Annotated in this window: 51 protein-coding genes (2 of these 51 only partly in view); 32 read left to right on the forward strand and 19 right to left on the reverse strand. The window is 72.1% G+C overall.

Going from position 1 to position 56,746, the window contains the following annotated elements:
• A protein-coding gene (locus JYK18_RS32270; protein WP_206807190.1) for a TerC family protein crosses the window boundary here: on the forward strand, window positions 1-448 show its 3' portion. It extends 551 nt beyond the left edge of the window; only the last 448 of its 999 coding nucleotides appear in the window; the start codon falls outside the window, past its left edge; its stop codon occupies window positions 446-448.
• Between the two features lie 3 nt (window positions 449-451).
• Here JYK18_RS32270 and JYK18_RS32275 read toward each other — a convergent pair whose 3' ends face one another.
• The 5 genes from JYK18_RS32275 to JYK18_RS32295 all read right to left on the reverse strand — a co-directional run bounded on the left by JYK18_RS32275 (window position 452) and on the right by JYK18_RS32295 (window position 5,799).
• Window positions 452-1,366 carry an AEC family transporter gene (locus JYK18_RS32275; protein ID WP_206807191.1) on the reverse strand — a complete coding sequence of 305 codons (915 nt, stop codon included), beginning with the start codon at window positions 1,364-1,366 and terminating at the stop codon, window positions 452-454.
• A 7-nt stretch (window positions 1,367-1,373) separates the two neighbouring features.
• Window positions 1,374-2,510, reverse strand: a complete 1,137-nt coding sequence (locus JYK18_RS32280; RefSeq protein WP_206807192.1) for a mandelate racemase/muconate lactonizing enzyme family protein — start codon at window positions 2,508-2,510, stop codon at window positions 1,374-1,376.
• Between the two features lie 34 nt (window positions 2,511-2,544).
• Complete coding sequence (locus tag JYK18_RS32285) at window positions 2,545-3,870, reverse strand: enolase C-terminal domain-like protein (protein ID WP_206807193.1); 1,326 nt, start codon at window positions 3,868-3,870, stop codon at window positions 2,545-2,547.
• A complete protein-coding gene (gene kdgD / locus JYK18_RS32290) occupies window positions 3,867-4,775 on the reverse strand; it encodes a 5-dehydro-4-deoxyglucarate dehydratase (RefSeq protein ID WP_242582330.1) in 909 nt (302 codons plus the stop codon). Before kdgD ends, JYK18_RS32285 begins: the two co-directional genes overlap by 4 nt.
• A gap of 130 nt (window positions 4,776-4,905) precedes the next feature.
• Complete coding sequence (locus tag JYK18_RS32295) at window positions 4,906-5,799, reverse strand: LysR substrate-binding domain-containing protein (RefSeq protein ID WP_113692101.1); 894 nt, start codon at window positions 5,797-5,799, stop codon at window positions 4,906-4,908.
• A gap of 102 nt (window positions 5,800-5,901) precedes the next feature.
• Here JYK18_RS32295 and JYK18_RS32300 point away from each other — a divergent pair, with 102 nt between their 5' ends.
• The 3 genes from JYK18_RS32300 to JYK18_RS32310 are packed head-to-tail and all read left to right on the forward strand — an operon-like array spanning window position 5,902 to window position 8,917.
• On the forward strand, window positions 5,902-6,915 hold the full coding sequence (locus JYK18_RS32300) for a tripartite tricarboxylate transporter substrate binding protein (RefSeq protein WP_206807195.1): 1,014 nt from the start codon (window positions 5,902-5,904) through the stop codon (window positions 6,913-6,915).
• Window positions 6,912-7,400: a tripartite tricarboxylate transporter TctB family protein gene (locus tag JYK18_RS32305; RefSeq protein ID WP_206807196.1), complete on the forward strand. Its 489-nt coding sequence runs from the start codon at window positions 6,912-6,914 to the stop codon at window positions 7,398-7,400. Before JYK18_RS32300 ends, JYK18_RS32305 begins: the two co-directional genes overlap by 4 nt.
• An 8-nt stretch (window positions 7,401-7,408) precedes the next feature.
• Complete coding sequence (locus tag JYK18_RS32310; RefSeq protein WP_206807197.1) at window positions 7,409-8,917, forward strand: tripartite tricarboxylate transporter permease; 1,509 nt, start codon at window positions 7,409-7,411, stop codon at window positions 8,915-8,917.
• Here the strand turns inward: JYK18_RS32310 and JYK18_RS32315 are convergent.
• Window positions 8,875-9,426, reverse strand: a complete 552-nt coding sequence (locus JYK18_RS32315; protein WP_206807198.1) for a TetR/AcrR family transcriptional regulator — start codon at window positions 9,424-9,426, stop codon at window positions 8,875-8,877. The two genes, JYK18_RS32310 and JYK18_RS32315, sit on opposite strands and share 43 nt — an antisense overlap.
• A 53-nt stretch (window positions 9,427-9,479) precedes the next feature.
• On the opposite strand from JYK18_RS32315, the gene JYK18_RS32320 reads away from it, so the two are divergent.
• Window positions 9,480-10,799 carry a glycoside hydrolase family 1 protein gene (locus tag JYK18_RS32320; protein WP_206807199.1) on the forward strand — a complete coding sequence of 440 codons (1,320 nt, stop codon included), beginning with the start codon at window positions 9,480-9,482 and terminating at the stop codon, window positions 10,797-10,799.
• Between the two features lie 9 nt (window positions 10,800-10,808).
• Here JYK18_RS32320 and JYK18_RS32325 read toward each other — a convergent pair whose 3' ends face one another.
• Both JYK18_RS32325 and JYK18_RS32330 read right to left on the reverse strand, forming a co-directional pair.
• Complete coding sequence (locus JYK18_RS32325) at window positions 10,809-11,576, reverse strand: class I SAM-dependent methyltransferase (RefSeq protein WP_206807200.1); 768 nt, start codon at window positions 11,574-11,576, stop codon at window positions 10,809-10,811.
• 14 nt (window positions 11,577-11,590) lie between these two features.
• The gene (locus tag JYK18_RS32330) at window positions 11,591-12,082 is read right to left on the reverse strand and encodes an SRPBCC family protein (protein ID WP_206807201.1); all 492 of its coding nucleotides are present in this window, start codon (window positions 12,080-12,082) and stop codon (window positions 11,591-11,593) included.
• 132 nt (window positions 12,083-12,214) lie between these two features.
• Between JYK18_RS32330 and JYK18_RS32335 the strand changes: the two genes are divergently transcribed.
• Both JYK18_RS32335 and JYK18_RS32340 read left to right on the forward strand, forming a co-directional pair.
• On the forward strand, window positions 12,215-12,565 hold the full coding sequence (locus JYK18_RS32335; protein WP_206807202.1) for a DoxX family protein: 351 nt from the start codon (window positions 12,215-12,217) through the stop codon (window positions 12,563-12,565).
• Between the two features lie 109 nt (window positions 12,566-12,674).
• Complete coding sequence (locus tag JYK18_RS32340) at window positions 12,675-14,426, forward strand: pectate lyase (RefSeq protein WP_206807203.1); 1,752 nt, start codon at window positions 12,675-12,677, stop codon at window positions 14,424-14,426.
• Here JYK18_RS32340 and JYK18_RS32345 read toward each other — a convergent pair.
• Window positions 14,381-14,842, reverse strand: coding sequence for a nuclear transport factor 2 family protein (locus JYK18_RS32345; protein WP_206807204.1), 462 nt, complete (start codon window positions 14,840-14,842; stop codon window positions 14,381-14,383). The two genes, JYK18_RS32340 and JYK18_RS32345, sit on opposite strands and share 46 nt — an antisense overlap.
• A 149-nt stretch (window positions 14,843-14,991) precedes the next feature.
• Here JYK18_RS32345 and JYK18_RS32350 point away from each other — a divergent pair, with 149 nt between their 5' ends.
• The 3 genes from JYK18_RS32350 to JYK18_RS32360 all read left to right on the forward strand — a co-directional run bounded on the left by JYK18_RS32350 (window position 14,992) and on the right by JYK18_RS32360 (window position 18,268).
• Complete coding sequence (locus JYK18_RS32350; protein ID WP_206808252.1) at window positions 14,992-15,459, forward strand: (2Fe-2S)-binding protein; 468 nt, start codon at window positions 14,992-14,994, stop codon at window positions 15,457-15,459.
• A complete protein-coding gene (locus tag JYK18_RS32355; RefSeq protein ID WP_206807205.1) occupies window positions 15,456-17,495 on the forward strand; it encodes a xanthine dehydrogenase family protein molybdopterin-binding subunit in 2,040 nt (679 codons plus the stop codon). The genes JYK18_RS32350 and JYK18_RS32355 overlap by 4 nt, the downstream gene beginning before the upstream one ends.
• Before the next feature lie 68 nt (window positions 17,496-17,563).
• On the forward strand, window positions 17,564-18,268 hold the full coding sequence (locus tag JYK18_RS32360; protein ID WP_206807206.1) for a DUF6882 domain-containing protein: 705 nt from the start codon (window positions 17,564-17,566) through the stop codon (window positions 18,266-18,268).
• Here the strand turns inward: JYK18_RS32360 and JYK18_RS32365 are convergent.
• Window positions 18,213-20,306 (reverse strand): MMPL family transporter, encoded by a 2,094-nt coding sequence (locus JYK18_RS32365; protein ID WP_206807207.1) that lies wholly within the window; start codon window positions 20,304-20,306, stop codon window positions 18,213-18,215. The genes JYK18_RS32360 and JYK18_RS32365 overlap by 56 nt on opposite strands.
• 105 nt (window positions 20,307-20,411) lie before the next feature.
• Between JYK18_RS32365 and JYK18_RS32370 the strand changes: the two genes are divergently transcribed.
• Together JYK18_RS32370 and JYK18_RS32375 are read left to right on the forward strand one after the other, a co-directional pair.
• Complete coding sequence (locus tag JYK18_RS32370) at window positions 20,412-20,891, forward strand: MarR family winged helix-turn-helix transcriptional regulator (RefSeq protein ID WP_206807208.1); 480 nt, start codon at window positions 20,412-20,414, stop codon at window positions 20,889-20,891.
• A 78-nt stretch (window positions 20,892-20,969) separates the two neighbouring features.
• Window positions 20,970-22,277 (forward strand): MFS transporter, encoded by a 1,308-nt coding sequence (locus JYK18_RS32375; protein WP_206807209.1) that lies wholly within the window; start codon window positions 20,970-20,972, stop codon window positions 22,275-22,277.
• Here the strand turns inward: JYK18_RS32375 and JYK18_RS32380 are convergent, their stop codons facing one another.
• A complete protein-coding gene (locus JYK18_RS32380; protein WP_307796154.1) occupies window positions 22,278-23,321 on the reverse strand; it encodes a hypothetical protein in 1,044 nt (347 codons plus the stop codon).
• Window positions 23,322-23,351: 30 nt separating this feature from the next.
• Window positions 23,352-23,918 (reverse strand): hypothetical protein, encoded by a 567-nt coding sequence (locus JYK18_RS32385; protein ID WP_206807210.1) that lies wholly within the window; start codon window positions 23,916-23,918, stop codon window positions 23,352-23,354.
• A gap of 159 nt (window positions 23,919-24,077) precedes the next feature.
• Here JYK18_RS32385 and JYK18_RS32390 point away from each other — a divergent pair, with 159 nt between their 5' ends.
• On the forward strand, window positions 24,078-25,469 hold the full coding sequence (locus JYK18_RS32390; RefSeq protein WP_206807211.1) for an FAD-binding oxidoreductase: 1,392 nt from the start codon (window positions 24,078-24,080) through the stop codon (window positions 25,467-25,469).
• Here the strand turns inward: JYK18_RS32390 and JYK18_RS32395 are convergent.
• Window positions 25,444-27,225 (reverse strand): GAF domain-containing protein, encoded by a 1,782-nt coding sequence (locus JYK18_RS32395; RefSeq protein WP_206807212.1) that lies wholly within the window; start codon window positions 27,223-27,225, stop codon window positions 25,444-25,446. The two genes, JYK18_RS32390 and JYK18_RS32395, sit on opposite strands and share 26 nt — an antisense overlap.
• Before the next feature lie 91 nt (window positions 27,226-27,316).
• Here JYK18_RS32395 and JYK18_RS32400 point away from each other — a divergent pair, with 91 nt between their 5' ends.
• Window positions 27,317-28,123 carry an alpha/beta fold hydrolase gene (locus tag JYK18_RS32400; protein WP_206807213.1) on the forward strand — a complete coding sequence of 269 codons (807 nt, stop codon included), beginning with the start codon at window positions 27,317-27,319 and terminating at the stop codon, window positions 28,121-28,123.
• A gap of 243 nt (window positions 28,124-28,366) precedes the next feature.
• Here the strand turns inward: JYK18_RS32400 and JYK18_RS32405 are convergent, their stop codons facing one another.
• Window positions 28,367-29,548 carry a sorbosone dehydrogenase family protein gene (locus JYK18_RS32405; RefSeq protein ID WP_206807214.1) on the reverse strand — a complete coding sequence of 394 codons (1,182 nt, stop codon included), beginning with the start codon at window positions 29,546-29,548 and terminating at the stop codon, window positions 28,367-28,369.
• Window positions 29,549-29,705: 157 nt separating this feature from the next.
• On the opposite strand from JYK18_RS32405, the gene JYK18_RS32410 reads away from it, so the two are divergent.
• Window positions 29,706-30,167 (forward strand): hypothetical protein, encoded by a 462-nt coding sequence (locus tag JYK18_RS32410; RefSeq protein WP_206807215.1) that lies wholly within the window; start codon window positions 29,706-29,708, stop codon window positions 30,165-30,167.
• Here the strand turns inward: JYK18_RS32410 and JYK18_RS32415 are convergent.
• From JYK18_RS32415 to JYK18_RS32435, 5 genes are all read right to left on the reverse strand, one after another.
• A complete protein-coding gene (locus JYK18_RS32415) occupies window positions 30,164-30,583 on the reverse strand; it encodes a VOC family protein (RefSeq protein WP_206807216.1) in 420 nt (139 codons plus the stop codon). The two genes, JYK18_RS32410 and JYK18_RS32415, sit on opposite strands and share 4 nt — an antisense overlap.
• Window positions 30,584-30,646: 63 nt before the next feature.
• Complete coding sequence (glmS, locus tag JYK18_RS32420; RefSeq protein ID WP_206807217.1) at window positions 30,647-32,476, reverse strand: glutamine--fructose-6-phosphate transaminase (isomerizing); 1,830 nt, start codon at window positions 32,474-32,476, stop codon at window positions 30,647-30,649.
• Between the two features lie 13 nt (window positions 32,477-32,489).
• Window positions 32,490-32,771, reverse strand: a complete 282-nt coding sequence (locus JYK18_RS32425; protein ID WP_242583491.1) for a hypothetical protein — start codon at window positions 32,769-32,771, stop codon at window positions 32,490-32,492.
• Between the two features lie 54 nt (window positions 32,772-32,825).
• Window positions 32,826-33,803 carry an aldo/keto reductase gene (locus tag JYK18_RS32430; protein WP_206807218.1) on the reverse strand — a complete coding sequence of 326 codons (978 nt, stop codon included), beginning with the start codon at window positions 33,801-33,803 and terminating at the stop codon, window positions 32,826-32,828.
• Window positions 33,804-33,856: 53 nt separating this feature from the next.
• Window positions 33,857-34,291, reverse strand: coding sequence for a MarR family transcriptional regulator (locus JYK18_RS32435; protein ID WP_206807219.1), 435 nt, complete (start codon window positions 34,289-34,291; stop codon window positions 33,857-33,859).
• A gap of 100 nt (window positions 34,292-34,391) precedes the next feature.
• Here JYK18_RS32435 and JYK18_RS32440 point away from each other — a divergent pair, with 100 nt between their 5' ends.
• The 17 genes from JYK18_RS32440 to JYK18_RS32520 all read left to right on the forward strand — a co-directional run.
• Window positions 34,392-35,465 (forward strand): substrate-binding domain-containing protein, encoded by a 1,074-nt coding sequence (locus JYK18_RS32440; protein ID WP_242582333.1) that lies wholly within the window; start codon window positions 34,392-34,394, stop codon window positions 35,463-35,465.
• 94 nt (window positions 35,466-35,559) lie between these two features.
• Window positions 35,560-36,189: an AmiS/UreI family transporter gene (locus JYK18_RS32445; protein WP_206807220.1), complete on the forward strand. Its 630-nt coding sequence runs from the start codon at window positions 35,560-35,562 to the stop codon at window positions 36,187-36,189.
• Between the two features lie 18 nt (window positions 36,190-36,207).
• Window positions 36,208-37,245, forward strand: coding sequence for an aliphatic amidase (locus JYK18_RS32450; protein WP_206807221.1), 1,038 nt, complete (start codon window positions 36,208-36,210; stop codon window positions 37,243-37,245).
• Window positions 37,245-38,309: an AAA family ATPase gene (locus tag JYK18_RS32455; RefSeq protein ID WP_206807222.1), complete on the forward strand. Its 1,065-nt coding sequence runs from the start codon at window positions 37,245-37,247 to the stop codon at window positions 38,307-38,309. Before JYK18_RS32450 ends, JYK18_RS32455 begins: the two co-directional genes overlap by 1 nt.
• Before the next feature lie 75 nt (window positions 38,310-38,384).
• Window positions 38,385-38,645 carry a hypothetical protein gene (locus JYK18_RS32460; protein ID WP_206807223.1) on the forward strand — a complete coding sequence of 87 codons (261 nt, stop codon included), beginning with the start codon at window positions 38,385-38,387 and terminating at the stop codon, window positions 38,643-38,645.
• A 21-nt stretch (window positions 38,646-38,666) separates the two neighbouring features.
• The gene (locus JYK18_RS32465) at window positions 38,667-39,446 is read left to right on the forward strand and encodes an alpha/beta hydrolase (protein ID WP_307796155.1); all 780 of its coding nucleotides are present in this window, start codon (window positions 38,667-38,669) and stop codon (window positions 39,444-39,446) included.
• Between the two features lie 88 nt (window positions 39,447-39,534).
• Window positions 39,535-40,485: a 2,3-dihydro-2,3-dihydroxybenzoate dehydrogenase gene (locus JYK18_RS32470; protein ID WP_307796156.1), complete on the forward strand. Its 951-nt coding sequence runs from the start codon at window positions 39,535-39,537 to the stop codon at window positions 40,483-40,485.
• A 120-nt stretch (window positions 40,486-40,605) separates the two neighbouring features.
• On the forward strand, window positions 40,606-41,793 hold the full coding sequence (locus JYK18_RS32475; protein WP_206807224.1) for an isochorismate synthase: 1,188 nt from the start codon (window positions 40,606-40,608) through the stop codon (window positions 41,791-41,793).
• Window positions 41,790-43,409: a (2,3-dihydroxybenzoyl)adenylate synthase gene (locus JYK18_RS32480; RefSeq protein WP_206807225.1), complete on the forward strand. Its 1,620-nt coding sequence runs from the start codon at window positions 41,790-41,792 to the stop codon at window positions 43,407-43,409. The genes JYK18_RS32475 and JYK18_RS32480 overlap by 4 nt, the downstream gene beginning before the upstream one ends.
• A 3-nt stretch (window positions 43,410-43,412) precedes the next feature.
• Entirely contained in the window at window positions 43,413-44,078 is a 666-nt protein-coding gene (locus JYK18_RS32485; protein WP_206807226.1) for an isochorismatase family protein, read from the forward strand.
• Window positions 44,075-44,317, forward strand: a complete 243-nt coding sequence (locus JYK18_RS32490; RefSeq protein WP_206807227.1) for a phosphopantetheine-binding protein — start codon at window positions 44,075-44,077, stop codon at window positions 44,315-44,317. Before JYK18_RS32485 ends, JYK18_RS32490 begins: the two co-directional genes overlap by 4 nt.
• On the forward strand, window positions 44,314-45,183 hold the full coding sequence (locus JYK18_RS32495; protein ID WP_206807228.1) for a siderophore-interacting protein: 870 nt from the start codon (window positions 44,314-44,316) through the stop codon (window positions 45,181-45,183). Before JYK18_RS32490 ends, JYK18_RS32495 begins: the two co-directional genes overlap by 4 nt.
• A gap of 46 nt (window positions 45,184-45,229) precedes the next feature.
• Window positions 45,230-46,228 (forward strand): ABC transporter substrate-binding protein, encoded by a 999-nt coding sequence (locus JYK18_RS32500; RefSeq protein WP_206807229.1) that lies wholly within the window; start codon window positions 45,230-45,232, stop codon window positions 46,226-46,228.
• Entirely contained in the window at window positions 46,225-47,223 is a 999-nt protein-coding gene (locus JYK18_RS32505; protein ID WP_206807230.1) for an iron ABC transporter permease, read from the forward strand. The genes JYK18_RS32500 and JYK18_RS32505 overlap by 4 nt, the downstream gene beginning before the upstream one ends.
• Window positions 47,220-48,242, forward strand: a complete 1,023-nt coding sequence (locus tag JYK18_RS32510; RefSeq protein WP_307796157.1) for an iron chelate uptake ABC transporter family permease subunit — start codon at window positions 47,220-47,222, stop codon at window positions 48,240-48,242. Before JYK18_RS32505 ends, JYK18_RS32510 begins: the two co-directional genes overlap by 4 nt.
• Window positions 48,239-49,015, forward strand: a complete 777-nt coding sequence (locus tag JYK18_RS32515; RefSeq protein WP_206807231.1) for an ABC transporter ATP-binding protein — start codon at window positions 48,239-48,241, stop codon at window positions 49,013-49,015. Before JYK18_RS32510 ends, JYK18_RS32515 begins: the two co-directional genes overlap by 4 nt.
• A gap of 37 nt (window positions 49,016-49,052) precedes the next feature.
• Window positions 49,053-56,746, forward strand: partial view of a non-ribosomal peptide synthetase gene (locus tag JYK18_RS32520; protein ID WP_307796158.1) — the 5' portion only. It continues 2,326 nt past the right edge of the window; the window shows 7,694 of its 10,020 coding nt (coding positions 1-7,694); the start codon lies at window positions 49,053-49,055; its stop codon lies off the right edge, out of view.

Raw genomic sequence — 56,746 nt, forward strand, 5'->3', positions numbered from 1 at the left:
CAAAGTGGACGGTCGCCGGATGGTGACCCCGCTGTTCGTGGTGCTGGTCGCCATCGGCGGTGTCGACCTGCTCTTCGCACTCGACTCCATCCCGGCGGTGTTCGGTGTCACCGAAGAGCCCTACATCGTCTTCACCGCGAACGCCTTCGCGCTGCTCGGCCTGCGGGCGCTGTTCTTCCTGGTGAAGGGCCTGCTGGACCGGCTGGTGTACCTGTCCGCCGGGCTGGCGCTGATCCTGGCGTTCATCGGCGTGAAGCTGATGCTGCACTGGGCGCACGTGGACATCAGCGAGAGCGTGCCGGAGATCCCGACGCCGGTCAGCCTCGGGGTGATCATCGGCATCCTGCTGGTGGTGACCGTGGCCAGCCTAGTCAAGACCCGCCGCGACCCGAGCGCCAAGGCCCACCCGGGTTCGCTGCGCGCCCACCGCGAGCCCGGGGAGAAGTAGCGCTCACCCGAGCAGCAGCGCGATCCCGGCCAGGACCGGGATCGACAGCATGGTGGTCAGCAGGATGACGTCCCTGGCCAGTTCGGTGTCCTGGCCGTGGGACGTGGCGTAGACAAAAACGTTCTGCGCGGTCGGCAACGCCGAGGTGACCGTGACCGCGAGCAGCGCGGTGCCGCTGAGCTGGACCGCGCTGCCCAGGCCGAACGCGAGCGCGGGCTGCGCCACCGTCTTCAGGCCCACCGCCAGCCAGATCGGGCCTGCCTGCGTGCCGGTGGCCGGGCGCGGGGAGCCGTGCAGGCTGGTCCCGTAGGCGAGCAGGGCCGCGGGCACGGCCAGGCCCGCGAGCAGTTCGATCGGCCGCAGCACCAGCTCCGGCGGGCTCCAGTCCACCATGGACAGGGCCAGGCCGATCGCGCAGCCGATCACCACCGGGGTGCGCAGCGGCTGGGTGAGCAGCCGCCGCAGGGAAGTTTCCGATGACCCCGACGCCAGCACGGTCAGGCCGATCGGGGCCAGCACCAGCACCTGGAACAACAGCACCGGCGCCACGTAGGACGCGTCGCCGAGGACGTAGACCGCGATCGCCACGCCGAGGTTGCCCGCGTTGACGTACGAAGTGGACAGTGCGCCGGTCGCCAGCTGCGCGGCCTTCGGGCGTCGCCACCAGTACACCACCACCGAGTACAGCAGCGCGCACAGCACGGCGCTGCCCGCGGTGGCCACCAGCGTGGTCGACAGCAGCGCCGACGGATCGGCGTCGGCGAGGGTGAGCAGGAGCAGCGCCGGGGTGGCCACGTAGTACGACAGCCGGGACAGCATTTCGGCCGCGCCGGCGCCGAGGACGCCGGTGCGGCCGGTCACCCAGCCCACGGCGATCACCGCGAGCAGGGTGGCGAAACCACCGAGGACAGCGTTCACGCAGTGATCATGCGGCCTTGTCCATCGTCACACTGTCGGTGGTCCAGGCCCGGGCCTGTTCGCTCAGCGTGATACCGAGTCCCGGCCGGGCGGACAGCCGCATCCGCCCGTCGCTGATCTCCAGCCGCTCGTTGAACAGCGGGTACAGCCAGTCGAAGTGCTCGACCCACGGCTCGTGCGGGTAGGCCGCGGCCAGGTGGACGTGGATCTCCATGGCGAAGTGCGGTGCCAGCTGGAGGTTCCGGTGGTCGGCCAGCGTCGCCAGCTTGAGGAACTGGGTGATGCCGCCGATGCGGGGCGCGTCGGGCTGCAGGATGTCGGCCGCGCCGTGGCGGATCAGCTCGTAGTGCTCGGCGACGCTGGTCAGCATCTCGCCGGTGGCCACCGCGGTGGTCAGCGACCGCGCCAGTTCGGCGTGCCCCTCGGCGTCGTAGGCGTCGAGCGGCTCCTCGATCCAGACCAGGCCGAACTCCTCCAGCGCCCGCCCGGCCCGCATCGCGGTCGGGCGGTCCCACTGCTGGTTCGCGTCGACCATCAGCGGCACGCCGTCCCCGAGGTGCTCGCGGATCGCGGCCACGCGGCGCAGGTCCTCGGCCAGGTCCGGCTGGCCCACCTTGATCTTGATTCCGCCCACGCCGGACTCCAGCGTGCGCGTGGCGTTGTCCTTGATCCGCTCGACCGGCTCGTGCAGGAACCCGCCCGAGGTGTTGTAGCAGCGCACCGAATCCCGGTGCGCGCCGAGGAGCTTGGCCAGCGGCAGCCCGGCGCGCTTGGCCTTGAGGTCCCACAGCGCCACGTCGATCGCGGCCAGTGCCTGGGTGGCGGCACCGCTGCGGCCGACCGAGGCGCCCGACCAGGTCAGCTTGGTCCACAGCCTGCCGATGTCGCTGGGGTCCTCGCCGATCAGGTCCGGTGCGACCTCCCGCGCGTGCGCGAACTGGGCCGGTCCGCCCGCTCGCTTCGAGTAGCTGAACCCGACGCCCTCGGCGCCGGAGTCGGTGGTGATCTCCGCGAACAGGAACACCACCTCGGTCATCGGGCGCTGCCTGCCGGTCAGCACCTTGGCGTCGCTGATCCCGGTCGGCAGCGGCAAGGTCACCGACGACAGGTGCACCGAGGCGATCCGGTCGAGCACGGGGGACATGGGCGCTCCTTGTTAGACGGTCCTCAGTAGACGGTCAGCGGACCAGGCAGGGCCGCTTGGGGTCGAACTGCCAGCCGGGTACCAGGTACCGCATGGCCACCGCGTCGTCACGGGCACCGAGCCCGTGCTCGCGGTACAGCTCGTGCGCGGCGGCCAGCGCGTCGCGGTCGAGTTCGACCCCGAGACCGGCCGCGTCGGGCACGGCGACCTCGCCACCGGAGATCCGCGGCGGGCGCTGGGTCAGCGCCTGACCGTCCTGCCAGATCCAGTGCGTGTCGAGCGCGGTGATCGGGCCGGGGGCCGCCGCGCCGGCGTGGGTGAACATCGCCAGCGAGATGTCGAAGTGGTTGTTCGAGTGCGAACCCCAGGTGAGCCCGGAATCCGCGCACAGCTGCGCCACCCGGACCGACCCGCGCAGGGTCCAGAAGTGCGGGTCGGCCAGCGGGATGTCCACTGCGTCCGCGCGCAGCGCGTGGGTCAGCTGCCGCCAGTCGGTGGCGATCATGTTCGTCGCCGTGCGCAGTCCGGTGGCCCGGCGGAACTCCGCCATCGTCTCGCGGCCGGAGAAGCCGCCCTCGGCGCCGACCGGGTCCTCGGCGTAGGCGAGCACGCCGTGCAGGTCGCGGCACAGCGCGATCGCCTCGTCGAGCGCCCACGCGCCATTGGGGTCGAGCGTGATGCGGGCGTCCGGGAAGCGCTCGGCCAGTGCGCGCACGGCCTCGATTTCCTGCTCGGCGGAGAAAACCCCGCCCTTCAGCTTGAAGTCGCTGAAGCCGTACCGCTGCTGTGACGCCTCGGCGAGCTTGACCACGGCGTCCGCGTCGAGCGCGGCCTCACGCCGCAGCCTCGCCCAATCGTCCTCGGGGTTTTCTTCCACCACATAAGGAAGATCGGTGCGTTCGCGGTCACCGATGTAGAACAAGTACCCCAGCATCGGCACGGAGTCGCGCTGCTGCCCGTCGCCGAGCAACTCGGCCACCGGCACACCGAGGTACTGCCCGTGCAGGTCGAGCAGCGCGGACTCCAGCGCGGTCACCGCGTGCACGGTGGTGCGCAGGTCGAAGGTCTGCAGCCCGCGCCCGCCCGCGTCCCGATCGGCGAAGGTCTCCGCGACCTGGCGCAGCAGCGAGGCGAACCGGGCGACCGGCTGGCCGGTGAGCAGGGCGCCCGCCTCCTCGATGGTGCGCCGGATCGCCTCACCACCGGGGACTTCGCCGAGTCCGGTGCGGCCTTCGCTGTCGGTCACGATGGCGACGTTGCGGGTGAAGAACGGGCCGTGCGCGCCGCTGAGGTTCAACAGCATGCTGTCGTGCCCGGCCACCGGCACCACTTCGACGGTGGCGACCGACGGCGTGCTCATCGCGCGGCCTTCTCGATCAGCGTGCTCAGCTCGGCCAGTTCGCTCGCGGTCAGATCGGTCAGCGGCGGCCGCACCGGCCCGCCGTCGCGGCCGACCGCGGTCAGCCCGGCCTTGATGATGGACACCGCGTACCCCTTGGCCCGGTCGCGGATGTCCAGGTAGGGCAGCACGAAGTCGGAGAGCATGCGGTAGACGGCGGTCCGGTCCTGCGCGCGGACGGCGGTGTAGAACTCCACCGCGAACTCGGGCACGAAGTTGTACAGCGCCGAGGAGTAGGTGGACACGCCGAGCTGCAGCAGCGGCAGCGCGAAGGTCTCGGCGGTGGGCAGGCCGCCGATGTAGATCAGCCGGTCGCCGACCCTGGCGTAGGTGCGGGTCATCCGCTCGATGTCGCCGACGCCGTCCTTGAGCCCGATCAGGTTCGGGTTGCGCTCGGCGGCCTCGGCGACGGTGGTGTCCGACAGGATGGCGTTCGCCCGGCTGTAGACGATCACGCCGAGGCTGGTGGCCCGGCACACCGCGCTGATGTGCTCGACCAGCCCGCGCTGCGAAGCCTCGGTCAGGTACGGCGGGAACAGCAGGATGCCGGACGCGCCGGCGGCTTCGGCGGCCTTGGCCTGCTCGACCGAGACCGCGGTGGCGCCGGTGGCCGGGGCGACGACCGGCACGGTGCCGCCCGCCTCGCCGACGGCCGCGCGGACCACCTGGTCGATTTCGGCCGGGGTGAGGGAGAAGCCCTCGCCGGTGCCGCCCGCGGCGAACAGCCCGGCCGCGCCGCAGCTCGCCTGCCAGGCCAGGTGCTCGCGGTAGCGCGGCTCGTCGAAGCGGAGTTCGGCGTCGAAATGCGTCACCGGGAAGGAGAGCAGCCCGGAGGTCAGCTTCTCGGCCAGGGCATCGGGCGGCATCGGCGTCACGGTGGTCGTCCCCTTGGAATCCGGTGGCTCCGCGTTGTGGTGCGGCGGTCACGGTCACCGTAAGTACCGAACTCGATGCTTGTCCAAGTGTTGTTTCGCATTGAATGATACCCACCGGGCATCATTGGAGCGGAGTGAAGTCTTTCAACACCTCCAGTGCCCGCCACAGTGCGGGGTTCGGGGAATCGCGTCGCCACAGCAGGTGCAGTTCGGCGGGCTGCGGGACCGCGGTCGCCAGCCGGACGAACCCCACGCCCGCGATGGACAGCCGGGCCGCCGACGCGGGCACGAAGGCGATCCCGCGCCCGGCCGCGACCAGCCACAGCATGGTCAGCACCTGGCTGACCGTGTGCACGGTGTTCTGGTGCGCGATCGGCACGATGCCGACCACCAGGTCGTAGAAGTACCTGGCCTCGGTCGGGGAGTGCATGATCACCGGCTCGTCGGCCACGTCGGCGGCGGTGACGTCGCGGCCGAGCTCCAGCAGCAGGTGCCCGGTGGGCGCGGCGACCAGCATCGCCTCGCGGTGGAGCAGGTGCGAGCTGAACGTCTTGTGGTCGAACGGCGGCCGTGCCAGCCCGAGGTCGATCTCCTCGTTGCGCAGCCCGGCCACCTGCTCGCGGGTGACCATCTCGCCGAGGCCGACGTCGACCTCGGGCAGCTCCGCGCTGAGCCGGTTGAGCAGCCGCCCGAGCACGCCGTAGGTGGACGCCGCGGTGAACCCGATGCGCACCATGCCGGTCGAGCCGGACGACACCCGGCGCGCCAGGTCGGGGGCGGCGTCGGCGAGTGAGAGCAGCCGGCGGGCTTCGAGCAGGAACACCTCGCCCGCGGCGGTCAGCTCGACGCGGCGGTTGTCGCGGACCAGCAGCTGCGCGTCCACCGCGCGCTCCAGTTTCTGGATCTGCCTGCTCAGCGGCGGTTGGGTCATCTTCAGCCTGGCCGCCGCGCGGCCGAAGTGCAGCTCGTCCGCGACGGCGACAAATCCGCGGAGTTGTTCGAGCGTGAAGGTCATGCCGGGAAGGTATCAATCCATGCCCAATCGGATTTGGACAGACATCGAATGCCACCCATACGCTCCCTTCCCTCTGGCCGCTTCTCGAAGGGGAGAAACGACATGACCAGGAAGCTCGGCGCACGCCGCTGGGTGGCGCTCGGCCTGGGGTTCGCCCTGGTCGCGCCGCTCGCCGCGTGCGGCGGAAATCTGGGCGGTGGCGCGGACGCCGCGGCGAAGGACTACCCCAACGGCGACGCGATCACCGTCTACGCCGGCGCGGATCCCGGGGGCAGCACCGACCTGATCGCCAGGGCGCTGGCCGACGGCGTGACCGGCGACCTGGGCGTGGCGGTCACCGTCGAGAACAAGCCGGGGGCCAACGGCGCGCTGGCGGCCAGGGAGCTCAGCGGTAAGAAGGCCAACGGCCACACCCTGATGGTCTACAACGGCAGCCTCGCCTACATCACCCCGCTCGCGGTGCCGCCGAAGCAGGCGATCGACATCGCCGACTACGAGGTGGTCACCGGGGTTTCGCAGGACGACTACGTGCTGGTCACCGCGCCGGGGTCGGGGTTCGGCACGATCGAGGACCTCAAGCGCGCCGGGCGCCCGCTGACCTACGGCACCACCGGCGCGGGCACCGGCAGCCAGCTCGCGCAGGCGCTGCTGTTCGCGCAGGCCGGGATCGGCGGCACGGCGGTGCCGTTCGACGGCGGCTCGCCGACGATGACCGCGGTGCTCGGCGGGCAGGTCGACGTCGGCGCGGTGCAACTGGGCGAGGCCAACGAGCAGATCGTGGCCGGGCAGCTCAAGCCGATCGTCACCTTCGCCGAGCGGCGCCCGTCGTACCTGCCGGGCACGCCGACCGCGGTGGAGGAGGGCTACCAGGTGCCGGTGCAGCAGTCGCGCGCGATCTTCGCGCCGAAGGGCACGCCGGCGGAGATCCTGCAGAAGCTGCGGATGGCGTTCCAAAAGGTGTTCGCCACGCCCGCGTACCAGAAGTTCAACCAGGACAACCTGCTCACCCCGAACGAGGTCGACGGCGCGGAGCTGCGCCGCCAGTGGACGGCGAACCTGGAGCGGTACCGCGCGGTGACCGAGCAGTTCCGGATCGATCTGGGGGAGGGCGAATGACGGCGCCGGAGTTGTCCGAAGTGGAGGGTGACGGCGAGCAGCCGCCGGCCGCCGGGCCGCTGACCAACGCGGTGACCGCGGTGGTGCTGGTCGGGATCGGCGTGGTGGCGGTGATCGCCTCGCTGGCGCTCGGTGTCGGCACCGCGGCCGAACCCGATTCCGGGATGTGGCCGCTGCTGCTCGGGGGCGCGCTGGTGGTGCTGGGGGTGGCGCTGCTGGTGCGGTTCCGCCAGTCGTCCGACACCGAGCGGTTCACCGGTTCGAGCTGGCTGGTGCTCGCCGGCCTGGCGACGATGGTCTTCTTCGTCGTGGTGATCGAGTACATCGGGTTCGAGATCCCGGCCACGCTGCTCTGCTTCGCCTGGCTCCGCTTCCTCGGCCGCGAAAGCTGGCGTCTGTCCATTGTGGGCAGCGTCGCGCTGGTCGCGATCTTCTACGCCATCTTCGTCGGCGCCCTGTCCGTGCCCATTCCCCACCTGCTCTAGGAGGGTCCGTGGACCTGACCCCCGTTCTCGACGGCTTCGCGGTCGTCGCCGAACCGGCGAACCTGCTCTACTGCCTGCTCGGCGTGGTGATCGGCATGCTGATCGGGGTGCTGCCCGGGCTCGGCCCGGCGGCCACCATCGCCATCCTGCTGCCGCTGACCTTCGGCATCGAGCCGGTCACCGCGATCATCATGCTGGCCGGGATCTTCTACGGCGCCCAGTACGGCGGCACGATCACCTCGGTGCTGCTGAAGCTCCCCGGCGAGGCCTCCTCGGTGGTGACCGTCTTCGACGGGCACGCGATGGCCAAGCAGGGCCGGGCGGGCACCGCGCTCGGCATCGCGGCGATCGGCTCGTTCGTCGGCGGCACGGTCTCCATCGTGGCGCTGTCCCTGCTGGCCCCGCTCGTCGCCGGGTTCGCGCTCGACTTCGGCCCGCCCGAGTACACCGCGCTCGCCCTGCTCGGCATCCTGCTGGTTTCCACGGTCAGCAGCGGAAACCGGCTCAAGGCGCTGATCGCCGCCTGCCTCGGCCTCCTGCTGGCCACCGTCGGCCGGGACGGCTTCACCGCGGCCGAGCGGTTCACCTTCGACAACCTGTCCCTGGCCGACGGCCTGGACTTCGTGCCGATCGCGATGGGCCTGTTCGGCCTCGGCGAGATCCTCTACAACCTCGAACAACGCCACCGCGCCACCCAGGCACCCGCCGCGGTGGCCAACGTCTGGCCGTCGCGCACCGACCTCAGGCAGTCCTCCGGCGCCATCGGACGCGGGTCCGTGCTCGGTTTTGTGCTCGGCATCCTGCCCGGTGGCGGCGCGACGCTGTCGTCACTGGCCGCCTACGCGATCGAGAAGCGGCGCGCCAAGGACCCCAGCCGGTTCGGCAAGGGCGCGGTGGAGGGTGTCGCCGCGCCGGAGTCGGCCAACAACGCCGCCGCCACCTCGTCGTTCATCCCGTTGCTCACCCTCGGGATCCCGGCGAACGCCACCATGGCGGTGATCTTCGGTGCGCTGCTCATCCAGGGCGTCACCCCCGGCCCGCAGCTGGTCTCCGAGGAGCCCGAACTGTTCTGGGGCGTGGTCAACTCGATGTACCTCGGCAACATCCTGCTGCTGATCATGAGCATCCCGCTGGTCGGGCTGTTCGTGAAGATCCTGCGCGTGCGGGCCACCGTGCTCGCCCCGATCACCGTGCTGATCACGCTGATCGGTGTGTACACGGTGAACAACGACGTGTTCGACATCGTGCTGGTGATCGCCTTCGGCGCGCTCGGGTACCTGATGAAGAAGCTCGGCTTCGACCCGGGACCGCTGGTACTCGCCTTCGTGCTCGGCTCGCTGCTGGAGGAGTCGCTGCGGCGGTCGCTGCTGATCTTCGACGGCAACCCGGCCGGCTTCTTCGGCCGCCCGATCTCCGGTGTACTGCTGGGTGCGTTCGTGCTGGTCGCGGTGTGGCCGCTGATCCGGCGGGCGCGTCAGCGTTCCCGGGAGAGGAGTTCGGCGAGCACCCGGGTGTAGCGCTCGGCGTCCACCCCGCCGGGGTCGGCACCGAAGAACTCCGAGGTGAGGAAGTAGCCGACGGTCGCGCAGAGCAGGACCGTCGCCGCGGCGGCCGGATCGCCGGAGCCCGTGTCGAGGTCTCCGGCGATCCCGGTCAGCCCGCCGTCGACGAGCACCTCCCGCACGCGCCGGACCAGGTGCGGCATGGTGCCGCGCTCGCGGATCAGGATTTCGATCAGCGGGCGGACCTCACGCAGGAACTCCAGGTCACCGGCCAGCCGCTCGGCGAGCGGGCGGCTGGGATCGCGTTCGCGTTCGGGCCGGATCTCGCGCAGCCGCGCCAGTTCGCGCTCGACGACCGCGTCCAGCACGGCCCGCTTCGACGGGAAGTGGCGGTGGAACGAGCCGGTGCCCTCGGCCAGGCCGACGCCGCGTTCGATGGAGCTGATCGTGGTGCCGCCGAACCCGCGCTCGGCGAACTGCGCCAGCGCCTCGTCCATGATCCGTGCACGCGTCTCGCCGGACATGGACGCAAGGGTACCCTTGCGCGACGCAAGGGAGTCCTTGCATACTCGCCGGTATGGCGATCCGATGGCGTGCCGCGGCGGTCCTGCTCCTGCTCGTCCCGCTGGCGCTGCCCGGCGCGGTGGCCCAGGCCGCGGTGCCCATCCCGCCGGTGCCCGCCGGGTTCCACTGGGGCGTGGCCACGGCGGGGTTCCAGACCGAGGGCGGCGCGCCGGACAGCAACTGGCGCCGCTACGTCGACGGCGGCGCGACCACCGTGCACGACCCGTACGCCAACGCCGTCGACTTCCGCCACCGCTACGCCGCCGACATCGCGCTCGCCAAGGACATGGGCGTGAACACGTTCCGGATCAGCGTGGAGTGGCCGCGCATCGAACCGCGGCCGGGGGAGATCGACCAGTCGGCGCTGGCGCTCTACGACGGCATGGTGCGTGAGATCGAGGCGGCCGGGATGACGCCGATGATCACCCTGACCCACTTCACCCACCCCGGCTGGATCGTCGACCGCGGCGGCTGGACGAACGCGTCCACAGTGGACAGCTGGCTGAACTTCGCGAACCTGGTGGTGCAGCGCTACGCGGGCAAGGGCGCACTGTGGATCACCTTCAACGAGGCGACGATCTACCGCAGCTTCGAGGAGCGCAACGGCGGGCTGAACTTCTTCCAGTCCGAGGCGATGATGCGGAACCTGGTCACCGCGCACCGCCGCGGGTACGACCTGATCCACCAGCTCGACCCCGGCGCGAAGGTGAGCAGCAACGTCGCGGTGAAACCGCCGCCGCTGCAGTGGTTCGACGACGCGTCCTTCGTGGACAAGGTACGGGACAAGCTGGACTTCGCCGGGATCGACTACTACTACGGCGCCAGCCTGGACAACCTGAGCGCGATCCACGGCGCCACCGACGAGTTCTGGAAGATCGACCTGCAGCCGGACGGGATCTACCACGCGCTGAAGACCTACCACAAGAAGTTCCCGGAACTGCCGATGTACGTGGTGGAGAACGGCATGCCGACGGACAACGGCAAGCCGCGCGCCGACGGGTACAGCCGGGCCGACCACCTGCGCGACCACATCTACTGGATGCAGCGGGCGATCGCCGAAGGCGTCGAGGTGATCGGGTACAACTACTGGAGCATCACCGACAACTACGAGTGGGGCAGCTACCGGCCGCGGTTCGGGCTGTACACAGTGGACGCCCTGACCGACCCGGCGCTGACCCGGCGCCCGACCGACGCGGTGCCCGCCTACCGCCAGCTCATCTCGGGCGCGGGCGTGCCCACCGGCTACCTCCCGAAGCGGCGCCCGGCGTGGTGCGTGTTCGCCGACCTGAGCACCTGCTTCGGCCCGGTCCCGTTGTCCGCCCAGCCGGGGTGACCGGGGCGCCTAGGAGTCCCGCGACTTCGTGCCGGTCACCAGGTGGCTCGGGAACCACGGGCCGCCCCACCAGACGCGCCAGCCGAGGTTGCGGCGCTCAGCGGCCACACCCCGCGTCCGGAGATGCGCGGCGTACTTCCCGGTGTGCCCCAGATCGGCGAGCACGAGACGGCCGCCGGGGCGCAGGACGCGCAGCGCTTCGTCGAGCGCCGCGCGCCGACCGGCGGCGGTGGGGACGTGGTGCAGGACGAAGCTGCTGACCACGACGTCGAAGGTGTCGTCCGCGAACGGCAATCCGGTGATGTCGCCGGTGTGCAGCGAAACCCGCGCGCCGACGCCTTCGAGCTCGGCGTTGCGGCGCGTGGCTTCCGGCGAGTTGCCGGTCTGGTCGGGCCGCCACATGTCCACGCCGACCGCGCGTCCATCGGGGAGCAACTCGGCCGCGGCGAGCAGGACGGCGCCACGGCCGCAGCCGAGGTCGAGCAGGTGCTCGTCCCCGCGCAGATCCAGGTCGTCGAGGATGCGGGCCCACACCTGGAACTTGCCCGCGCGGGTGGTGAAGGCGAACGACGCGGCGGTGAACGCCAGCAACGCGACGATCAGCCCGCCCGCCACAGCGGCGCCGGCGCGTCCCGTGACCACGTCGTACGCGACGAATCCCAGCAGTACGGCGAACATCGTGACGATGCCCGCCGCTTGCCACTTCGCCGGGACCAGCCGGAAATCCCCGTCGAAGCCGTAGTTTCCACGACGGCGACTCGGTTCGGCATTGCCCACCGCGACATCCTCGGTCAGGCGCGGGCGGTTGTGAAGCCGTTTCGCGTCAGCGCGGCCAGGTGGCGCAACGAGTTGATCAAGTGGTCGGGGCCGAACGGCGGAAACTGCAGGTACTCCCGGACGTACGGCGGCACGGCCGACCAGTCGTAGGACAGCACGACCTCGGTCTCGTCGGGACCGAGCGGCCTGAGGTCGTACCGCCAGACCCAGCCGCCGAACTCCAGTTCGCCGTTCGCCTTCTCCTGCCCGGTGCGCCAGGCGATGGCGCGCGGGGCGTCGAACACCAGCACCTCGTTGACCACCTGGTAGTCCCCGTCGGGGTGGTCGGCGTGGTGCATCTCCATCCGGAAGAGCTGCCCGACCTCGGTCAGCGGCTCGCGGCCGGTGGCGTCCTGTACCCAGCCGGTGCCGTCGATCGCGGCATGGGCCGTCGGGTCCGCCAGCACCGCGAACACCCGCGTGATGGGGGCGGCGATGGTCAGGGTGGCGCTCACGTTCTCGTCCATGGTGACTCCCTCGGTGGTGGGTCCTTCACCCTGGCTACGAACGGACCCGGCCCGATTCGACATCCGGGGTCACCTCGCGCCGTCCCGTTTCGTCAGGGGAGTGGTTGATCCCTTCACGGACAAGGAGCGGTTGTGACTCTCGCGTTCTACCTCGTCGCCGGGCTGACGGCGGCGATCAACGCCTACTTCGCCATCGTCGACTACCTGCGCACCGACTTCGTGCTCGGCAATTCGAGCAGGCTCGGCATCCCGGCCTCGTGGTTGCCGATGCTCGGCACGGCGAAGCTGGCCGGCGCGCTCGGCCTGGTGGCGGGCCTGCTCGGCTTCCGGTACCTCGGCATCGCGGCCGCCGCCGGGCTGACGTTGTTCTTCGTCGGCGCGGTGGTGGCGCACCTGCGGATCCGGGTGCTGGACACGATGTGGTTCCCCGCCACCATCCTGGGGCTCGCCGCGGCGTCGCTGGGGCTCGCGATCGCCCACTGAGCGGGGAAGTGATTGACGGGAGCGGACCGGCGAGCCAAGCTGTCGTTTACAAATGTGGACGTTGTTCACAAATATGAATATCGGCGGCTTGCGGGAAAGGTCTCCAGGCATGGACATGACTCGTCGTCAGTTCGGTTTCCTCGCCACGGCGGTGCCCGTGGCCACGCTCGCCGCCGGACCGCCCGCCAGTGCGGCCCCGGGTGTGCCCGCCGCGATGCGCCGGGCGGCGGCGTTCTTCGACGAGCACCTGTCGCACCGCGGTGGTTACGTCTGGAACTACCTGCCGGACCTGTCGCGCACCTGGGGCGAGATGGCGGCCGAGCGGACCATGTGCTGGGTGCAGCCGCCGGGCACGCCGTCGGTGGGGCACAGCCTGCTCGACGCGTACCACGCCACCGGCGAGGAGCTGTTCTGGCGCGCGGCCGAGCGGACCGGCCTGGCGCTGGCGGAGGTCCAGTTGCCCGGTGGTGGCTGGAACTACGTGCACGACTTCGCCGGGGAGGCGTCGCTGCGCCGGTGGTACGAGACCGTCGGCGCGAACGGCTGGCGGTTGGAGGAGTTCCAGCACTACTACGGCAACGCGACCTTCGACGACGCCGGTACCTCGACGGCGGCGCAGCTGATCCTGCGGCTGTACCTGGAACGCGGCGACCACCGGTTCCGCGCGGCGCTCGACCGGGTGCTCCGGTTCCTGCTCAAGGCGCAGCTCAAGGGCGGCATCGCCGACGGCGGCTGGCCGCAGCGCTTCCCGCGCGTGCCGCGGGCGGTGTCGGACACGCCGTGGCCCGAAGTCCTGCCGTCGTGGCTGCCCGCCGACATCCGGCACGGCATGGAGGACGGCGACTACACCGGCCACGTCACGTTCAACGACGACGTGCTGGGGGAGAACATCAAGTTCCTGCTGATGTGCATGGCGACGCTGGGCAAACCGGAGCTGGCCGGCCCGGTCCGGCGGGCGATGGACTGCCTTCGGCGGCTCCAGCAACCCGGCCCGCGGGCGGGGTGGGGGTTGCAGCACCTCGCGCGTGCCGCCGGTGGCCGCCCGGCCGGTGCGCCGGCGGGGGCGCGCTCGTACGAACCGCGTGCGCTGGCCACGCACACCACGCAGACCAACGTCCAGCAGCTGTTCCACTACTTCCGGCTCACCGGCGACCACGGCTTCCTGGCCGGGGTCCCGGCCGCACTGTCCTGGTTGGACAGTTGCCGGCTGACCGCCCAGCAGCTGGCGGAGAACCCGCTGCTGGCCGGGCGGACGCACCCGACCTTCGTCGACCTGGACACCAACCGGGCTCGGTTCGTGCACCGCTTCGGGTCGAACGTGCGCAACGGGGCGTACTACTCCGACCACGACCACCGGGCGACCCTGAGCCACTATTCGGGTGGCCGCTCGGTCGACACGGCCGCGCTGCGCAAGACCTACGACGAGCTGATGGCGCTGACCCCGCGCGAGGTGGCCGATCTGACGGAGCGGTCACCGTTGAGCGGGAAGGCGGGCCCGCTGCCGCGGTACTTCTCGCTGCGTGACCTCCAACTGACCGACCTCTTCCGCGACGCGCCCCTGCCACTGCCGGTCGTCTCGGACGCGGAGGCCGCCGCCCTGGTGGACAAGCTCGTGGGCGGTGAGTACTGGCTCTCCGCCTCGGACACCACGAACCCGTACCTCGGCCCGGCTCCCGCTACGCCGTACGACGGCAAGGCGTACGTGAGCAAGCACGTGGGGGATGTGTACGACACGTCGCCCTACGACCCGTCGAGCCCGCCGGAGGAGCCGCCTTACCAGCCGGTTCCGCGTCCGCAGGTGATCAGCACCAGTACCTACGTGGCGAACATGGGCAAGCTGGTGGCTTGGCGCGCGGGCTGACCCTCACCGAAGACGAGGCGGTGTCCGCGAGCGGTGTCCATGTACTCGCGGACACGGTGGATAAGCCCGTCCCGGAGTTCGAAGACGAAGCAGTAGTCGTTCGCGTAGTGGTTGCCGTTGGCCAGCGTCGCGGTCATGGTCTCCTCCACGATCACGCGGTCGCCGTCGGCGTGGAACCCGTGGAACGTCACGGTGACGTCGCTGACGAACAAGCGCGGGAAGTCTTCGGCGAGGAATCGCACGATCGCGTCCCGGCCGATCATGTGGTCGGGGATCGCCAGCGCGACGGCGGTGGCGTTGCCCGGGGGTGCCAGCCATTCGGCGTCCTCGGTGAAGACGGCGGCGATCTGGTCGGCGTCGTAAGTGGCGAAGGCCTGCCAGGCGTTCTGGACTGCCTCACGGCTGTGGAGTGGCATGTCCGCGACCCTAGGCGGGCGCGGCGTGGCGGGGCTGGCGGAATCGCGACGTCACCGGGCGTGCCGCCGAAAGGCCGATTGTTCGGCCATCGGGTGGGTGCGATGCTGGCTGGGATCGCTCCCACCACGTTTCGGAGGCGCTCGTGCCGGTGTATCGACTGCGGATCAACGGGATCGAGCGGGAGGTGGAGGCGGCGGCGGACACCCCGCTGCTCTGGGTCCTGCGGGACCAGCTCGGCCTGACCGGGCCCAAGTACGGCTGCGGGGTCGGCGCCTGCGGGGCATGTGTGTCCTTAGTGGACAACCAAGCGGCCAGGGTCTGCGTGCTGCCCGTCGGCGAGCTGGCCGGGCGCGCGGTGACCACCGTCGAGGGCCTGTCCGAGCACGGTGACCACCCGGTGCAGCGGGCCTGGATCGACGGTGACGTGGCGCAGTGCGGGTACTGCCAGGCCGGGCAGATCATGAGCACCGTGGCGCTGCTGCGCGAACGACCGGAACCGTCCGATGCGGACATCGACAAAGCCTTGCGCGACAACGTGTGCCGTTGCGGGACCTACCCGCGCATCCGCAAGGCGGTCCACGCCGCCGCCGAGCTGGCGCGGGAGGAGGGCCGATGACGCTCAGCAGGCGCGGCTTCCTGTCCGCCGCGGGCGCCACGGCCTTGCTGGTGGCGATCCCCTTGCCAGCCGCGGGGAAAACCGAACTCGAGCCCAACGTCTTCGTGCGTGTCGGCGAGGACGGGCGGATCGAGGTGACCGTACCGCGCCCGGACACCGGCCAAGGCGTGCGCACGGTCGCACTACTGCTCGTCGCCGAGGAGCTTTCCGTCGCCCCGCAGCAGATCCAGGTCCACCAGGCGCCGGGGGACAACGCGCGGTACGGCTCACAGTTGATCGCCGGTTCGCAGTCGGTGCAGCTGATGATGGAACCGCTGCGAACAGCCGGCGCGACCGCCCGCTGCCTGCTCGTCGCGGCGGCGGCCCAGCGGTGGCAGGTCCCGGCGGCGCAGTGCCGCGCTCGCGACGGCTACGTCGAGCACCCGCAGCACGGCCGCCTCGCCTACGCGGAACTGGTCGCCGAAGCCGCCGCGATCGACCCGGCCACCGTGCCGGTCACGCTCACCCCGCAGGCGCAATGGCGTTTCCTCGGCAAGGAGAACACGCGGATCGACGCCGCCGACATCGTCACCGGCCGGGCGCGGTTCGGGATCGACGTGCGCGAGCCGGGCACCCAGTTCGCGGTCGTGCGCCGGGCGGACTGGATCGGCGCGACGGTCGCCACCGTGGACGACACCGCCGCGCGAGCCGTGCCCGGCGTGCGCGACGTGGTCCGGCTCGACCCGGCCACCGGCTCGCAGGGCGGCGTCGCGGTGATCGCCGATTCGACCGCCGCCGCGCTGGCCGGGCGCGCCGCGCTGGTGGTCGGCTGGACCGGCGGCACCCCGCAGGCGGACAGCCGGGCGTGGCTCGCCGATCTCGCCGCCGCCGTTCCCGCGCCGCCGGAACCGCCCGGCCCGGTCGGACTCGACCTGACCTACCGCCTGCCGCTGCTGGCCCACGCGCCGATGGAACCGCTCAACGCCACCGCGCACCTCCCCGGCGACGGCACGCTCACCATCCAGGCGCCGACGCAGGATCCGGGCGGCCTCCGCGACCAGCTGGCGCAGATCCTCAAGCTCGACCGGGCCGCGGTGACCGTGCACGCGACGCTGGCCGGTGGTGCCTTCGGCCGCCGCTTCGAACTGGACTTCGTGCTCGAAGCGGTCGCGTGCTCGCGTGCCACCGGAAAGCCGGTGAAACTGCTGTGGACGCGCGACGACGACACCCGGCACGACTCGTACCGGCCGATGTCGGTGCACCGGCTCACCGCCGTGCTCGCCCGCGACGGGGTGCCGCGCTGGCGTTCGCACGGCGTCGCGACCTGGCCGCTGACCACCGTGCCGTTCTTCGGCAAGCCCGAACTCGTGCTGCTCAGCGGTGACCACTTCCCGTACCGCGTGCCCGGGAAACCGGCCGTGGTGCTGCGGCCGTCGCCGGTGCGCACCGGGTTCTGGCGCTCGGTCTACGCCGGTCAGTTCGTCTTCGCCGAGGAGTGCTTCCTCTCCGCGGCCGGGCTGCGGGCCGGACTCGACCAGGTCGAGCTGCGCCGCCGGTTGCTGCCGGTCGGCTCCCGCCTCCGGCGCGTGCTCGACGCGGCCGCCGCGCAGGCGCCGCCGCCCGCCGGGGTGTCGCGCGGGGTCGCCTGCCACCTCGACTACGGCTCGGCCATCGCCGTGCTCGCCGACGTCCGCGACCACGACGGCACGCCGGTGGTCAGCCGGGTGACCGCGGCGGTGGACGTCGGGGTCGCGCTGCACCCGTCCGGGGTGCGGGCCCAGGTCGAGGGCGGGATCCTCGACGCGGTGTCCACTGTGTTCGGTGCGCAGATCACCGTGCGGGACGGCCGGGTGGCCGAATCCTCGTTCCGCGACTACGCCTGGGCGCGGATCGACCGGGCACCGGCGATCGACGTGGTCATCCTGGATTCCGGCGCGGCGCCGGGCGGGCTGGGCGAACTCGCCTACCCGCCGGCCTCGGCCGCGATGGCCTCCGCGGTGGCGGCGCTGACCGGCGTGCCGGTGACCGGGATGCCGGTCACCGCGGAGACCGGCTAGACACCGTCCGGATTCGACTTTGGCCAAAACGGCGTGGCGCGGGCCGCGGGCTCAGTACGCTCCCCGCCATGCCAACGTTTCTCGAACTGCAGGACGACGCCGCCCTGCTCTCCTTCGAACACCAGCTGCACCTGTCCGAACGCGTCGGCGAGCACTCGTGGCGGGTGGACCTCGCGCAGCCGCTGTTCGAGTTCACCGGCGAGAACCCGCTGGTGGCCGACCGGGTGCACCTCCTCGGCAGTGCCGCGCCCGGCCCCGGTTCGTGGTTGTGGGCGTGGGCGAACCCGTTCGGCTACCGGCCCGAGGTGCTCGGGATCGCCTTGGCGGCCAAGGAGTTCGGCGAACGCCACGGCATCCCGGAACTCGCCGAGGCGGAGGTCCCGTTCGACGCGCTGCCCGGTTCACCGACCGAACCGGCGCAGGTGGCGTCGCTGATGATGGAGGCCGCGAAGGTCGCGACCGGGCGCTGGTCCGGTTACCAGGGCCCGGTCGGCGGCGGCACCAGGGCGGGTTTCCTGCTGGAGCACCCGGAACTGAGCCTGCCGCCCGCGTCCTCCGCGCGCACCATGCGGGTGCTGCAGCAGGGCGTGATGGAGCTGACCCTGCACGACCACCGCCGCGCCTTCGGTTCCTACGCGGTGCACCGCGGGCTGGCGGTGTCCGGGGAGGACGGTCCGATGTGGATCACCGGACCGGACTTCCGGATCGGCGTGGAGTTCAACGAGCGGAACCAGATGACGAAGATGTCCGCGACGCTGGGGGCGCCGAGCTGACCGGTTCGATCCGGGCGGGCCACCAGATCCGGCCGCCGAGATCGGTGGCCAGCGCGGGCACCAGCAGCGAGCGCACGATCAGCGTGTCCAGCAGCACGCCGAACGCGACGATGAAGGCGATCTGCGCGAGGAACAGGATCGGCAGCACGGCCAGCGCGGAGAAGGTGGCCGCCAGCACCACGCCCGCCGAGGTGATCACGCCGCCGGTGAGGGTGAGCCCGCGCAGCGTGCCTTCCCGCGTGCCGGCCCGCTTCGCCTCCTCCCGGACGCGGGTCATCAGGAAGATGTTGTAGTCGATCCCCAGCGCCACCAGGAAAACGAAGCCGAACAGCGGGACCACCGGGTCGGCGCCGGGGAAGTCCAGCACGTGGTTGAACACCAGCGCGGAGATGCCCATGGTGGTGGCGAACGAGAGCACCACGGTGGCGATCAGCAGCAGCGGCGCGAGCAGCGAGCGCAGCAGCAGGGCGAGCACCAGGAAGATCATCACCAGCACGATCGGGATGATCAGCAGCCGGTCGCGCTCGGAGGTCCGCTGGGTGTCGAGCTGCGTGGCGGTCGGGCCGCCGACCTTCGCGTCGGCGCCCTCGACCGCGTGCACGGCCGTGCGCAGCCGTTCCACGGTGGCGATGGCGGCTTCGGAGTCGGGCGGATCGGTGAGCGTGGCCTCGATCTTGGTCAGCGCGCCCGCCGGTTCGGCCCGCAGTCCGGACACGCCCTCGACCTCGGCGGCCGCTTCGACGGCCGGTGCCTGCGCGGTGTTCGCGAAGATCACCGTGGGGGAGCCGGTGCCGCCGGGGAAGTGGCGGGAGAGCACTTCCTGGCCCGCCACCGAATCCACCGGGGTCAGGAACACGTCGGACTGCGCGGTGCCGGAAGCCTTGAGCTGCGGCAGGAACGCGGCCCCGCCGAGCAGCACCAGCACGGTCACGATCCAGATGGCGCGGGGCGCGCGGGAGATCCAGCCGGCGACCCGGCCCCACAGCTTCCCGGAGTTGTGCGGGGAGCCATAAGTCGGACGGAACGGCCAGAACGAGGTGCGGCCGAACAGCGCGAGCACCGCGGGCAGGAAGGTGATCGTGGTCAGCAGCGCGGCGCCGATGCCGATCGCGGCGACCGGACCCAGCCCCTTGTTCGAGTTGAGGTCGCTGAACAGCAGGCACAGCACACCGAGGATGACCGTGCCCGCCGACGCGGTGATCGGCTCGATCGTGGCACGCCAGGCCGAACGCAGCGCGGTGCGCGCGTCGGGGGTGTCGCGCAGTTCCTCCCGGTACCGCGAGACCAGCAGGAGCGCGTAGTCCGTGGCGGCGCCGAACACCAGGATGAACAGGATGCCCTGGCTCTGGCCGTTGAGCGCGAGCACGTCGTTGTCGGCGAGCAGGTACACGGTCAGGCTCGCCAGTCCCAGCGCGAACACCGCGGACAGCAGCACCAGGAACGGCAGCAGCGGACTGCGGTAGACGATCACCAGGATGATCGCCACCACCGCGCCGGCCACCAGCAGGAGGAGCCCGTCGATGCCGCCGAACGCCTCGCCGAGGTCGGCCGCCTGCGCGGCCGGGCCGGTGACCAGCACGGTCAGCCCGTCGGGCGCGCCCTGGCCGACCGCGTCCCGCAGCGCGGCCACGCCCTCGGCCGGATCGGTGCCGGCGTCGATCAGCACCACCACGCGGGCGGCCTGGTTGTCCTGCGGCGCCGGGATCAGCGGTGACGCCCCGGCGAAGGCGCGGGTCTTCTCGGTGACGAACTGCCGGTCGGCGTCGGTCAGCCCGCTCGTCCGCTCCAGCACCACGATCGCCGGGATCGCCTGCGCCCCACCGAGTTGGCGTTGCAGTTCGCTGACCTCGGTGGCTTCGGCGGAAGCGGGGAGGAAGGCGCCGGAGTCGTTCTCGGCGACCTCCGCGAGCTTGCCCGCGTACGGGCCGCTCACCGCGCCGAAGGCGAGCCAGGCGACCACCAGCAGTGCGGGGAGCAGCCAGCGAAGGCGCGCCCGGGGAGACCGCGTGGCGGGTTCGTGCGCGGAACCGGAGATCATGGAACGATGTCCTTCGAATCAGGTGTTTCGGCGGGCGGATATTTCGATGACCGAAAGACTAGGGTGCGGCCCGGGCGGCGGCAACTCGGGGAGGGGACGGCGCGCATGAGCGACGCGGCTGACCAGGCGAAGATCGGTGATGAGGTGCTGGTCACCCTGGTCCGGCAGCTGACCGTGGAGTCCGACCGGTTCGCCGAGATGTTCGGCGAGGCGCACGGGCTGCACCGCACCGATCTGAACGCGCTCGCGGTGATCATGGACGCGGCCCGGCGCGGGACGCCGATGAGCCCGAGCCAGCTGGCCGGGGCGCTGCACCTGAGCGCGTCGGCCACCACCTCGGTGCTCGACCGGCTGGAACGGGCCGGGCACCTCCACCGCGATCGCAGCGCCACCGACCGCCGCAAGGTCGAACTGCGGATGCACGAGCAGGCCAGGGAGATCGGCTCGGCCTTCTTCCTGCCGCTGGGCGAACGGCTTTCGGAGGCCTGGCGCGACCTCGGCGACGACGAACGCCGGACGATCGCCCGCTTCCTCACCCTGACCATCGAGGCGACCACGGAAGTCCGCGGCAGGCTGACCGACTGACCGGGCCGCGAATGCCTTGTCAGTGGGGCGTCCGTCGGCAATAGTCCTCGGACCGGCCCCACGGACAACGGAGTTCACATGGCGCAACCCACGGCAAGGCGGTCTCGCGAGGAGAAGAAGGTGCTGGCCAGCACGCTGGCCGGGACCACCATCGAATGGTACGACTTCTTCATCTACGCCCAGGCCGCCAGCCTGGTCCTCGGCCCGTTGTTCCTGGCCCCGGTGAACCAGGCCGCGCCGGGGCTGGCCACGGTGATCTCGCTGGCCACCATCGGGATCAGCTTCCTGTTCCGCCCGCTCGGCGCGATCGTGGCCGGCCGCTACGGCGACAAGCTCGGCCGCAAGAAGATGCTGGTGCTCACCCTGGTGCTGATGGGCGCGGCGACCGCGCTGATCGGCGCGCTGCCCACCTACGCCGACATCGGCGTGACCGCGCCGATCGCGCTGATCGTGCTGCGCATCGTGCAGGGCTTCTCGGCGGGCGGGGAGTGGGGCGGGGCCGCGCTGATGGCGGTCGAGCACGCGCCGGAGCACCGCCGCGGGCTGTTCGGCGCCTATCCGCAGGTGGGCGTGCCGATCGGGCTGATCCTCGCCACCGGGGTGCTGTGGATCATGACCACGGTGACCACCCCGGCCCAGTTCCAGTCGTGGGGCTGGCGGGTGCCGTTCCTGTTCTCCGTGGTGCTGATCGTGCTCGGCTACGCGATCCGCCGCGCGGTCGAGGAGAGCCCGGTCTTCCAGGAGATGCTCCAGCGCCGCAAGGAGTCCTCGGCGCCGCTGCGCGACCTGTTCCGGCGCAACACCAAGCAGGTGGTGCTGACCGCGCTGATCTTCATCGCCAACAACGCCGCCGGGTACCTGGTGATCGCCTACTTCATCGCCTACGGCACCGGCACGCTGAAGCTGTCGCGGCCCTCGGTGCTGCTGGCCATCGTGGTCGGCTCGGTCGGCTGGCTGATCTTCACCCTCTACGGCGGCGCGCTGTCGGACCGGATCGGCCGCGTCCGCACCTTCCAGCTCGGCTACGGCCTGGTGTTCGTCTGGATGATCCCGCTGTTCCTGCTCATCGACACGCGCAACATCTGGCTGTTCGGCGCGGCCATCTTCGTGCTGACCGTCGGACTCGGCCTGTCCTACGGCCCGATGTCGGCGATGTACGCCGAGATGTTCCCGACCGCGGTCCGGTACTCCGGGGTGTCGATCGGGTACGCCCTGGGCGCGATCCTCGGCGGCGCCTTCGCCCCGACCATCGCCGAACTGCTGGTGCAGAACACCGGCTGGGCGCCGTCGGTGGGCATCTACATCATGGTGCTGTGCGTGATCTCCTTCGCCGCGGTCACCGCGGTCAGGGAGACCAAGGGCACGGATCTGCGCGTGCCCGCCTGATCAGCAGGCCGGCGCGGGCACGGCCTTCGGCGGCGCGAAGTCCAGGCGCAGCTTGTCCGAGCGCGGCACCACGAAGGCGGTGCCGCGCGAGCGCCGCCAGCCGTCCGGGAGGAACACGTACTGGCCACCGGACTGCAGGAGGAGCTTCAGGCCGGTGTAGCGGAACTTGTAGGCGCCTTCGGGTTGCGCGCAGACGTCCTCGCGCACCCCGTCGGCGGCCAGGTTCAGGCTCTGCGCGCTGTACAGCGTGGCGGCCGGTTGCGACGGCAGCGCCACGGCCGTCTCGTAGGCCGAGCGCAGGCTGGTCGCCTGCGCGTAGTCGCCGACCGCCCAGAACAGGCCGAAGGCCACCAGCACGTAGGCGGACACCCATTCGGCGACCGACAGCCGCGCCCGGCGGTCGCCGGTGGTCGCGCCCAGGCGGTGCCACGCGCTGGCCAGGAGGATCACCCCGAGTGCGAGGCCGACGCCGGGCAGCCCGGCGAACCGGCGGAACAGGCCGGGCTCCAGCGCGATCGGCCCGGTCAGTCCGATGAGGACGAACCCGCCGGCCGCGGCGACCGGCGTGGCCACCCGCAGCAGCCACTCCCACCTCGGCGCGGGCAGGCGGTGCCGCAGCGTCCGGAACAGGCCCAGCACCAGGAAGCCGGCGATGGCCGCGCCCGCGATCGGCAGGAGGAGGCCGTTGACGCCGCGGCCGAAGATCTCGTCGGCGGTCTGGCCGAGCAGGGTGTAGTGCACCCGGAAGTAGGCGAAGAACTCCTGGGTGCGCAGGAGGCCGTAGTAGTAGAGGAGGGCGGTCAGCAGCGTGACGTTGGCGGCTACGGAGGCGAGGACCTTGGCCGCGCGCCCGGTCCCCGGCTCCTCGACCGGAGCCGGGTCCGATGGCCGCGGCCGAAGCCTCCGATGCCGCGGCCCGACCCCGGATCCGTGGCGCGGTGTGGCCGTGGTCCGGTTGCCCGGCGTGGCCACGGTTCGGTCGCGTGGCGTCGCCATGGTCCGGTCGTCCAGTGCGGCCACGGTCTCGTCGCGCGGCCCGGCCACGGATCGGTGGTGGCGTGGCGCGGCCACGGTTCAGCCCGGTTCGGAATTCGGTGCCGGGGACTCGACCGGCTTCGACTTGGCCGGTTTCCCGGCTTCCTCGGACGGCTCCTCCGACGGCGGCTTCTCGTCGTCGATGCAGGGCCTGGCCAGCACGGTGATCCGCCCACCCGGCTTGACCGGGCGCGGGGTCACCGATTCGACGCAGTCACCCTTGCCGCTGATCACCACCTTGACCCCGCACCGGTTCCGCCCGCACTGCTCGTGGTCGGCGAGCTGGCCCTCCATGTCTTCCTTGACCTCCGCCGGGCTGCGGCCACCGCCGGTCCGCGTGTTGTCGTAGTCGATCGGGCCGCCTGGGATGTCCGGCGGCTCGTCGGTGACCTCCGCGCCACCCGTGCCGCCGGTGTCACCGGTACCGCCAGTCCCATCGGTGCCATCGGTGCTGTCGGAGCCGCCGGTGCTGTCGGTGCCCTCGCCCGGCTCACTGGTGGTCCCGCCCGGCGCACCCGGCGGATCACTGTCCGGCCCGGGACTGCCACAGGCGACCAGCGCCACGCACGCCGCCGCGATCGTGATGGTTCTTCGGATTCCCTTCATCGCACTCACCCCTCACCGGAGAGGACGGCCAAGCGGAGCAATCTGATACACCGGCCGCACGAACGGAGCAACCGGGTGGAGGTGGTCTCCATGGCCGGTCGCGGACGGTGGCGGGTTCCTCCATTGGACGGAGCGGCTCACCCGTGCGAGGTTGGCGAGATGCGTGCTCTGGTGGACGATCTGCGCCGGGACCTGCCCGCCGACCGGCTGGTGCTCGACCCCGACCTGATCAGCGGATACGTGCACGACGAGGCCGAGTGGGCCCCGCACGGCACGCCGTGCGCGGTGGTCCGGCCCCGGACGTCCGACGAGGTGCGGGCCGTGGTGCTCGCCTGCCTGCGGCACCGCGTGCCGGTCGTCCCGCGGGGTGCCGGGACCGGGTTGTCCGGCGGCGCCAACGCGATCGACGGCGCCGTGGTGGTGAGCACCGCCCAGATGACCGAGATCCGCGAGATCGACCCGGTCGAACGCCTCGCCGTGGTCCAGCCGGGTGTGGTCAACGACGACCTGCGCGCCGCCTGCGCCGAGCGGGACCTCTGGTACCCGCCCGACCCGGCGAGCGCGCCGTGGTCGACCATCGGCGGCAACGTGGCCACGAACGCCGGTGGCATCTGCTGCGCCAAGTACGGCGTCACCCGCGACTACGTGCTGGCGCTGGAGGTGGTCACCGGCACCGGCGAGCTGGTCCGGCTGGGCAGGCGGACGGCCAAGGGCGTGGCGGGCTACGACCTGGCCGGGCTGGTGGTCGGCTCGGAGGGCACGCTCGGCGTGGTCACCGAGGTGACCGTGCGGCTGCGCCCCCGCCGCGAGCCCGAGCACACCGTGGCCGGGTACTTCTCGTCCATTGTGGACGCCGGGCGGGCGGTGACCGCGATCGGCGCGGCCGGGCTGACCCCGTCCGCACTGGAGCTGATCGACCGGCACTGCCTGGCCGCGGTGGACCGGTGGAAGAACATGGGCCTGTCCGCGGACGCCGACGTGGTGCTGCTCGGCCGCACCGACGCGCCGGGCGAGGCGGGGGAGCGCGAGGTCGAGGCGATGCTGGCGTGCTTCGAGCACGCCGGGGCCACCTGGGCCGCGCGGTCCACCGACCAGGAGGAGGCCGACGCCCTGTTCGCCGCGCGGCGGCTCGCCTACCCGGCGCTGGAACGGCTCGGCCCGGTGCTCACCGAGGACGTGTGCGTGCCGCGGGCCGCGGTGCCCGAAATGCTGGCGCGCATCGAGAAAACGGCGTCCGAAATGGACACGCTGATCGCGAACATCGCGCACGCCGGGGACGGCAACCTGCACCCGCTGCTGATCACCCCGCCCGGCGACGAGGACGCCCGCCGCCGCGCGCAGGCCGCGTTCGACCGGATCATCGCCGACGCCATCGACCTCGGCGGCACGGTCACCGGCGAGCACGGCGTCGGCCTGCTCAAGCGCGACGGGCTGAGCGCCGAGCTGAGCCCCGCCGTGCTGGACCTGCACCGCGCGGTCAAGGACGCGCTCGACCCGCACGGGATCCTCAACCCCGGCAAGGTGTTCACTCGCGCGCCCGGAGCGCGCTGAGCACCTCGTCCAGCCGCAGGGCGAGCTGGATCTCCAGCGCGCGCTGCGGTTCGCGCCAGCCGGGGCCGAGCAGTCCGTCGATGCGCTCGAGCCGCTGGTACAGGGTGTTCGCGTGGATGTGCAGCAGTTCGCAGGTCCGCGCGTGGTGCCGCGACTGCTCCAGGTACGTCCGCAGCGTGGTGGCCAGCCGCTCGTGCGCGAGCAGCGGGCCGACCGCGTCGGTGATGAACACCAGCAGTTCGTCGCGACCGGCCTGGCCGAACAGCGACCGGTACAGGCCGAGTTCGGCGGCCCGCGCGCAGTCGCGGGCGCGGCCGAGCGCCAGCAGCACGGTGGCGGTCTGGCGGGCGGACTCGTGGGCGGTGCGGATCGCGTGCACCCCACCGGAACACGGCGCGATCCCGACCGCGCAGGGCAGGTCGAGGCGGCGGATCCACCCGGCCGCGCGCTCGGCCGTGGTCCCCGGCAGCAACGCGACGACGTGCCCGCTGTGTTCGGCCGACCAGCCGCCGAACTCCGCCACGACGCGCCCGGCCAGCGCGGTCGCCTGCCGCGGGTCGGCGTCACCCGGATCGAAGACCGCGACCGCCCGCACCCCGGCGACGCCGATGCCGACGCGCCGGGCCCGCCGCCGGAGCCCGGCTTCGTCGGCGCCGGGGGAGAGCAGCGCGCTGACGAACTCCCCGCGGGTGCGCAGTTCCGCCTCCGCGCGCGACTGCTCGGAGGTGATCACCACCGCCACCGAGGTCGCGCCGAGACCGAGCAGCCGGGGTGCGTCGGCGTCCTGGGCGGCCGCGCCGCTCGCGATGAGGCAACCGGCGTACCCGCTGCCCAGCACCACCGGCGCCAGCACCGCGTCACCGACGTGGACCACGGTGCGGGGTTCACCCGAGGGTTCGGCGGACCCCGGCTCACCGGCGAGCAGTTCGTGGTCCGCGCCGAAAACGGCGACCGGACCGCCCAGCGCTCGCGCCAGCTCGCCGGCGATCTCGGCGAACCCGCCGCCGTCGATCACCGCGGCGGTGAGCCGCTCACGTAGTTCGTCGGCGCGGCGCAGGGTCGCGTTCGCGGAGCTGAGTTCCTCGAACAACCCGGCGTTGTGCAGTGCGACCGCGGCGTGGGACGCGAGCGCGGCGAGCAGTTCGACTTCACCGCCATGGAAGGCCCTGGGCCGCCGATCGGCTGCCAGCAGCACCCCGACGGTCTGGTCTCCGCGGATCAGCGGAACGCCGAGAATGCCACCGAGGTGCTCGCTCCCGGCGGCCGCGTCGATGCTTCGGAGGTGCTCGATGCGGGCGTCGCGCAGGTAGTCCTCGGTCCACATCGGCTCGCCGGTGCGCAGCACGCGGCCGCCGAGACCGGTACCCGGGGACAGCTCGATCCCGCGCAGCGCCGCGCCCATGGAGCCGTCGGCCACCTCGATCCGCAGCCGGTCGTCGGCCTGCCGGAGCATCAGGTACGCGACGTCGACGCCGAGCAGCCGCCGGGCCTGCGCGGCGACCTCGCTGAGCACCTCGGCGGAGTCACGCAGCGTGGTCAGGCGGCGGGCGAGGTCGTTGAGCACGGTCAGCTCGGCCGCGTGCTGCCGCCGGGCGTCGAGCCGCCGCCGGATGGCGAACGCGCGGTCGGCCGCCAGCGCCAGCCGGTCGCGGTCGGCACCGCTCGCGCCGGTCAGCTGCTCGCGGCGGAAGTCCTCCAGCTCGGCGTCCGGTCGTTCGTCGGCGAGCAGGCGCAGCCAGGAGTCGGTCTCGGACATCCCTCCATCATGGAGAGCTTCTCCATGATCAGCCACAGGTGGGGAGGATCTGTCCATGGGAGCCGCCGCCCGCGCGTGCTTCGATGGGGGCATGGGCTCAGTGACCACCAGTGACGGCATCACCCTCCACCTGACCGACGAAGGCAGCGGACCGGCGGTGGTGCTGGTCGCGGGGTATCGCGCCGCCGCCGAGACCTGGGTGCTCCAGGCCGACGCGCTGACCGCGGCCGGGTACCGCGTGCTCTGCCTCGACCGCCGTTCGCAGGGCCGGTCGGACGCCCCGGCGTTCGGGCAGCGCATGGCCCGCCACGGCAAGGACCTGCACGACGCGCTCGTGGCGGCGGAACTGGACGAGGTGCTGCTGATCGGCAGTTCGATGGGCGCCAGCACGATCTGGTCCTATGTGGACCTTTTTGGCGGCGAGCGGGTGCGGGGTGTGGTGAGCATCGACCAGACGCCGCGGATGATCAACGGGAACGGCTGGTCGTATGGCTTCTACGGCCTCGACACGGCGAACTCGGGCGACTTCTTCACCGGCGGCGTGCCGGAAACCGGTAAGGGGCTGAGCGCCGAGCAAGCGAGCCAGGGCCTGCTGCGGCTGGTCGACCGGCTCGGCGCGGAGAACGTGAGCCCGCCGCCCGACCGGCCGGAAACCCTGCCGCTGCTGCACGACCACGCCCACCAGGACTGGCGGGACGTGATCGCGCGAGCGGAGTTCCCGGTGCTCATGGTGGCGGGCCGGGAAAGCCAGTTCTGGCCGTGCGAGCACGCCGGGGCCGCGATCCGGGACACCCGGTCGGGCCGGGCGGTGGTGCTGGAGGACGCCGGGCACGCCACCCACCTGGACCGCCCGGACGCGGTCAACGACGCGCTGCTCGCCTTCGCCGGTGACCTCTAGGTGCGGCCCTTGCCCTTGCTCCTGTCGGTGCACACCGCGTTCGCCGAGTCCGAAGTGCACACCTGCAGGTACACGGTCTGGTCCTGCTCACCGAACTCGTGCCGTCGTACGCGAAAACGTAGGCCGACGTGCCGCTTAGCCCGCGACTGCGACCGCCACTCTGATGGTTCCGCGGTGTGCCATCGTTTCCCCTCTCTGGTCGGTGCGAGGGGAACGATGGCGGCCACCGCTTTTACGCCGGTTTCATTTTCGCTGGAAGGAAACCTTGTGCAGGCGGCCGGGGTACTCGTCGGCCACGTACAGCTCGCCGTACTCGTCCACGCCGAACGCGGTGACGTCGGTCGGGAAGGCCCCGATCTCGCCCTCGAAGTAGGTGCCGTCGCCGTTGTCCCGCACCGCCCACGCGGTGCCGCGGCAGAAGTCGGTGGCCACGTAGGTGCCCGCCGCGAGGTCGGCGAACTGGCGCCCGCGGTAGACGTGCCCGCCGATCACCGCGCAGCCCTGCTCACCGGAGACGTAGTCGAACACCGGCCCGGTGTACTTCGCCTTGGGGTCGCAGCGGTCCTGGTTGTACACCACCGGACCCTCCATGCAGGACCAGCCGAAGTTGACCCCGCCCTGGTGCGCGCGGATGTGGTCGACCTCCTCGAACCGCCCCTGGCCTACGTCGCCGATCCACAGCGAGCCGTTGTGCGGGTCGAACGAGAACCGCCACGGGTTGCGGAGGCCGTACGACCAGATCTCGGTGCGCACCCCGGCGTTGCCGACGAACGGGTTGTCACCCGGCACGCAGTACGACTTCCCGCCGCACGAACGGTTCACGTCCAGGCGCACGATCTTGCCGAGCAGGGTGTCCAGCCGCTGCCCGGTGGCCAGCGGGTCACCCGCGCCGCCGCCGTCCCCGATGCCCCAGTACAGGTTGCCGTCCGAACCGAAGGCGACCTGCCCGCCGTTGTGGTTGGGGAACTCGCTGTGCGGCTGGGACAGCAGTTCCTCCACCGCGCCGGTGTCCAGCCGCACGCGCGCGAGCGTCACCGCGTGGTCCGGCAGTCGCGTGTACGCCGCGTACGCGGTCTTGCGGTCCTTCGCCAGCGCCAGCCCGAGCAACCCGCGTTCCACCGCCCCCGAACTGATCCGGGCACTGATGTCCAGCACCGGCTGCGCGGCCAGCCCGGTCTTCGGGTGGAAGGCGCGGATCACCCCGCGCTTCTCGGTGACCAGCAGCCTGCCGTCGCCGACCGGCGTGATCGAGGTGGGGTTCTGCAGGCCGGTGGCCACTTCGGTGGTGACGACGGTCAGCTGGTCCAGCGGCACCGAGGCCCGCCCGGTCTCCGTCCCGCTCGCCGGTACCAGACCACCCAGCAGTGCGGTGGCGGCGAGCGGTACGGCCAAAGACCACCGTTTCCACGCGTGCAGTCGCGACATGTCAGCTCCTTGATTGGTCTGGTCCAATTCAAGCGGGCGTCCGGGCGCCGCGGTACCCCCAAACGGACTGCCCCGGCCGGAGTTTCGCCGCCGGGAAACCCGGGTGAAAGCCGGGCACGGAGAGTCTTGCGCGAGAACCGACAAGAGGGAGACATCCATGCTGGTCACACGAAGAATCCTCGCGGGAACGACCGCGATCGCCGCCGTCGTGCTCGGGGCCGCCCCGGCCACCGCCGCGGCCGCGGACGGCACCTGGAAGGCCTATGGGAACACCAATCCGATCACCTCCAGTGCCAGCACCTGGACGTGCGGCGGCACCAAGTCGATCGCGACCAGCGTGGGCGCGCAGGTCTGCATGGTGGTGACGCCGAACCGGGAATCCATGCAGGGTGCGGTGATCGTGCGCAACAACAAGTCCAGCACCTTCAGCACGAGCGCGGCGATGCACCTGTACCGGCCCTCCGGCGCCGAGGTGCTGGACGGCTGGGTCTGTCACACGTCCGGGGTGGCCGCGAACTCCTGGTCGGTGTGCTTCGGGAAGACCATCACCCATCCCGGCCCGACCCGCGCGGAGGGCTTCGCCAACGGCAAGGTCCTCGGCTCCTCGCCGAACACCTAGAAGACCGGTCGCGGCACCAGGACCACCAGCCAGCCGTCCGGGTCGGGAAAGGCGAGTGCGCCGTTCTCGGCCCAGTACGGGTTTTCCAGCTCGACCGGTTCGTGGCCGGCCTCCCCGAGCCGGACCACGGTTTCCTGCATCCGCGTGTCGCCGTCGAAGTACAGCACCAGCAGGTTTTCCTGGGTGGGTGCCGGTCCCGGGCTGCCCTCGGCGTGCGAGGTGAACTCCAGGTGGTAGTCCGTGCCCGGCAGGCCCAGCATCACGCCGTCGTACCCGGCGTGCCCGGTGAAGCGGTACAACTCCGGCAGGCCGAGGCAGCCCGAGTAGAACTCGACCACCTCGGCCAGCCGGTCGGTCGGCCGCGCCACGCGCACCTGCGCCACGGCCAGTCCCGGCGGCCACTCCTGATCCCGCATCCGTTCCGTCCTCTCGTTCGTCGAGAGCACGCTAGAATCTGGAGTGGACTGGAGGTCAAGGCCTCATTCGACGGTGACGCTCTTGGCCAGGTTGCGCGGCCGGTCGATCTCGCGGCCCAGCGTTTTCGCCAGGTGGTAGGCGAACAACTGCAGGGCGACCGACAACGTGATCGGCGCCAGTTCGCGTTCCGCCCGCGGCACCCGGATGACGCCGGTGACCACCCCGGGCGGCAGGTCCGCGTCGGTCACCGCGATGACCGGGCCGCCGCGGGCCTTGATCTCCTCGATCGTGGACAGGTTCTTGGCCAGCAGGTCGTCGTCCGGCAGCACCACCACGGTCGGCATCTCCGGGTTGATCAGCGCGAGCGGCCCGTGCTTGAGCTCGGAGGCCTGGTACGCCTCGGCGTGCACGTAGGAGATCTCCTTGAGCTTCTGCGCGCCCTCCCTGGCCACCGGCCAGCCGCGCACCCGCCCGACGAAGAACATGTGCTCGGCACCGGCGTACTTCCTGGCGATCTCCGCGATGGCAGCCTCGGTGCCGAGGATGCCGGTCAGCTGCGACGGCACCGCGAGCAGGCCGTCCACCAGGCGCCTGCCGTCGGCCATCGACAGGTCGCGGACGCGCCCCAGCTCCAGCGCGAGCAGGGCCAGCGCCACACCCATGTTCGTGAAGGACTTGGTCGCCGCCACCGAGATCTCCGGTCCCGCGTGCAGGAACAGCCCGCTGCCGCACTCGCGCGCGATCGAGCTGCTGACCACGTTGACCAGGCCGATCACCCGGCCGCCCTTGCGCTTGAGCTCGTGCACCGCGGCCAGGGTGTCCAGCGTTTCGCCGGACTGGCTGATCGCCACGTACAGCGTTTCCGGGTCCACCACCGGGTTGCGGTAGCGGAACTCCGAGGCCGGTTCGGCGTCGGCCGGGATGCGCGCGAGCTGCTCGATCAGCTCGGCCCCGAGCTGCCCGGCGTAGTAGGCCGAACCGCAGCCGAGCAGCTTCACCCGCCGGATCTGCTGGTACTCGCGCGGGGTCAGGCCGACGCCGTCGAGCCGGGCGGACATGAACCGGCGGTCCAGCCGCCCGCGCAGGCAGCGGTCGACCGCGTCGGGCTGCTCGGTCATCTCCTTGAACATGAAGTCCGGGTGCTCGCCCAGTTCGTAGTCGATCGAACCGGCTTCGAGCGCGGTCGGCGGCCGGGTGGTCGAGCGCGTGCCGCCGGGGTCGTTCATGGTGCTGGTGTGGTAACCCTCGGCGGTGACCGTGGCCAGCTCGTCGTCCTCGAGGTAGATCACCTTCTCGGTGAACCGCACCAGCGCGGCGGTGTCCGAGGCGATCAGCATCTCCCGCTCGCCGAGCCCCAGCACGATCGGGCTGCCGCGCCTCGCGGCGACCAGTTCACCGGGATTCTCCGCGTCCATCGCGATGACGCCGTACGTACCCTCCACTTGGGACAGTGCGTCGCGCACCCGATCGGCCAGAGTGGACGCTCCGCTGCGCGCGATCAGGTGGGCGAGCACCTCGCTGTCGGTGTCCGAGGCCAGGTCCGCGCCGTCGGCGGTGAGGCGCTTGCGCAGCGCGTCGGAGTTCTCCAGCACGCCGTTGTGCACGATGGCGAACCGGCCGGCCGGGTCCAGGTGCGGATGCGCGTTGCGGTCACTGGGTTCGCCGTGCGTGGCCCAGCGCGTGTGCGCGATGCCGGCGGCGCCACTGAGCCCGTCCGGGATGACCCGGCGCAGGTCCGCCACCCGGCCCGCGGTCTTGTGCACGCCGATCCCGTCCGGGCCCGCCACCGCGACGCCCGCCGAGTCGTAACCGCGGTACTCCAGCCGGTGCAGCCCCTCGACCAGCAGGGGGATCGCGTTCTTCGAACCGGTGTAACCGACGATGCCGCACATCCGGGCGTTCCTTTCAGCCGTAGACGATGCGCCGCAGCTGCCGTTCCGACAGCTCCGGCGCCGCGACCGGCCGCACCGCGAGTTCTTCGCGGAGCCGGGGCCAGATGGCGGCGTTCGGGAGCTGCCGGGCGCGCAGCTCGGCATGGCGCCGGCGCACGTACTCCTCGGGCGTCTCGACGAAGTAACCCATCACGTCGGAGACCACGCGCCTGGCGATGGCGGACGGCAGGCCGCTGGTCCTGACCACGTGGCGCAGCAGGTCCTCCGGCACTTCGTCCCCCACGGCGGCCAGCATCGCACCGGCCGGGGGAGCGGCCCAAATCCCGTGCCCGGATTCGGGCACGTCAGCTCACCACCGGTCGTGCACCAGCGGGCGGATCAGCTCGTCGTACACCGCGCGCACCGCTTCGGCGGCCTCACCGTCCACAGGGGGCAGTGCGGCCGCGGAGGTGTTCGCGCCGGCCTGAGCCGGGTTCCGGGCGCCGGGGATGACCGTGCTCACGCCCGGCTGGTCCAGGATCCACCGCAACGCGAATTGAGCGAGGGTCTGACCGGCCGGGACCAGGCCACGCAGCCGTTCGACGGCCTCGAGCCCGACCTCGTAGGGCACCCCGGCGAAGGTCTCGCCCACGTCGAACGCCTCGCCGTGGCGGTTGAAGTTCCGGTGGTCGTCGGCGGCGAAGGTGGTGTCCTTCGTGTACTTGCCCGACAGCAGACCGGAGGCGAGCGGCACCCGGACGATGATCGCCGCGCCCGCCTCGGCCGCGGCAGGCAGCACCCGCTCCAGCGGCTTGAGCCGCAGGCAGTTCAGGATGATCTGCACCGAGGCCACGTTCGGCCTGGCCAGCGCGGTGAGCGCCTCTTCGCAGGTCTCCACGCTGACGCCGTAGCGCGCGATGCGGCCCCGGGAGACCAGGTCGTCGAGCGCGTCGAACACCTCGTCGCTGGCGTACACCGGCGTCGGCGGGCAGTGCAGCTGGACCAGGTCGAGGGTGTCCATGCCGAGGTTCCGGCGGGAGCGGTCGGTCCACTCGGCGAAGTGGGCGGCGGTGTAGTTCTCCGGCACCTGCTCGACCCGGCGGCCCATCTTGGTGGCGACGAACACGCCGTCGTGGTGGGCGCGGAACCGGCCAACCAGCTGCTCGCTGCGGCCGTCGCCGTAGACGTCGGCGGTGTCGAAGAAGGTGACCCCTGCACCGGCGGCGGTTTCGAGCACGGCCAGCGCGTCGTGCTCGCCGACCTCGCCCCAGTCGGCGCCGAGCTGCCAGCAGCCGAGCCCGATCGCGCTGACCCCGGTACCCAGGCGCTTCACCTGACGAATCTCCATGCCGCGATTCTGGCACCGGTACCCGAGGCCAGAGACCGAACCCCCGCGGGGCGCTAGGCCCGGTCGGGTGCGGACATCCCGCCGAGCGCGGCGAGCAGGGCCAGCGCCCGCTGCCCGTCGTCCGTGCGGTCGAGCAGTTCGGCTTCGGCCTCGGCCACCTTGGGCGCGAGCCGCCGGTGCGCGGCCTTGCCCCGCGGGCCGAGGTAGACCCGCACGCGGCGGCGGTCCTCGGCGTCGACCTCGCGGTAGGCCACCGCGGTGGAGACGAGCCGGTCGACCACGCGGGTCAGCGTCGGGCCGGTGGCCAGCGTCCTGGTGGCCAGGTCGGCCATGGACAGCCCCCGCTCGCGGGCCAGCGCGTCGAGCACCAGCCACTGGTCCAGGGTCAGGTTCTCCGGTCTGAGCACTTCCTCGACCCTGGCCGTGACGGCTCGCAGCGCGCGGGTGAGCGCCCTGGTCAGCGGTTCGGCACCGGTGTGCGCGGTCATCGGCGGCCTCGGTCCTCCCTCTTGCGGAATCCTCCCCGGATTGTAAGACTTTGTTCCAGCTGGAAGTAATCGACCAGTACGGGACAACCGCGGAGACCGGATGAGTTTCGCCGCCGCCCGCGATCGCCGGGCGGACTGGCGCGTCGCCATGGTGATCCCGCTGCAGGGCCCGGCCGGCCTGTTCGGCCCGTCCTGCGAGGCGATCGCCGAGCTGGCCGCGCACGAGTTCAACACCGCGGGCGGGGTGCTGGGCCGCGAGGTCTCCCTGCACGTGGTCGACGGGGGCGCGCCGCCGTCGGTGGTGGCCGCCGAGGTCGCCGCGCTGGCCGAGGCGGGCGAGGTCGACGCGGTCACCGGCTGGCACATCTCCTCGGTCCGGCACGCGCTGGCCCCGATGCTCGCCGGGCGGCTGCCGTACGCCTACACGTCGTTGTACGAGGGCGGCGAGCGGCGGCCGGGGATCTTCTGCACCGGCGAAACCCCGCGCGTGCAGATCGAACCCGCGCTGCGGTGGCTGCGCGACCACCTCGGCGCGCGGCGCTGGTTCATCGCCGGTGACGACTACGTGTGGCCGCGGGTGTCCACCGGCGCGGTCCGCCGGTTCGCCGGCGAACTGGGCCTGTCCATCGCGGGGGAGGCGTTCGTCGGGCTCGGCGGCGGCGACATGGCGGGGCTGATCCGGCAGGTCGAGGCCAGCGCGGCGGACGGCGTGCTGATGCTGCTGGTCGGCCAGGACGCGGTGGAGTTCAACCGCGCGTTCGCCGCGCGCGGCCTGCACGAGCGGCTGGTGCGGTTCAGCCCGCTGATGGAGGAGAACATGCTGCTGGCCAGCGGCAGCGCGGCGACCAGGAACCTGTTCGTGGCGGCGGCCTACTTCCGGTCCATGGTCAACGCCGACGCGATGGACCTGCTCGGGCGCTACGTCGGCCTGCACGGGGTGACCGCGCCGCCGCTGAACAACGCGGCGGAGTCCTGCTACGAGGGCCTGCAGGCGCTGGCCAGCCTGGCGCGCCGGGCGGGCAGCGCCCGCCTCTCGGACTTCAACGCCGTGCTCGACGGCGTCGCCTACCACGGTCCGCGCGGCACCGTCGAGTTCCAGGGCCAGCAGGCCCGCCAGCGCGTCCACCTCGCCGTCGCCGACGGCTGCGACTTCGACGTGATCACCCGCCTCTGACGCGGTTCTGCCGCTCGGTCTTGACGGTGCGCCCGTCTCCATTTACTTTCATCTGAAATTATTCCAAGCGGTTGCAATGAGGCGGAGGCCGCGGATGAACAACGTGGGCTTGCTCTACGTCGGGGCGGTGCTGCTGCTCAACGGACTGATGCTGCTCGGCCGGGTCCCGGCCCGGTCGGCGGCGGCGCTGAACCTGTTCGTCGGCGCCCTGCAGTGCGTCACCCCGACCGTGCTGATCATCCAGGCGGGCGGCGACCAGGACGCGATCCTCGGTGCCTCCGGGCTCTACCTGTTCGGCTTCACCTATCTCTACGTCGGCGTGGCGAACCTGGCGAACCTCGAACCGGCCGGGATCGGCTGGTTCTCCCTCTTCGTGGCCGGGGCGGCGCTGGTCTACTCGGGACTGTCCTTCTGGCGCGATCACGACCCGGTCTTCGGCGTGATCTGGCTGGCCTGGGCGCTGCTGTGGGCGTTGTTCTTCGTGGTGCTCGGCCTCGGCGCCGAGCGGCTGACCCGGTTCACCGGCTGGCTCACCGTCTTCTTCAGCCAGCCGACCTGCACCATCCCGGCCTTCCTCGCGCTGACCGGCGGCTACCGCCCCAGCGCCGGGCTCGCCTGGCTGACCGCGGCGCTGCTGGCCGCGCTGCTCGTGGCCGCCGCGCTGCTGGCCGGCCGCGGCACCGAATCCCGTTCCGTTCCGGCCGCCACCGCGGCGGCCGCGTGATCCCCAGGAGGAACCCCCATGCGACACGGTGACATCTCCGCCAGCCCCGACACCGTCGGCGTCGCGGTGGTCAACTACAAGATGCCGCGCCTGCACACCAAGGCCGAGGTGCTGGACAACGCCCGCAAGATCGCCGAGATGGTGGTGGGCATGAAGACCGGGCTGCCCGGCATGGACCTGGTGGTCTTCCCCGAGTACTCGACCCAGGGCATCATGTACGACCCCGAGGAGATGTACGCGACGGCTGCGACCGTGCCCGGCGAGGAGACCGCGATCTTCAGCGAGGCCTGCCGCACCGCGAACACCTGGGGCGTCTTCTCCATCACCGGCGAGCAGCACGAGGACCACCCGCACAAGCCGCCGTACAACACGCTGGTGCTGATCGACAACAACGGCGACATCGTGCAGAAGTACCGCAAGATCCTGCCGTGGTGCCCGATCGAGGGCTGGTACCCGGGTGACACCACCTACGTCACCGAGGGCCCGAAGGGCATGAAGATCTCGTTGATCATCTGCGACGACGGCAACTACCCGGAGATCTGGCGCGACTGCGCGATGAAGGGCGCCGAGCTGATCGTGCGCTGCCAGGGCTACATGTACCCGGCCAAGGACCAGCAGGTGCTGATGGCGAAGGCGATGGCGTGGGCCAACAACTGCTACGTCGCGGTGGCGAACGCGGCCGGGTTCGACGGGGTGTACTCCTACTTCGGGCACTCCTCGATCATCGGGTTCGACGGCCGCACCCTCGGTGAGACGGGCGAGGAGGAGTACGGCATCCAGTTCGCGCAGCTCTCGCTGTCGGCGATCCGCGACGCGCGGGAGTTCGACCAGTCGCAGAACCACCTGTTCAAGCTGCTGCACCGCGGTTACTCCGGCGTGCACGCGGCGGGCGACGGCGACAAGGGCGTCGCGGACTGCCCGTTCGACTTCTACAAGCTGTGGGTCACCGACGCGGAGAAGGCGCGGGAGAACGTGGAGGCGATCACCCGCGACACGGTCGGCGTCGCCGACTGCCGGGTGGGCGAGTTGCCGGTCGACGAGACGATGCGCGCCTGATGCCGTACCTGACCGACCGGTTCCACGACCAGAACAACACCAGCCAGAACCGGGAGGCCGCGCCCGAGCGGCCTCCCGGCGCCTTCGACCCCGACGCGGTGGCGGGCCGGTTGCGCGCGCGGATCCTCGGCCAGGACCCGGCCGTCGACGCGGTGGTGCGGGCGTTGTCACTGGCCGGTGCCGGGATCGCGGATCCGGCGCGGCCGCTGGCGAACCTGCTGCTGGTCGGCCCGACCGGGACCGGGAAGACCGAACTGGTCCGGCAGGTGGCCGCCGAACTGCGCGCCGGGCCGGAGGACCTGTGCCGGGTGGACATGGGCGCGCTGGCGCAGGAGCACTACGCGGCCTCGTTCAGCGGGGCGCCGCCCGGTTACGCGGGCAGCAAGGAGGCCTACTCGGTCTTCGAACGGTCCAAAGTGGAAGGTGACGCGTACACGCCGGGCGTGGTGCTCTTCGACGAGGTGGAGAAGGCGCATCCGACCGTGTTGCGGGCGTTGCTGCAGGTGCTGGACAACGGCGAACTGCGCCTGGCGAACGGGCAGGAGCGCATCTCCTTCCGCAACAGCTACGTGTTCCTGACCTCCAACCTGGGCAGCGCGGAGCTGGCGCGGCGGCGCCGGGCGCGGTGGCGGCGGGTGGCCGACCGGCTGGGGGACCGGCCGGGCGCGCTCACCCGGCGGCTGGCCGCCCGCGGCAACGAGACCGCGGTTTCGGCGGCACTGGGCGATTTCTTCGACACCGAGTTCCTCAACCGGATCGACGAGACGATCGTGTTCACCGAGTTCGACACCGAGACCGCCCAGCGGATCGCGGCGGTGGAGATCGAGGAACTGCGGCGGCGGTTGCGTCGCCGTTCGGTGGAACTGGTGGTGGACGAGGAGGTGTCGGCGCTGATCGCGGACGCGGGCTTCGACCCGGTGTTCGGCGCGCGGGGTCTGCGCCGGTGCCTGCGCACCACGCTCGCCGACCCGGTCGCCACCGCCGTCCTCTGGCGGCGCCCGGTCGGCCGGGAGCCGATCACCGTCCGGGCGCGGGTGTCGGCCGGGGTGGTGGTCGCCGACTAGGGCGAATGGGGGTTTGCTCCGATGCGCGGGGGGCGGCAATCCGGGCAAACTGGACAGCACGTGGAGGTGAGACCCATGGAAACCGACTCGCACCGGCTGCCCGGCCATCGGAAGGTGCACCACGTCCGGACGCGCTCGGGCGAGCACCTCGCGGTGCTGCACACGAGCGCCGGGCGGTCCCTGCTGTTCTACGGCGCGGACGATCCCGATGCCCCGGAGCGGTCGATCGCCCTCGACGAGGACGAAGCCGACCGCCTCGCCGACCTGCTCCACGGCGACCCCATCCGAGACCGGCTCGACGACCTGGAACGGCGCCTCGATGATCTTGTCTGCTGAGCCGTGAGCGAGACTGCGGGGGTGTTGACCCGAACCCTGGACCGGCCCGGTGCGGTGCTCCGTTACGAGTACTGGCCGGGTGCGGGACCCGCGATGGTGCTCACGCACGGCGCGGGCATGAGTCATGAAGCCTTTGCCGCCCAAGCGATCGCGCTGCGGGAAGCCGGGCGCCACGTGGTGCTGTGGGACCTGCGCGCCCACGGCGATTCGGCACTGACACCGGGCACGCGGTTCACCGCGGAGGACGCGCTCGCGGATTTGGTCGCGCTGCTCGACCACCTGGAACTGGAGCGTCCCGTGCTGGTCGGGCACTCGCTCGGCGGGAACCTCTCGCAGGCGCTCGTGCGCCGTGCGCCCGAGCGCGTGAGCGGGCTCGTGGTGATCGGCTCGACGTGGAACGCCGGACCGTTGACCAGGGCCGAACGCGCGCTGCTGCGGTTCGCCGCGCCGGCGTTGGGGATGCTGCCGGAGTCGCGGCTGCCGCGGATGATGGCCAAGGCTTCCGCGGTGACCCCGGCGGGGATCGCGGCGTCCGAGGCGGTGTTCGCGCGGATGCCGAAGCCCGTGTTCCTCGACGTCTGGCGGGCTACCACGTCGCTGGTCGAGCCCGACCCCGGTTACCGCACGCCGGTCCCGCTCACGCTGATCCGCGGTGATCGAGACCGCACCGGCAACATCGCCACCGCGATGCCGCGGTGGGCCGCGGCGGAGGGCGTGTCCGAGCACGTCGTGGGCGGTGCGGGGCACGTGGTGATGCTCGACGCGCCCGGTGAGGTGTCGGCGCTGCTCACTACCAGGTGAGCCAGATCACCGGAACAATCCCTTTACCCTCGACAGGGAAACGTTAAGTTAGGGCAACCTAAGAACGTGGTCGGGGAAGGGAGTTCCGGTGGAGGACGGTATCCGCGGTGGCATCGCGGTGGTCACCGGGGCGGGCCGGGGTATCGGTGCCGCCGTCGCCGGAGCCCTGGCCTCAGCCGGCGCGACCGTCGCCGCCCTCGACCTCGACGCGGACGGCCTGGCCCAGACGGTCGCCGCCGCCGAGATCGCCGCTGCCGCCTCGACAGACACCGTCGCGAAGACCGCCGAGGCCGCCGCGAAGACCGCCGCGGCCGCGCCGCTGGTCGCCGCCGCGAAGACCGCAGCCGCCGAGACCGCCGCCGCCACTGCGGGGGCCGTCGCCGCGAAGTCGGCCGCGACTGCGGCGGCTGGTGAGGTGGGCGGCCGGATCGTGCCGTTCCTCGCGGACGTCTCCGACGCCGCGGCCATCGCCCGGGTGATCGACGAGGTCGAAAGCGACCTCGGCCCGATCACCATCGGCGTCCCGGTGGCCGGGATCCTCCGGCCCGGCTCCGTCTGTGACACCACCGACGACGACTGGGCCGCCACCTTCGCGGTCAACACCACCGGCGTGTTCACCGTGCTCCGCGAGCTCTCCCGTCGCATGGTGCCCCGGCGCGCGGGCGCACTGGTCACCGTCGGCTCCAACGCGGCCGGGGTGCCCCGAACCGGCATGGCCGCGTACGCCGCGTCGAAGGCGGCGGCCACCATGCTCACCCGCTGCCTCGGCCTGGAACTGGCCGGCTCGGGCATCCGCTGCAACATCGTCTCGCCGGGCTCCACCGACACCGACATGCAGCGTCTACTGTGGACGGACGAAAACGGTGCCGCGCGGGTGATCGCGGGCGATCCGGCCCAGTTCCGCGCCGGGATCCCGCTGGGTCGCATCGCCGACCCCGCCGACATCGCCGACGCCGTGGTCTTCCTGGCGTCGAACCGGGCACGGCACATCACCATGCAGAACCTCTACGTCGACGGCGGAGCGACACTGCGCGCGTGACCTCCGTGACCAAGACCCGCCTTCCACTGAGGTAAATCTTAGGTTAGGCTTTCCAAATAAACGTGAGTGCACAGCGGGCGGATGTCACCGCCGAGTCGTCTTTGCGAAAGGGAATGACCAGTGTCTTCACCTGCTCTGGCGCGACCGCGCCCGGTGCACCGGGCGGCCGATCTGCTGGCCGCCTACCTGCCCGGCTCGTTCTACTTCTCCTCCGGGCGGGGGTCGTTGCTGGCGGACGGGGTGCACACGGTGGTGCGGGCACCGCACGGGCAGCGCGCCCGCGCGGCGGCGGAAGCACTGGTGGCCGCGGACATCGCCGGGGTGGCCGAGCCGACGGTGGTGGGCGCGATCGGCTTCCGGCCCGATGCCGAGGCGAGCCTGGTGGTGCCCGCGGTGGTGCGCCGCGCCGGGGTCCCCGGCCGCGACGGCCCGGCGGGCGCGCTCGACGGCACGTCGTGGTCGATCACGCCGAAGCCGGAGCCCGAGGTCTACGCGGCGAGCGTGCGCCGCGCGCTGGAGCTGATCGAGGCCGGTGAACTCAGCAAGGTCGTGCTCGCGCGCTGCCTGGAACTGGCCGCCGGTAACCCCGTCGCGGTGCCCGCGCTGCTGGCGCGGCTGGTGCGGGCGGACCCGGCCGCGCACGTCTTCGCGGCCGACGTCAGCGCTCCCGGTGACCCCGCGCCCCGCACCCTGGTCGGTGCGAGCCCGGAACTGCTGGTGTCCCGGCACGGTTCGACGGTGGTGGCGAACCCGCTGGCCGGATCCCTGCCGCGCGTCGCCGACGAGGCCGAGAACCGCCGCCGCGTCGAGAAGTTGCTGGCCTCGGCGAAGGACCGCGCGGAACACGCCCACGTCGCCCAGCAGGTCGCCGACGTGCTGAGCGGGTTCTGCAGCCACCTCGACGCACCCGAGGAGCCGACGGTGATCGGCACGCCGACCATGTGGCACCTCTCCACCCGCATCACCGGCCAGATCGCCGACCCGGCGGTTTCCGCGCTCGCGCTGGCCGAGGCACTGCACCCGACGCCCGCGGTCTGCGGCGTCCCGGTCGAACGCGCCCGCGACACGATCGCCGAACTGGAGCCGGAGGACCGCGGTTACTACGCGGGCCTGGTCGGCTGGACCGATCTCCACGGCGACGGCGAATGGGTGGTGACCATCCGCAGCGCCGAGGTGTGCGACCGGTCGGTCCGCCTGTTCGCCGGTGCCGGGGTGGTCGCGGGCTCCGACCCCGCCGCCGAACTCGCCGAGACCAGCGCCAAGTTCCGCACGCTGCTGCGGGCACTCGGCCTGGAGGGCGCGGTATGAGTGCCGATCACGTTGCCTGGCCGGAGAAAACGGCCGCGCACTACCGCGCCGCCGGGTACTGGCGCGGCCAGACCTTCGGCTCATTGCTGACTTCCGTTGCCGAGGCCTACGCCGAGCGGACCGCGGTCGTGGGGGAGACCGCCCGCTGGAGCTTCGCCGAACTCGACCAGCGCGCGCACCGGATCGCCGCCGGGCTGGCCGATTCCGGGATCCGCGCCGGTGACCGGGTGGTACTGCAACTGCCGAACATCCCGGAGTTCCTGCCGGTGGTCTTCGGGTTGTGGCGGGCCGGGGCGTGGCCGGTGTTCGCGCTGCCCGCGCACCGCAACACCGAACTGCGCCACTTCGCCGAACAGAGCGAGGCCGTGGCGATCCTGACCGTGGGGGAGCACGAGCGCCACGACCACGCCGCCACCGCGCGCGCCGTCGCGGGTGACGTGGCTTCGGTGCGGGACGTGCTGGTCGTCGGTTCCCCGGAGTTCGACGCACTGGCCGCCACCGCGCCCCGCGAACTGCCCGATCCCGACCCGGCCGGCGTGGCGTTCCTCCAGTTGTCCGGCGGCAGCACCGGCCTGCCGAAGCTGATCCCGCGCACCCACGACGACTACCTCTACAGCGTCCGCGAGAGCGCGCGGATTTGCGCGCTGCGCCCGGAAAGTGTTTACCTGGCGGCACTTCCGGTGGCCCACAACTTCCCGCTCAGCTCGCCGGGCGTGCTCGGCGCGCTGCACGCGGGCGCGACCAGCGTGCTCGCCCCGCGCCCGGACGCCGACACCGCGTTCCGGCTGATCGAGGCCGAGGGCGTGACGATCAGCGGGGTGGTGCCGCCGCTGGCCGCCGCCTGGGTGCAGGCCGCGGCGCGCACCAGCCGTGATCTGTCCTCTTTGGACGTCCTGCTGGTCGGCGGGGCCAAGTGCGGGCGCGAGCTCGCCGAGCGGATCGGGCCCGCGCTCGGCTGTCGGCTGCAGCAGGTTTTCGGGATGGCCGAAGGGCTTGTCTGCTACACGCGCCTCGACGACCCCGAGGAGATCGTGCTGACCACGCAGGGACGGCCCATCTCGCTCGACGACGAGATCCGCGTGGTGAACCCGGCCGACCCCGAAGCCACCTCCGACGACGTGGTGCCCGACGGCGAAGCGGGTGCGCTGCTCACCCGCGGCCCGTACACCATCCGCGGCTACTTCCGCGCCGAGGAGCACAACGCCACCGCGTTCACCGCGGACGGCTTCTACCGCACCGGCGACCTGGTCCGGCGCACGCCGACCGGGCACCTGGAGGTGGTCGGCCGCGCGAAGGAGCAGATCAACCGCGGCGGCGAGAAGGTGGCCGCCGAGGAAGTGGAGAACCACCTGATGGCGCACCCGGCGGTGCTCGACGCCGCCGTGGTCGCCGTGCCCGACGAGTACCTGGGCGAGCGGACCTGCGCCTACGTGGTGCCGGTGGCCGGTGGTTCGCCGACCGGCGCCGAACTGCGCCGGTTCGTCCGCGAGCGCGGGATCGCCGCGTTCAAGGTGCCCGACCTGGTCCAGGTGGTCGAGGCCTTCCCGGTGACCGGGGTGGGCAAGACCAGCAAACGTGAGCTGCGGGCGGCACTGGCCGCTCTCGCGAAAGGGTGAAGCGTGTCCCTGCCGAAGATCGAGTCCTATCCGCTGCCGACCGCGGCCGAGCTGCCGCCGGGCCGGGTCGACTGGCGGCCCGACCCGGCGCGGGCGGCGCTGCTGGTGCACGACGCGCAGCGCTACTTCCTGGCCCCGTACCAGGGCGCGCCGGTGCCGGAGATGGTCGCCAACATCGCGTCGCTGATCGCCGCCGCGCGGGCGGCGGGCGTGCCGGTGTTCTACACCGCGCAGCCGGGCCGCCAGGCCGCCGCGGACCGCGGGCTGCTCACCGAGTTCTGGGGTGACGGCATCGGCGCGGTGATCGACGACGACCCGGCCGCCGCCGACGTGGTGCCCGAGCTGGCCCCGGAAGAAGCCGACACGGTGCTGGTCAAGTGGCGCTACAGCGCCTTCCAGCGCAGCACCTTCACCGAACAGCTGGCCGGGCTGGGCCGCGACCAGCTGCTGATCACCGGCGTCTACGCGCACATCGGCTGCCAGGCCACCGCGGTCGAGGCGTTCATGCGGGACGTCCGGCCCTTCCTGGTCGCCGACGCGGTCGCGGACTTCTCCCGCGAGCGCCACGACCAGGCCTGCGAGTACGTCGCGCAGCGCTGCGGCGTCGTCACCACCACCGCCGGCGCGCTCTCCGCGTTGTCGGCGCCGATCCACGCGGGAGCCCGATGATGAGCACCACCGGACTGACCGCCGAGCAGGTTCGCGCCGACGTGGCCGGACTGCTCGGCTGCGACGAGGCCGAACTGACCCCGGACGCCGATCTGCTCGACCTCGGCCTGGATTCGATCCGGATCATGGGCCTGATCGAGCAGTGGCGCGCTGCCGGGGTCACGGTGGAGTTCGCCGACCTGGCCGAGCAGCCGCACCTGGCGCACTGGACGGCCGTGCTCGCCGGGGAGCGCGCGTGAGCCGCGCCGAGCAGCGGGCGCGGTACCGCGAGCGGATCGCCGAGGTCCGCGCGGGCACCACGGCCGAGAAGGTGCCGTACCCGATCCGCATCCGCCAGACCGAGGTGCTGCGCACCAGCAAGGTCGGCACCGGTCTGGTGCGGGTCACCCTGGGCGGCCCCGGGACCGCCGGGTTCGAGGCGCATTCGCCGGACGAGCACGTGAAACTGATCTTCCCGGAGTCCGACGGTTCGCTGCGCCTGCCCGAGCCCAACGGCGACATGCTGCGCTGGCCCCGGCCGCTGCCGACCTCGCGCGAGTACACCGTCCGCCGCTACGACCCGGTCACCGGGGAACTCGACATCGACGTGGCGCTGCACGAAGGCGGCCTCGGCGCGGACTGGGCACGGGCGGCGCGCCCCGGCGACGTCGCGCACGTCGCCGGTCCGCCGGGCGGGCTGATCGTGCCGCACAACTACGACCGGTACCTGCTCGCCGGCGACCTCACCGCACTGCCCGCGATCGCACGCTGGCTGGAGGAACTGCCGCGCACCGCGGCGGGCTGGGCGTTCATCGAGGTGGCCGGTGGGAGCGAGCAGATCGAACTGCACCCGCCGGAGGACGTCGAGGTGCGCTGGCTGCACCGCGGCGACGCCGAGCCGGGGACCGGCGATCTGCTGGAGAAGGCCGTGCGCTCGGTGGAGATCCCCGACGGCGAACGGCTCTACGTCTGGCTCGCCGGCGAAGCGGGCGTGCTCAAGCCGCTGCGCCGCTGGGTGCGCGACGAACTCCGGCTCGACCGCGGTGACCACGACATCACCGGGTACTGGAAGCGCGGTGTCGCGGACTTCGACGAGGACCACGAGCACGAACACGACCACCACTGACCGTCTGTAATACGCCGTATTACGTTCACCGAACACGAGGAAAAAGATGTCCATCGCCAGAACCGCCCGCACCGCCGGCGCGCTGGTGCTCGCCCTCGCCGTGGCCACCGGCTGCGCATCGGGCGGCGCCGAAGAGACCGGTGCCGCCGAGGGCCAGACCCGCGTTTTCGCCGCCGACAACGGGGAAATCACCATCCCGGTCGCCCCGAAGCGCGTGGTCGCCACCGGCTACGCGGTGCCCGCGCTGCTGGAGGCGAACGCGCCGCTGGTCGGGATCTCCACCTGGCAGCGCGGCCTCCCGCTGATGACGCCGGAGGACCGCACCAAGTACGACGGGCTGGCGAAGGTCGCCGGGGAGACCGCGACCGAGACGAACTACGAGGCCATCGCGCAGGCCGAGCCGGACCTGATCGTGATCGGCGTGCCGAAGCCGGTGCTGGCCGACATCGACCTCAAGCGGCTGGAAGCGCTGGCGCCGGTGGTCGCGATCGGGCCGTCCGTGCCGTCGATGTGGCGCGACCTGTCCCGCAAGCAGGCCGACGCGGCGGGCGCGCTGGGCACCTTCGACGCCACCCGCAACGAGTACGAGGCGAAGGCGAAGAAGCTCGAGGAGAAGTACGCCGGCGTGCTGCCGCAGCTCAAGCTCGGCCACGTGGGCGGGTACGGCGAGGTCGCCAAGGGCAACTTCCAGCGCGAGTTCAACGGCTCGTGGGGCACCAACATCGCCGAGGACGTCGGCGCGAACTACTACGGCCAGGTCAAGGTCAAGGGCGGCGGCTCGAAGGACGTCAGCGAGTACCCGTCGATCGAGGAGCTGGCGGGGGCCTTCACCGAGGCCGACGCGCTCACCTACACCGTCTCCGGTGACGGTTCGGTGCCCGCCCCGGTCAAGTACGTGATGGATTCGGAGCTGTGGAAGAACCTGCCCGCGGTCAAGGCGGGCAAGGCGTTCCCGATCCGCTACACCGAGGCCGCCACCTACCGCGCCGCGATGAAGACGCTCGACGCGGTCGACGAGGCTTTCGCGCCGCTGCTGAACAAGTGACCCGAACGCTCCGCGAATCCGGCACGCGGCCGGGGCTGCTCGTCGCGGCCTTGGCCCTGCTGGTGGTGGTAGCGGTGCTGAGCGTCGGGGTCGGCGCGCACGGCATCGCCCCCGCCGAGGTGCTCCGCGCGCTGTTCGGTGGTGACCCGGCGAACCCGGATCACCTGGTGGTGCGGGATGTCCGCCTGCCGAGGGCGGTGCTGGCCGTGGCCGCCGGTGCCGCGCTCGGCGTGGCCGGGGTGCTGGTGCAGGCGCTCTCGCGCAACCCGCTGGCCGAACCCGGGGTGCTCGGGGTGACCTCGGGCGCCGGGTTCGCCATCACCGTCGGTGTGTCGCTCGGGGTGGCCGGGCCCGCCGGGGAACTGCTGCTGTCGGTGGTGGGCGCGCTGCTCGCCGCGGCGCTGGTCTATTCGGTCGGCCGCCAGTCGCCGCTGCGGCTGGTGCTCACCGGGACCGCGCTGACCTTCGTGCTCACCGGTGTCGGGCTGGGCCTGCGGTTGCTCGACCCGGAGGTGTTCGACGTGTACCGGTTCTGGTCGATCGGCTCGCTCGCCGGGCGGGAGCAGGCGCCGATGGCGCTACCGCTGGTGGCCATCGCCGTGGGCGTGCTGGGCGCGTTGCTGGTGAGCAGGCAGCTCAACGCGGTCGCGCTCGGCGAGACGGTGGCGCACACGCTCGGTGCGAACGTGGCGCGGGTCCGCTTCGCGACGCTGGCGCTGATCACCCTGCTGGCCGGGGCGGCCACCGCGGTCGCCGGGCCGATCCTCTTTGTCGGGCTGATGGTGCCGCACCTGGCCCGGCGGGCGGGCGGGGGTTCGGTGCCGTGGCTGGTCGGGTTCGGCGCGGTGCTGGGCCCGATCCTGCTGCTGCTGTCGGACATGGGTTCGCGGGTGCTGCTGCCGACCGGTGAGGTGCCGGTCGCCATCGTCACCGCGTTCGTCGGCGGCCCGGTGCTGATCTGGGCCGTGCGCAAGTACGGGGCGGCGCCGCTGTGACCGCTTATGTACTCCGCCGTGGGCGGATTTCGTTCCGCGTGGAGCGGCGTGTCGTGGTGCTGACCGCGGTGATGGTGGTGCTGATCGCCGGGCTCGGCCTGCTGGGCCTGTGCTACGGCGCGAACTGGGCCAGTCCGGCGAAGGTGTTCGCCGCGCTTTCCGGCTCCAGCGGCGGGTCCAGCGTGGTGATCCGCGACTGGCGGTTGCCGCGGGTGCTGGCCGCGGTGATCTTCGGCGTCGCGCTCGGCGTGGCCGGGGCGATCTTCCAGAACATCACCCGCAACCCGCTCGGCAGCCCGGACGTGATCGGGCTGGACGCCGGTGCCTACACCGGCGCGCTGGTCGCGATCACCGTGCTGGCGGGCACGCCGGGGCAGCTGGCGGTCAGCTCGGTGATCGGCGGCGTGCTCACCGCGGCCGTGGTGTACCTGCTTTCGCTGGGCGGCGGGCTGTCCGGGCTCCGGCTGGTGGTGATCGGCATCGCGGTCAACGCCATGCTGACCGCGTTCAACTCGTGGATCGTGCTGCGGGCCGAACTCGAGGTCGCGATCGCCGCGGTCGGCTGGAACGCCGGTTCGCTGAACGGCGTCGGCTGGGACGGCCTGCGCCTGCCGTTCGCCATCATCGGCGTGCTGCTGGTGGTGCTGGCCCTGCGCGCGCAGGCACTGCACCAGTCCTCGCTCGGCAGCGCGATGGCGGTGACCACCGGGGTCGGGCTGGAGAAGCTGCGCCTGCAGCTGGTGCTGATCGGCGTCGGCTGCACCGCCACGGTCACCGCGGTGGCCGGGCCGATCGCGTTCATCGCGCTGGCCGCACCGCAGATCGGCAGGCGGCTGGCACGGGCGCCCGGTGTGCCGCTGCTGCCCGCCGCGCTGACCGGGGCGGTCCTGCTGCTGGCCGCCGACCTGGTGGCGCAGATGCTGCTCGCCCCGGTCGCCCTTCCCGTCGGCGTGGTCAGCACCGCGATCGGCGGCTGCTACCTGATCTGGCTGCTCACCAAGGAGGTGCGTCGAGCGTGACCGCGCGCCTGACCGCGAGTGATCTGACCCTGCGCTACGGGGACCGGGTGGTGTCGACCCGGTTGTCCCTCGACGTGCCCGACGGGGCGCTGACCGCCATCGTCGGGCCCAACGCCTGCGGCAAGTCCACCCTGCTGCGCGCCTTCGTCCGGCTGCTGAAACCGGCCGAGGGGCACGTCCGGCTGGACGGCCGCGAGGTGGGCTCGTACCCGGGCAAGGCGCTGGCGCGCGCGCTGGGCTTCCTGCCGCAGGACCCGGTGGCCCCGGAGGACATCCGCGTGCGGCAGCTGGTCGCGCGCGGCCGGTTCCCGCACCAGTCGCTGCTGTCCACCTGGTCCGAGCAGGACGCCGAAGCCGTCGCCGAGGCGATGGACTCGGCCGGGGTGACCGACCTGGCCGCCCGCCCGGTGCACGAGCTGTCCGGCGGGCAGCGGCAGCGGGTGTGGATGGCCGTGGTGCTCGCCCAGCAGACGCCGTACCTGCTGCTCGACGAGCCGACCTCGTTCCTCGACATCGCCCACCAGTACCAGCTGCTCGAACTGCTGGCCGGCCTGCGCGACCAGGGCCGCACGGTGATCGCCGTGCTGCACGACGTCAATCAGGCCTGCCGGTACGCCGACCACCTGATCGCCATGAAGGACGGCCGCGTGGTCGCCGAGGGCACCCCGCCCGAGATCGTGGACGCCGCGCTGCTCAAGGAGGTCTTCGACCTGCCGTGCGTCGTGGTGCCCGATCCGGTGACCGGCACGCCGATGGTGGTGCCCGCGCTCTGACGGCACGGGCCCACCCACGATTCCCCAGGAGCGCCAAGTGAGCACTGCCCACGCCGATCCCGAGACCGCCGTGCTGGAGCTGACCAGCGCGCAGCTGGGCATCTGGAACGCCCAGCGGCTGGAGCCGGATTCGCCGTACTACCTGGTCGGCGACGTGGTGGAGGTGGACGGGCCGGAGCCGGTGGACGCGGCGCTGATCGCCGAGGCGATCCGCCGCACCACCGAGGAGGCGGACAGCCTTCGGTTGCGCGTACTGGACACTGTGGACGGTCCGAGGCAGCTCATTTCCGGGGAACCCGTGCCGCTGCCGGAGATCGTGGACCTGAGCGGGGAAGCCGATCCGGTGGCCGCGGCCGAGGCGCTCGTCGAGGCCGAGCGGCACCGCGCCGCCGAGGCGTGCCGGGTGATGGTGGACCGGCCGCTGTTCTCGCACACCGTGATCCGGCTCGGCGAGCACCGCGTGTGGTTCACCCAGCTGGGCCACCACCTGGTGTTCGACGGGTACACCGCGGCCATGCTCGCCCGCCGCACCGGCGCCCACTACACCGCGCTGGTGCGGGGGGAGCCGGCGCCGGCAGCGGCGTTCGGCCGGTTCGCCGACGTGGTCGCCGCCGACCGCGAGTACCGGGAGAGCGAGAAGGCCGAGCGCGACCGCGAGTACTGGCGGGACCGCTTCACCCCGCTGCCCGATCTGGACCAGGCCACCACCACCACAGGATTGCCCGAGCGCACGGTCACCGCCCGCGCGGTGCTCCCGGCCGCCGAGGTGGACCGGTTGCGCGCGCTGGCCGAACGCGTGGGCACCACCTGGGGTGAGGCGCTGATCGCCGGGTACGCCGCGTTCCTGCACCGCGTGCTCGGGCGCACCGACGTGGTGTTCGCGATGCCGTTGATGTGCCGCACCGGTTCGGCGCTGCGCACGCCCGCGATGGCGGTGAACGTGCTGCCGCTGCGGGTCGAGGTCACCGGCGCGGACCGGCTGGGCGAGCTGACCACCCGCGTCGCGGCGGCGTTGCGGGAGATGCGCAAGCACCAGCGCTACCGCGGCGAGAACCTGCCGCAGGACCTGGCCGTGCCGGGCGCGGGGGCGCTGCTGCACGGACGCGGCATCAACCTGAAGGCGTTCGACCTGGCCATCGAGTTCGCCGCGGCCACCGGGGTGATGCGCAACGTAGCCGGTGGGCCGCCGGAGGACATGGGGCTGAGCGTGCTGCCCGACGGCGACGGCGGTCTGCTGCTGGGTTTCGAGGTCGACGCGCGCACCCACGACCAGGCCGGGGTGGAGCGGCAGCTGGCCGCGCTGCGGACCCTGCTCACCACGCTGACCGAGCCCGGCGAGCCGCGGATCGGCCAGGTCGACCTGCTCGGCGCGGCCGACCGGCAGGCGCTGCTCGACGCGTGGACCACGCCCGCGGTACCCGGCTCACCGGCGGACGTGCCCGCGCTGCTCGCGGAGCTGGGTGTCCACTCCGGACAGACGGCGCTGGTGCACGGCGAGGAACGGCTGACCGCCGGCGAACTGGTTTCCCGGGTGCACCGGCTGGCACGGGCGTTGCGGGCCAGGGGAGTGGGCCGTGACGACGTGGTGGCACTGGCGTTGCCGCGCTCGGCCGATCTGGTCGTCGCGCTGCTGGCGGTGCTGGACGCCGGTGCCGCGTTCCTGCCGCTGGACACCGAGCACCCGCCGGAGCGCCTGCGCGAGCTGATCACCGAGGCGGGAGCCGCGCTGGTGGTGAACGACGGCGCCGAGTTCGAGAACGCGCTGCGGGTCGACGACCCGGAGGTGGCCGCGTTCTCCGATGAGCCGCTGTCCGTGCCCCGGCACGCCGATGACCTGGCCTACGTCATCTTCACCTCCGGTTCGACCGGGCGGCCGAAGGGCGTGCTGTGCCGGTCGGGCGGGCTGGCCGAACTGGTGCACCGGCACCGGATGACCACGGTGGCCGAGGCCGAGCGGGCGGCGGGCAGGCGGCTGCGCGTGGCGCACACCTACTCGTTCGCCTTCGACTCGGCGCTGGACCAGTTGCTGTGGTTGCTGTGCGGGCACGAACTGCACCTCTACGGCACCGACGTGACGCGCGACGCCGACGAACTGCTGGCCGCCTGCGCCCGCGACCGGATCGACGTGCTGGACACCACCCCGTCGATGGCCGCGCCGCTGGTGGACGCGGGCCTGCTCACCGCGCACCCGCTGACCCTGCTGGTGCTCGGCGGCGAGGCGACCCCGCCCCCGCTGTGGCGGCGCGTGGTCGAGTCGGGGGTCACCGCGCGGAACATGTACGGGCCCACCGAGACCACTGTGGACAGTACGAGCGCGCTGATCACCGGGGCCGGGCCGACCATCGGGTTCCCGGTGCCGGGCACCCGGATCCGGGTGCTGGACAACGCCCTGCGCCCGGTCCCGGCGGGCGCGACCGGTGAGCTGTACCTGGCCGGGCCGCATCTGGCGCGCGGGTACGCGGGCCAGCCGGGGCTGACCGCGGAACGCTTCGTCGCCGACCCGCTGGGCGAGCCGGGAGCGCGGATGTACCGCACGGGCGATCTCGTCCGGTGGGTGCCGGAGCGCGGGCTGGAGTACCTCGGCCGCCGCGACGGGCAGCTCAAGATCCGGGGCCACCGCGTGGAACTCGGTGAGGCGGAGGCCGAGCTGGGCGCGGTCGCCGGGGTGAGCGCGGCCGCCGCGGCCGTGCACGCCTCGCGGCTGATCGGGTACGTGGTGCCCGCCGCTGGCGCTCTGGTGACGCCGGAGCAGGTCCGCGCCACGCTCGCCGAGCGTCTGCCGGATCACCTCGTCCCGGCCGTTGTTGTTGTCCTGGAAGCACTTCCGGTGACCATCAACGGCAAGCTCGACCGCGCCGCGCTCCCGGCACCGAGGGTGTCGAGCGAGGGCCGCGCCCCGAGCACCGAGCGCGAGCGGCTGCTGTGCGAAACCATCGCCGAGGTGGTCGGCGCCGAACGCGTCGGCGTGGACGACGACTTCTTCGCGCTCGGCGGCGACAGCATCACCGCGATCAGCGTGAGCAGCCGCCTGCGGGCTCGCGGCCTCGAACTGCGTCCGCGGGACCTGCTGGCGCGCCGGAGTTTCGCCGCGCTGGCGGCGGCGAGCACGGAGATCGGCGGGACACCGGAGCAGGTGCCCGACGAGCCGTCCGGGCCGGTGCCCGCGCCGCCGATCGTGCGTGCCCTGCTCACCCCGCACCCCGATCTCGGCGCGGTGGCGGGGTACGCCCAGTGGACGGCGCTCCGACTCGACGATCCGCTGCCGCTTTCCCAGTTGCGTGAAGGTCTTCGCACGATCCTGGACCACCACGACGCGCTGCGGTTGATCGTGGATCCGGCCGGGCAGCTGGAAGTCCGGCCGCGCGGCAGCGTGACGCCGCTCGTGGAGGAGATTGACGGGCCCGCCGAAGTCAGCGAGGTGGCCGCACGGCTGGCCGCCGCGCTCGACCCGCTCGCCGGTGAACTGGTGCGGGTGGCCCTGCTGCGCGACGCTTCCCGCCTGGTCATCGTGGTCCACCACCTGGTGATGGACGGGGTGTCGTGGCGGGTGCTGCTGCCCGATCTGCACACCGCGTGCACCGGTGGTGCGCTCGAACCGGTCGGCACGTCCTGGCGGCGGCACGCGCTGCTGCTCGCCGAACAGGGCGAAACCGGGGCCCGCCGGGGCGAACTGGACCACTGGCGCCGGGCCGCCGACGACTTCCGCCTGGGCTCCCGGCCGCTCGACAAAAGCGTGGACCTGGCGGCGACGGCCGAGCGGTCGACCACCATCGCGTCCCCGGAAGTCACCGAGGCAGTGCTGACCACGTTGCCCGCCGCCTACCGCGCGGGCGTCGACGAGGTGCTGCTCACCGCGCTCGTGCTGGCCCTGCGCTCCTGGCGTGAAGCCGCCTCGATCACCGTCACCGTCGAGGGCCACGGCCGGGACCAGGCCGGCACCGATCTCGCCCGCACGCTCGGGTGGTTCACCAGCGAGTACCCGCTGCGCCTGCCGGCTCAGGGCGATCCGGCCGAGCTGCTGCGCGCGGTCAAGGAAGCCAAGCGCGCGGTGCCCGACGGCGGGATCGGCTACGGCGTGCTGCGGTACCTGGACCCGCTCACCCGCGAGGAGTTCGGCGCCACCGCACCGCCGGACGTGCTGCTGAACTACCTCGGGCGTTTCACCGCTCCGGCAGGCACGGGCTGGCGCCTGCCCGAACGCGACGCCTTCTCCGTGGTGGAACCGCCCGCGAAGGCGCTGGAGCAGGTGCTCGCGCTCAACTGCTTCGTGCACGAGGACGGCGCTGCACCGCGGCTGGCCGTCGAATGGACCGCGGCGAGCCTGGTGCTGCCGCCCTCGGTCGTGGCGGAACTGCAGGGCGCCTGGGAATCCGCGCTCGCGACACTGGCCGTCCACGCCGGGCGTGGCGGTGGGCTCACCCCGTCCGATCTGCCGTTCGTCCGGCTCGACCAGGCCGCCATCGACGCGCTGGAACGCCGGGGCCCGGTCGACGACGTGCTCCCGGCGACGTCTCTGCAGGCCGGGTTGTCCTTCCACACCCTGGTCCGCGGGGAGCAGGACACCGACGTCTACGTGGTGCAGGCGAAGACCTTCCTGGACGGCGAGCTGGATCCCGAGCGGATGCTGGCCGCCGCCGCGGAACTGCTGCGGCGGCATCCCGCGCTGCGCGTCCACCTGCACACCACCGCCGCCGGTGAGGTGGTGCAGGTGGTACCCGCCGAGGTGAGCCTGGACTGGCGGTTCGAGGACCTGACCGGTGCCCCGGAGCAGTTCGCCGAGCACTGCCGGGCCGAGCTGGAGCGCCCGTTCGACCCGAACGAGCCGCCGCTGATCCGGTTCCTGCTGTGCCGCCTGGGCCGGACCGAGCACCGCCTGGTCATCACCAACCACCACGCGCTGCTCGACGGCTGGTCGATGCCGCTGGTCGGGCGCACGCTGCTGGCCACCTACGCCGAACTCGGCGGCGGCCCGGCCGCGCCCGTGGCGCCCTCGCTCGCCGAGTACCACCGCTGGCTGGCGGGCCGCGACCAGGAGGAGTCGCTGGCCACCTGGCGGGCCGCACTGTCCGGAGTGGACGAGGGAACGCACCTCGCCCCGGCCGGTGCTGGGTCCACAGCGGACACTGTGGAGCGGCCGGACCGGGTCACCGTCGGGCTGGGCACGGAGTTCAGCGAGCGGCTGCGCGCGTTCGCCCGGACCAGGGGAGTCACGCCGACCACGGTGTTCCAGACCGCGTGGGGGGTGCTGCTCGGCAAGCTGACCGGACGGCACGACGTGCTCTTCGGCTGCCCGGTCTCCGGCCGTCCGGCCGAGGTCGACGGCGTGGAGACCACCATCGGCCAGCTCGGCACCACGATCCCGGTGCGCGTGGCCTTCGACCTCGGCGACACCGCGGCGGCGCTGCTCGGCCGGGTGCACGACGACAGCGTCCGGCTCGCCGAGCACCACCACGCCGGGCTGCCGGACATCCAGCGCGCGGCCGGCATCGGCGAACTGTTCGACACCATGCTGGTGATGGAGAACTTCCCGCTCTCCAGCCGGAACCGCACCACCCTGGCCCCCGGGCTGGACCTGGTGGGCGTGGACATCACCGATGCCACGCACTACCCGCTGACGGTGATCGTCATCCCCGGCGGCGACGCGGAGGAGATCGTGCTCGGCCTCGGGTACCAGCCGCACGCCTTCGACGAGGCGACCGTGCGCGGGTACGGCCGGTGGCTGCGGAACCTGCTGCACGAGATCGTCGACGACCCGGAACGGCCGGTCGGGCGGCTGCGCGCGCTCGACGCCGACGAACACGACCGCATGCTGCGCCTCGGTGAGGGCGCGGAACCGAAGCGGGAACGCGGTGGCGCGCTGGAGGAGTTCGCGCGCTGGGTGGAGGCAACGCCGGACGCGGAAGCCGTGGTGTGCCGTGACCGGAGCCTGTCCTACCGGGAACTGGACGACCGGGCGAACCAGCTGGCGAACGCGTTGCTGGAGCGCGGGGTGCGGCCGCAGGACGCCGTCGCCGTGCTGCTGGACCGCGACGTCGAGATGGTGGTCGCGCTGTTCGGCGTGCTCAAGGCGGGCGCGGTGTACGTGCCGATGGATCCCGACTACCCGGCGGACCGGCTGGCCTACATGCTCGGCGACATCACCCCGGCCGCGGTGGTGACCACCGGCGAGGCACGCGGCCTGCCCGTGATCGACCCGTTCCAGCTGGCCGGACTGTCCACAAGGGACCCGGTGCACGCGCGGCGGGACCAGACCCCGGATTCGGTCGCCTACGTCATCTACACCTCGGGCACCACCGGGAAGCCGAAGGGCGTGGCGGTACCGCACCGCGGGGTGCCGAGCCTGGTGGCGCTGCAGGAGGACGTCGTCGGGATCGGGGAGCGGGAGCGGTACCTGCACTTCGCCTCGACCAGTTTCGACGTGGCGTTCTGGCAGTTCATGCTGCCGCTGCTGTCCGGTGGTACGTCGGTGATCGCGCCGCCGGAGGTGCGCGTGCCCGGGGACGAACTGCTGGACTACATCGTCGAGCACCGGGTCACCGGGGTGAACCTGCTGCCCTCGTTCCTGGCCGCGATGCCGGACGACCGCACGGTGGACCGGGACGTGTTCTTCGTGGTCGGTGCCGAACGCCTCGACCCGGAACTGGCGCGCCGCTGGGGTGATCGTCGGGCGCTGTTCAACGCCTACGGGCCGACCGAGGTGACGATCAACTCGGTCACCTGGCACTACGACCCGGCGGACCCGGGCCCGCTGCCGATCGGCCTGCCGGATCCGGAGGTGCGGGCGTACGTGCTCGACAGCGCCCTGCAGCCGGTCGGCGTCGGGGTGACCGGCGAGCTCTACCTGGCCGGGCCGAAGGTCGCGCGTGGTTACGTGAACCGGCCCGGCCTGACGGCTGAACGGTTCCTGGCGGATCCGTTCGGGCCGGCGGGGGAGCGGATGTACCGGACGGGGGACCTGGTGCGCTGGCGGCCGGACGGGAACCTGGTGTTCCTCGGCCGTGCCGACCACCAGGTGAAGATCCGCGGCTTCCGCATCGAACTGGGCGAGATCGAGACGGCGCTGACCCGGCACCCGCAGATCCGCGCGTGCGCGGTGATCGTGCGGGAAGGGCGGCTCGTCGGCTACCTCATCCCCGCCGACGGTGCCGAGCCGGAGGCGGCCGAGGTCCGCGAGTTCCTGAGCGCGGAACTGCCCGAGCACATGGTCCCCGCCGCGCTGGTCACGCTGGACCGGTTGCCGCTGGGCCCCAGCGGCAAGCTCGACCGGGCCGCGCTCCCGGCGCCGGAAGCTCGCGCGGCGACCGCCGCCCGTGAACCGGCCACCGAGGCGGAAACGGTGCTGCTGCGCGTGTTCCGCGAGGTGCTGGACACCGAGGACGTTCAGCTCGACGACGCGTTCCTCGACGTCGGCGGCGATAGCATCGTGTCGCTGCGCGTGGTCTCCCGCGCCCGGCGAGAAGGCCTGACGCTGACCGCGCGCGACGTGTTCGAAGGCCGCACGGTCGCTGGGATCGCCGCGCGCTGCGGTGGAGCGCCGGACCAGCCCAACGCGGTACCCGCGGTCGGCGACGCGCCGCTCACCCCGATCATGCGCGACCTCCTGCGCCGGAGCGGGGAGGCGGCCAACGGGTTCTGCCAGTGGGTCGAGGTCTGCGTGCCCGCCGGTGGTGACTTCGGTACCTGGCGCGCGGTGTTCGATGCCGTGCTCGCGCGGCACGACGTGCTCCGGGC

This window comes from Amycolatopsis sp. 195334CR (genome assembly GCF_017309385.1).
Lineage (GTDB): Bacteria > Actinomycetota > Actinomycetes > Mycobacteriales > Pseudonocardiaceae > Amycolatopsis.

Coding starts and splice junctions, on each gene's coding strand:
- JYK18_RS32280 (WP_206807192.1), bottom strand. CDS start 2,510: ATGTCCCCCGTGCTCGACCGGATCGCCTCGGTGCACCTGTCGTCGGTG.
- JYK18_RS32285 (WP_206807193.1), bottom strand. CDS start 3,870: ATGAGCACGCCGTCGGTCGCCACCGTCGAAGTGGTGCCGGTGGCCGGG.
- kdgD (WP_242582330.1), bottom strand. CDS start 4,775: ATGCCGCCCGATGCCCTGGCCGAGAAGCTGACCTCCGGGCTGCTCTCC.
- JYK18_RS32295 (WP_113692101.1), bottom strand. CDS start 5,799: ATGACCTTCACGCTCGAACAACTCCGCGGATTTGTCGCCGTCGCGGAC.
- JYK18_RS32300 (WP_206807195.1), top strand. CDS start 5,902: ATGACCAGGAAGCTCGGCGCACGCCGCTGGGTGGCGCTCGGCCTGGGG.
- JYK18_RS32305 (WP_206807196.1), top strand. CDS start 6,912: ATGACGGCGCCGGAGTTGTCCGAAGTGGAGGGTGACGGCGAGCAGCCG.
- JYK18_RS32315 (WP_206807198.1), bottom strand. CDS start 9,426: ATGTCCGGCGAGACGCGTGCACGGATCATGGACGAGGCGCTGGCGCAG.
- JYK18_RS32320 (WP_206807199.1), top strand. CDS start 9,480: ATGGCGATCCGATGGCGTGCCGCGGCGGTCCTGCTCCTGCTCGTCCCG.
- JYK18_RS32330 (WP_206807201.1), bottom strand. CDS start 12,082: ATGGACGAGAACGTGAGCGCCACCCTGACCATCGCCGCCCCCATCACG.
- JYK18_RS32340 (WP_206807203.1), top strand. CDS start 12,675: ATGGACATGACTCGTCGTCAGTTCGGTTTCCTCGCCACGGCGGTGCCC.
- JYK18_RS32345 (WP_206807204.1), bottom strand. CDS start 14,842: ATGCCACTCCACAGCCGTGAGGCAGTCCAGAACGCCTGGCAGGCCTTC.
- JYK18_RS32355 (WP_206807205.1), top strand. CDS start 15,456: ATGACGCTCAGCAGGCGCGGCTTCCTGTCCGCCGCGGGCGCCACGGCC.
- JYK18_RS32360 (WP_206807206.1), top strand. CDS start 17,564: ATGCCAACGTTTCTCGAACTGCAGGACGACGCCGCCCTGCTCTCCTTC.
- JYK18_RS32365 (WP_206807207.1), bottom strand. CDS start 20,306: ATGATCTCCGGTTCCGCGCACGAACCCGCCACGCGGTCTCCCCGGGCG.
- JYK18_RS32370 (WP_206807208.1), top strand. CDS start 20,412: ATGAGCGACGCGGCTGACCAGGCGAAGATCGGTGATGAGGTGCTGGTC.
- JYK18_RS32375 (WP_206807209.1), top strand. CDS start 20,970: ATGGCGCAACCCACGGCAAGGCGGTCTCGCGAGGAGAAGAAGGTGCTG.
- JYK18_RS32385 (WP_206807210.1), bottom strand. CDS start 23,918: ATGAAGGGAATCCGAAGAACCATCACGATCGCGGCGGCGTGCGTGGCG.
- JYK18_RS32390 (WP_206807211.1), top strand. CDS start 24,078: ATGCGTGCTCTGGTGGACGATCTGCGCCGGGACCTGCCCGCCGACCGG.
- JYK18_RS32395 (WP_206807212.1), bottom strand. CDS start 27,225: ATGTCCGAGACCGACTCCTGGCTGCGCCTGCTCGCCGACGAACGACCG.
- JYK18_RS32400 (WP_206807213.1), top strand. CDS start 27,317: ATGGGCTCAGTGACCACCAGTGACGGCATCACCCTCCACCTGACCGAC.
- JYK18_RS32405 (WP_206807214.1), bottom strand. CDS start 29,548: ATGTCGCGACTGCACGCGTGGAAACGGTGGTCTTTGGCCGTACCGCTC.
- JYK18_RS32410 (WP_206807215.1), top strand. CDS start 29,706: ATGCTGGTCACACGAAGAATCCTCGCGGGAACGACCGCGATCGCCGCC.
- JYK18_RS32415 (WP_206807216.1), bottom strand. CDS start 30,583: ATGCGGGATCAGGAGTGGCCGCCGGGACTGGCCGTGGCGCAGGTGCGC.
- glmS (WP_206807217.1), bottom strand. CDS start 32,476: ATGTGCGGCATCGTCGGTTACACCGGTTCGAAGAACGCGATCCCCCTG.
- JYK18_RS32425 (WP_242583491.1), bottom strand. CDS start 32,771: ATGCTGGCCGCCGTGGGGGACGAAGTGCCGGAGGACCTGCTGCGCCAC.
- JYK18_RS32430 (WP_206807218.1), bottom strand. CDS start 33,803: ATGGAGATTCGTCAGGTGAAGCGCCTGGGTACCGGGGTCAGCGCGATC.
- JYK18_RS32435 (WP_206807219.1), bottom strand. CDS start 34,291: ATGACCGCGCACACCGGTGCCGAACCGCTGACCAGGGCGCTCACCCGC.
- JYK18_RS32440 (WP_242582333.1), top strand. CDS start 34,392: ATGAGTTTCGCCGCCGCCCGCGATCGCCGGGCGGACTGGCGCGTCGCC.
- JYK18_RS32445 (WP_206807220.1), top strand. CDS start 35,560: ATGAACAACGTGGGCTTGCTCTACGTCGGGGCGGTGCTGCTGCTCAAC.
- JYK18_RS32450 (WP_206807221.1), top strand. CDS start 36,208: ATGCGACACGGTGACATCTCCGCCAGCCCCGACACCGTCGGCGTCGCG.
- JYK18_RS32455 (WP_206807222.1), top strand. CDS start 37,245: ATGCCGTACCTGACCGACCGGTTCCACGACCAGAACAACACCAGCCAG.
- JYK18_RS32460 (WP_206807223.1), top strand. CDS start 38,385: ATGGAAACCGACTCGCACCGGCTGCCCGGCCATCGGAAGGTGCACCAC.
- JYK18_RS32480 (WP_206807225.1), top strand. CDS start 41,790: ATGAGTGCCGATCACGTTGCCTGGCCGGAGAAAACGGCCGCGCACTAC.
- JYK18_RS32490 (WP_206807227.1), top strand. CDS start 44,075: ATGATGAGCACCACCGGACTGACCGCCGAGCAGGTTCGCGCCGACGTG.
- JYK18_RS32500 (WP_206807229.1), top strand. CDS start 45,230: ATGTCCATCGCCAGAACCGCCCGCACCGCCGGCGCGCTGGTGCTCGCC.